The 57,671-nt window shown below is 37.5% G+C and carries 63 protein-coding genes and 4 pseudogenes (1 of these 67 running past the window's edge); 20 read left to right on the forward strand and 47 right to left on the reverse strand.

The window, feature by feature from the left end; all coding sequences use genetic code 11:
* Positions 1–435 precede the first annotated feature (435 nt).
* From V7138_RS15335 to V7138_RS15345, 3 genes are all read right to left on the reverse strand, one after another.
* On the reverse strand, positions 436–990 hold the full coding sequence (locus tag V7138_RS15335; RefSeq protein WP_335398868.1) for a nitroreductase family protein: 555 nt from the start codon (positions 988–990) through the stop codon (positions 436–438).
* A 455-nt stretch (positions 991–1,445) separates the two neighbouring features.
* On the reverse strand, positions 1,446–1,631 hold the full coding sequence (locus V7138_RS15340; protein WP_335398870.1) for a type Z 30S ribosomal protein S14: 186 nt from the start codon (positions 1,629–1,631) through the stop codon (positions 1,446–1,448).
* A gap of 729 nt (positions 1,632–2,360) precedes the next feature.
* A complete protein-coding gene (locus V7138_RS15345; RefSeq protein WP_335398872.1) occupies positions 2,361–4,094 on the reverse strand; it encodes an ABC transporter ATP-binding protein in 1,734 nt (577 codons plus the stop codon).
* 171 nt (positions 4,095–4,265) lie between these two features.
* Between V7138_RS15345 and V7138_RS15350 the strand changes: the two genes are divergently transcribed.
* Positions 4,266–4,733, forward strand: coding sequence for a hypothetical protein (locus tag V7138_RS15350; protein WP_335398874.1), 468 nt, complete (start codon positions 4,266–4,268; stop codon positions 4,731–4,733).
* A gap of 24 nt (positions 4,734–4,757) precedes the next feature.
* Here the strand turns inward: V7138_RS15350 and V7138_RS15355 are convergent, their stop codons facing one another.
* Together V7138_RS15355 and V7138_RS15360 are read right to left on the reverse strand one after the other, a co-directional pair.
* On the reverse strand, positions 4,758–5,666 hold the full coding sequence (locus V7138_RS15355) for an AEC family transporter (RefSeq protein WP_335398875.1): 909 nt from the start codon (positions 5,664–5,666) through the stop codon (positions 4,758–4,760).
* A gap of 479 nt (positions 5,667–6,145) precedes the next feature.
* On the reverse strand, positions 6,146–6,577 hold the full coding sequence (locus V7138_RS15360) for an Rrf2 family transcriptional regulator (RefSeq protein WP_335398877.1): 432 nt from the start codon (positions 6,575–6,577) through the stop codon (positions 6,146–6,148).
* Between the two features lie 148 nt (positions 6,578–6,725).
* Between V7138_RS15360 and V7138_RS15365 the strand changes: the two genes are divergently transcribed.
* Positions 6,726–7,364 (forward strand): NAD(P)-dependent oxidoreductase, encoded by a 639-nt coding sequence (locus tag V7138_RS15365; protein WP_335398879.1) that lies wholly within the window; start codon positions 6,726–6,728, stop codon positions 7,362–7,364.
* A 76-nt stretch (positions 7,365–7,440) separates the two neighbouring features.
* Positions 7,441–8,394, forward strand: coding sequence for a VOC family protein (locus V7138_RS15370; protein ID WP_335398881.1), 954 nt, complete (start codon positions 7,441–7,443; stop codon positions 8,392–8,394).
* Between the two features lie 55 nt (positions 8,395–8,449).
* On the opposite strand, the gene V7138_RS15375 is transcribed toward V7138_RS15370, so the two are convergent.
* A complete protein-coding gene (locus V7138_RS15375) occupies positions 8,450–9,208 on the reverse strand; it encodes an SDR family oxidoreductase (protein WP_335398883.1) in 759 nt (252 codons plus the stop codon).
* A gap of 188 nt (positions 9,209–9,396) precedes the next feature.
* Here V7138_RS15375 and V7138_RS15380 point away from each other — a divergent pair, with 188 nt between their 5' ends.
* Positions 9,397–10,005 carry a TetR/AcrR family transcriptional regulator gene (locus tag V7138_RS15380; RefSeq protein ID WP_335398885.1) on the forward strand — a complete coding sequence of 203 codons (609 nt, stop codon included), beginning with the start codon at positions 9,397–9,399 and terminating at the stop codon, positions 10,003–10,005.
* Between the two features lie 47 nt (positions 10,006–10,052).
* On the opposite strand, the gene V7138_RS15385 is transcribed toward V7138_RS15380, so the two are convergent.
* The 6 genes from V7138_RS15385 to V7138_RS15410 all read right to left on the reverse strand — a co-directional run bounded on the left by V7138_RS15385 (position 10,053) and on the right by V7138_RS15410 (position 15,837).
* The gene (locus tag V7138_RS15385; RefSeq protein WP_335398887.1) at positions 10,053–10,847 is read right to left on the reverse strand and encodes a pentapeptide repeat-containing protein; all 795 of its coding nucleotides are present in this window, start codon (positions 10,845–10,847) and stop codon (positions 10,053–10,055) included.
* A gap of 110 nt (positions 10,848–10,957) precedes the next feature.
* Complete coding sequence (locus V7138_RS15390) at positions 10,958–12,439, reverse strand: YcdB/YcdC domain-containing protein (protein WP_335398888.1); 1,482 nt, start codon at positions 12,437–12,439, stop codon at positions 10,958–10,960.
* Positions 12,440–12,677: 238 nt separating this feature from the next.
* Entirely contained in the window at positions 12,678–13,265 is a 588-nt protein-coding gene (locus tag V7138_RS15395; RefSeq protein ID WP_335398890.1) for a CBO0543 family protein, read from the reverse strand.
* Positions 13,266–13,470: 205 nt separating this feature from the next.
* A complete protein-coding gene (locus V7138_RS15400; RefSeq protein WP_335398892.1) occupies positions 13,471–14,379 on the reverse strand; it encodes a hypothetical protein in 909 nt (302 codons plus the stop codon).
* A 95-nt stretch (positions 14,380–14,474) separates the two neighbouring features.
* Complete coding sequence (locus tag V7138_RS15405) at positions 14,475–15,134, reverse strand: 3-oxoacid CoA-transferase subunit B (protein WP_335398893.1); 660 nt, start codon at positions 15,132–15,134, stop codon at positions 14,475–14,477.
* Positions 15,135–15,147: 13 nt separating this feature from the next.
* Positions 15,148–15,837 carry a CoA transferase subunit A gene (locus V7138_RS15410; protein ID WP_335398896.1) on the reverse strand — a complete coding sequence of 230 codons (690 nt, stop codon included), beginning with the start codon at positions 15,835–15,837 and terminating at the stop codon, positions 15,148–15,150.
* 162 nt (positions 15,838–15,999) lie between these two features.
* On the opposite strand from V7138_RS15410, the gene V7138_RS15415 reads away from it, so the two are divergent.
* Positions 16,000–16,878: a LysR family transcriptional regulator gene (locus V7138_RS15415; protein ID WP_335398898.1), complete on the forward strand. Its 879-nt coding sequence runs from the start codon at positions 16,000–16,002 to the stop codon at positions 16,876–16,878.
* 72 nt (positions 16,879–16,950) lie between these two features.
* On the opposite strand, the gene V7138_RS15420 is transcribed toward V7138_RS15415, so the two are convergent.
* The 3 genes and pseudogenes from V7138_RS15420 to V7138_RS15430 form a co-directional block, all read right to left on the reverse strand.
* Entirely contained in the window at positions 16,951–18,729 is a 1,779-nt protein-coding gene (locus V7138_RS15420) for an adenine deaminase C-terminal domain-containing protein (RefSeq protein WP_335398900.1), read from the reverse strand.
* Positions 18,730–18,919: 190 nt separating this feature from the next.
* Positions 18,920–20,053: pseudogene (gene solA / locus V7138_RS15425) on the reverse strand (N-methyl-L-tryptophan oxidase).
* Between the two features lie 35 nt (positions 20,054–20,088).
* Positions 20,089–20,460 carry a DUF1801 domain-containing protein gene (locus tag V7138_RS15430; RefSeq protein ID WP_335398901.1) on the reverse strand — a complete coding sequence of 124 codons (372 nt, stop codon included), beginning with the start codon at positions 20,458–20,460 and terminating at the stop codon, positions 20,089–20,091.
* 145 nt (positions 20,461–20,605) lie between these two features.
* Between V7138_RS15430 and V7138_RS15435 the strand changes: the two genes are divergently transcribed.
* Positions 20,606–20,977 (forward strand): VOC family protein, encoded by a 372-nt coding sequence (locus V7138_RS15435; RefSeq protein ID WP_335398903.1) that lies wholly within the window; start codon positions 20,606–20,608, stop codon positions 20,975–20,977.
* A 76-nt stretch (positions 20,978–21,053) separates the two neighbouring features.
* Here the strand turns inward: V7138_RS15435 and V7138_RS15440 are convergent, their stop codons facing one another.
* Both V7138_RS15440 and V7138_RS15445 read right to left on the reverse strand, forming a co-directional pair.
* Entirely contained in the window at positions 21,054–21,449 is a 396-nt protein-coding gene (locus V7138_RS15440; protein WP_335398906.1) for a VOC family protein, read from the reverse strand.
* Between the two features lie 115 nt (positions 21,450–21,564).
* Positions 21,565–22,020 (reverse strand): SRPBCC family protein, encoded by a 456-nt coding sequence (locus V7138_RS15445; RefSeq protein ID WP_335398909.1) that lies wholly within the window; start codon positions 22,018–22,020, stop codon positions 21,565–21,567.
* Between the two features lie 125 nt (positions 22,021–22,145).
* Here V7138_RS15445 and V7138_RS15450 point away from each other — a divergent pair, with 125 nt between their 5' ends.
* Positions 22,146–22,529 carry a nuclear transport factor 2 family protein gene (locus V7138_RS15450; RefSeq protein WP_335398911.1) on the forward strand — a complete coding sequence of 128 codons (384 nt, stop codon included), beginning with the start codon at positions 22,146–22,148 and terminating at the stop codon, positions 22,527–22,529.
* A 42-nt stretch (positions 22,530–22,571) separates the two neighbouring features.
* Here the strand turns inward: V7138_RS15450 and V7138_RS15455 are convergent, their stop codons facing one another.
* Positions 22,572–23,858, reverse strand: a complete 1,287-nt coding sequence (locus V7138_RS15455; protein ID WP_335398913.1) for an NCS2 family permease — start codon at positions 23,856–23,858, stop codon at positions 22,572–22,574.
* Between the two features lie 117 nt (positions 23,859–23,975).
* Between V7138_RS15455 and V7138_RS15460 the strand changes: the two genes are divergently transcribed.
* Positions 23,976–24,842: a LysR family transcriptional regulator gene (locus tag V7138_RS15460; protein ID WP_335398915.1), complete on the forward strand. Its 867-nt coding sequence runs from the start codon at positions 23,976–23,978 to the stop codon at positions 24,840–24,842.
* 68 nt (positions 24,843–24,910) lie between these two features.
* Here V7138_RS15460 and cspD read toward each other — a convergent pair whose 3' ends face one another.
* The 3 genes and pseudogenes from cspD to msrA all read right to left on the reverse strand — a co-directional run.
* Positions 24,911–25,111 carry a cold-shock protein CspD gene (gene cspD / locus V7138_RS15465; protein ID WP_077618477.1) on the reverse strand — a complete coding sequence of 67 codons (201 nt, stop codon included), beginning with the start codon at positions 25,109–25,111 and terminating at the stop codon, positions 24,911–24,913.
* Between the two features lie 253 nt (positions 25,112–25,364).
* Positions 25,365–25,811: a peptide-methionine (R)-S-oxide reductase MsrB gene (msrB, locus tag V7138_RS15470; protein ID WP_335399054.1), complete on the reverse strand. Its 447-nt coding sequence runs from the start codon at positions 25,809–25,811 to the stop codon at positions 25,365–25,367.
* Positions 25,788–26,327, reverse strand: a pseudogene (gene msrA / locus V7138_RS15475) (peptide-methionine (S)-S-oxide reductase MsrA); the annotation flags it as partial. The gene msrB and the pseudogene msrA, both read right to left, overlap by 24 nt.
* A 120-nt stretch (positions 26,328–26,447) precedes the next feature.
* Between msrA and V7138_RS15480 the strand changes: the two are divergent.
* Entirely contained in the window at positions 26,448–26,693 is a 246-nt protein-coding gene (locus V7138_RS15480) for a DNA alkylation repair protein (RefSeq protein WP_335398917.1), read from the forward strand.
* Positions 26,694–26,759: 66 nt separating this feature from the next.
* Here the strand turns inward: V7138_RS15480 and V7138_RS15485 are convergent, their stop codons facing one another.
* Positions 26,760–27,773 carry an acyltransferase family protein gene (locus V7138_RS15485; protein WP_335398919.1) on the reverse strand — a complete coding sequence of 338 codons (1,014 nt, stop codon included), beginning with the start codon at positions 27,771–27,773 and terminating at the stop codon, positions 26,760–26,762.
* A 561-nt stretch (positions 27,774–28,334) separates the two neighbouring features.
* Here V7138_RS15485 and V7138_RS15490 point away from each other — a divergent pair.
* The 3 genes from V7138_RS15490 to V7138_RS15500 all read left to right on the forward strand — a co-directional run bounded on the left by V7138_RS15490 (position 28,335) and on the right by V7138_RS15500 (position 31,144).
* Positions 28,335–29,546, forward strand: coding sequence for an MFS transporter (locus tag V7138_RS15490; RefSeq protein ID WP_335398920.1), 1,212 nt, complete (start codon positions 28,335–28,337; stop codon positions 29,544–29,546).
* Between the two features lie 151 nt (positions 29,547–29,697).
* Entirely contained in the window at positions 29,698–29,985 is a 288-nt protein-coding gene (locus tag V7138_RS15495; RefSeq protein WP_335398922.1) for a phage holin family protein, read from the forward strand.
* Between the two features lie 175 nt (positions 29,986–30,160).
* Positions 30,161–31,144, forward strand: coding sequence for a glycoside hydrolase domain-containing protein (locus tag V7138_RS15500; RefSeq protein WP_335398924.1), 984 nt, complete (start codon positions 30,161–30,163; stop codon positions 31,142–31,144).
* Between the two features lie 52 nt (positions 31,145–31,196).
* Here the strand turns inward: V7138_RS15500 and V7138_RS15505 are convergent, their stop codons facing one another.
* A complete protein-coding gene (locus V7138_RS15505) occupies positions 31,197–31,892 on the reverse strand; it encodes an AIM24 family protein (protein WP_335398926.1) in 696 nt (231 codons plus the stop codon).
* Between the two features lie 149 nt (positions 31,893–32,041).
* Here V7138_RS15505 and V7138_RS15510 point away from each other — a divergent pair, with 149 nt between their 5' ends.
* On the forward strand, positions 32,042–33,208 hold the full coding sequence (locus V7138_RS15510; RefSeq protein ID WP_335398928.1) for a chromate transporter: 1,167 nt from the start codon (positions 32,042–32,044) through the stop codon (positions 33,206–33,208).
* Positions 33,209–33,249: 41 nt separating this feature from the next.
* On the opposite strand, the gene V7138_RS15515 is transcribed toward V7138_RS15510, so the two are convergent.
* Positions 33,250–33,996, reverse strand: a complete 747-nt coding sequence (locus tag V7138_RS15515) for an AAA family ATPase (RefSeq protein ID WP_335398930.1) — start codon at positions 33,994–33,996, stop codon at positions 33,250–33,252.
* A 151-nt stretch (positions 33,997–34,147) separates the two neighbouring features.
* Between V7138_RS15515 and V7138_RS15520 the strand changes: the two genes are divergently transcribed.
* Positions 34,148–34,666 (forward strand): HD domain-containing protein, encoded by a 519-nt coding sequence (locus V7138_RS15520; protein ID WP_335398932.1) that lies wholly within the window; start codon positions 34,148–34,150, stop codon positions 34,664–34,666.
* A gap of 46 nt (positions 34,667–34,712) precedes the next feature.
* On the opposite strand, the gene V7138_RS15525 is transcribed toward V7138_RS15520, so the two are convergent.
* From V7138_RS15525 to V7138_RS15550, 6 genes are all read right to left on the reverse strand, one after another.
* Complete coding sequence (locus tag V7138_RS15525; protein ID WP_335398934.1) at positions 34,713–35,651, reverse strand: magnesium transporter CorA family protein; 939 nt, start codon at positions 35,649–35,651, stop codon at positions 34,713–34,715.
* Positions 35,652–35,955: 304 nt separating this feature from the next.
* A complete protein-coding gene (locus V7138_RS15530) occupies positions 35,956–37,200 on the reverse strand; it encodes an aminopeptidase (protein WP_335398935.1) in 1,245 nt (414 codons plus the stop codon).
* A gap of 286 nt (positions 37,201–37,486) precedes the next feature.
* Positions 37,487–38,068 (reverse strand): YpmS family protein, encoded by a 582-nt coding sequence (locus tag V7138_RS15535; protein WP_335398937.1) that lies wholly within the window; start codon positions 38,066–38,068, stop codon positions 37,487–37,489.
* A 24-nt stretch (positions 38,069–38,092) separates the two neighbouring features.
* Entirely contained in the window at positions 38,093–38,875 is a 783-nt protein-coding gene (locus tag V7138_RS15540; protein WP_335398939.1) for a GDSL-type esterase/lipase family protein, read from the reverse strand.
* A 184-nt stretch (positions 38,876–39,059) separates the two neighbouring features.
* A complete protein-coding gene (locus V7138_RS15545) occupies positions 39,060–39,905 on the reverse strand; it encodes a metallophosphoesterase (protein WP_335398942.1) in 846 nt (281 codons plus the stop codon).
* 72 nt (positions 39,906–39,977) lie between these two features.
* Positions 39,978–40,529 (reverse strand): YkoP family protein, encoded by a 552-nt coding sequence (locus V7138_RS15550; protein ID WP_335398945.1) that lies wholly within the window; start codon positions 40,527–40,529, stop codon positions 39,978–39,980.
* A 143-nt stretch (positions 40,530–40,672) separates the two neighbouring features.
* Between V7138_RS15550 and V7138_RS15555 the strand changes: the two genes are divergently transcribed.
* Entirely contained in the window at positions 40,673–40,822 is a 150-nt protein-coding gene (locus V7138_RS15555) for a hypothetical protein (protein ID WP_335398947.1), read from the forward strand.
* 39 nt (positions 40,823–40,861) lie between these two features.
* Here V7138_RS15555 and V7138_RS15560 read toward each other — a convergent pair whose 3' ends face one another.
* On the reverse strand, positions 40,862–41,422 hold the full coding sequence (locus V7138_RS15560) for an SCO family protein (protein ID WP_335399056.1): 561 nt from the start codon (positions 41,420–41,422) through the stop codon (positions 40,862–40,864).
* 336 nt (positions 41,423–41,758) lie between these two features.
* On the opposite strand from V7138_RS15560, the gene V7138_RS15565 reads away from it, so the two are divergent.
* A complete protein-coding gene (locus V7138_RS15565; RefSeq protein ID WP_335398949.1) occupies positions 41,759–42,379 on the forward strand; it encodes a YitT family protein in 621 nt (206 codons plus the stop codon).
* 29 nt (positions 42,380–42,408) lie between these two features.
* On the opposite strand, the gene cysC is transcribed toward V7138_RS15565, so the two are convergent.
* From cysC to V7138_RS15590, 5 genes are read right to left on the reverse strand one after another with little or no spacing between them, the layout of a single operon-like run.
* Positions 42,409–43,008, reverse strand: coding sequence for an adenylyl-sulfate kinase (gene cysC / locus V7138_RS15570; protein WP_335398951.1), 600 nt, complete (start codon positions 43,006–43,008; stop codon positions 42,409–42,411).
* 10 nt (positions 43,009–43,018) lie between these two features.
* Entirely contained in the window at positions 43,019–44,167 is a 1,149-nt protein-coding gene (gene sat, locus V7138_RS15575; RefSeq protein ID WP_335398953.1) for a sulfate adenylyltransferase, read from the reverse strand.
* Positions 44,168–44,192: 25 nt separating this feature from the next.
* On the reverse strand, positions 44,193–44,900 hold the full coding sequence (locus tag V7138_RS15580) for a phosphoadenylyl-sulfate reductase (RefSeq protein WP_438824363.1): 708 nt from the start codon (positions 44,898–44,900) through the stop codon (positions 44,193–44,195).
* Positions 44,881–45,441 (reverse strand): histidine phosphatase family protein, encoded by a 561-nt coding sequence (locus tag V7138_RS15585; RefSeq protein WP_335398955.1) that lies wholly within the window; start codon positions 45,439–45,441, stop codon positions 44,881–44,883. The genes V7138_RS15580 and V7138_RS15585 overlap by 20 nt, the downstream gene beginning before the upstream one ends.
* Complete coding sequence (locus V7138_RS15590) at positions 45,426–46,193, reverse strand: phosphosulfolactate synthase (protein WP_335398957.1); 768 nt, start codon at positions 46,191–46,193, stop codon at positions 45,426–45,428. Before V7138_RS15590 ends, V7138_RS15585 begins: the two co-directional genes overlap by 16 nt.
* A gap of 269 nt (positions 46,194–46,462) precedes the next feature.
* Here V7138_RS15590 and V7138_RS15595 point away from each other — a divergent pair, with 269 nt between their 5' ends.
* The 3 genes from V7138_RS15595 to V7138_RS15605 all read left to right on the forward strand — a co-directional run bounded on the left by V7138_RS15595 (position 46,463) and on the right by V7138_RS15605 (position 48,624).
* Positions 46,463–47,686, forward strand: coding sequence for an MFS transporter (locus V7138_RS15595; protein WP_335399060.1), 1,224 nt, complete (start codon positions 46,463–46,465; stop codon positions 47,684–47,686).
* A 15-nt stretch (positions 47,687–47,701) separates the two neighbouring features.
* On the forward strand, positions 47,702–47,989 hold the full coding sequence (locus V7138_RS15600; protein WP_335398959.1) for a hypothetical protein: 288 nt from the start codon (positions 47,702–47,704) through the stop codon (positions 47,987–47,989).
* A gap of 122 nt (positions 47,990–48,111) precedes the next feature.
* The gene (locus V7138_RS15605) at positions 48,112–48,624 is read left to right on the forward strand and encodes a PCYCGC motif-containing (lipo)protein (protein ID WP_335398960.1); all 513 of its coding nucleotides are present in this window, start codon (positions 48,112–48,114) and stop codon (positions 48,622–48,624) included.
* A gap of 112 nt (positions 48,625–48,736) precedes the next feature.
* On the opposite strand, the gene V7138_RS15610 is transcribed toward V7138_RS15605, so the two are convergent.
* From V7138_RS15610 to ilvA, 3 genes are all read right to left on the reverse strand, one after another.
* Positions 48,737–49,579, reverse strand: a complete 843-nt coding sequence (locus V7138_RS15610) for a DegV family protein (RefSeq protein ID WP_335398961.1) — start codon at positions 49,577–49,579, stop codon at positions 48,737–48,739.
* 136 nt (positions 49,580–49,715) lie between these two features.
* Positions 49,716–49,967: a DUF2535 family protein gene (locus V7138_RS15615; RefSeq protein ID WP_335398963.1), complete on the reverse strand. Its 252-nt coding sequence runs from the start codon at positions 49,965–49,967 to the stop codon at positions 49,716–49,718.
* 71 nt (positions 49,968–50,038) lie between these two features.
* Entirely contained in the window at positions 50,039–51,310 is a 1,272-nt protein-coding gene (ilvA, locus tag V7138_RS15620; protein ID WP_335398965.1) for a threonine ammonia-lyase IlvA, read from the reverse strand.
* Between the two features lie 226 nt (positions 51,311–51,536).
* Between ilvA and trhA the strand changes: the two genes are divergently transcribed.
* Positions 51,537–52,190, forward strand: coding sequence for a PAQR family membrane homeostasis protein TrhA (gene trhA / locus V7138_RS15625; RefSeq protein WP_335398967.1), 654 nt, complete (start codon positions 51,537–51,539; stop codon positions 52,188–52,190).
* Between the two features lie 19 nt (positions 52,191–52,209).
* Here the strand turns inward: trhA and V7138_RS15630 are convergent, their stop codons facing one another.
* The 8 genes and pseudogenes from V7138_RS15630 to V7138_RS15665 all read right to left on the reverse strand — a co-directional run.
* Positions 52,210–52,704, reverse strand: a complete 495-nt coding sequence (locus V7138_RS15630) for a dihydrofolate reductase (RefSeq protein WP_335398969.1) — start codon at positions 52,702–52,704, stop codon at positions 52,210–52,212.
* Positions 52,705–52,772: 68 nt separating this feature from the next.
* Positions 52,773–53,069: pseudogene (gene thyA / locus V7138_RS15635) on the reverse strand (thymidylate synthase); the annotation flags it as partial.
* 152 nt (positions 53,070–53,221) lie between these two features.
* On the reverse strand, positions 53,222–53,998 hold the full coding sequence (locus V7138_RS15640) for an NUMOD3 domain-containing DNA-binding protein (protein ID WP_335398971.1): 777 nt from the start codon (positions 53,996–53,998) through the stop codon (positions 53,222–53,224).
* Between the two features lie 130 nt (positions 53,999–54,128).
* Positions 54,129–54,788, reverse strand: a pseudogene (locus tag V7138_RS15645) (thymidylate synthase); the annotation flags it as partial.
* A gap of 57 nt (positions 54,789–54,845) precedes the next feature.
* A complete protein-coding gene (locus V7138_RS15650; protein ID WP_335398973.1) occupies positions 54,846–55,559 on the reverse strand; it encodes an anthrax toxin lethal factor-related metalloendopeptidase in 714 nt (237 codons plus the stop codon).
* A gap of 193 nt (positions 55,560–55,752) precedes the next feature.
* Positions 55,753–56,346 carry a YpjP family protein gene (locus V7138_RS15655; RefSeq protein WP_335398975.1) on the reverse strand — a complete coding sequence of 198 codons (594 nt, stop codon included), beginning with the start codon at positions 56,344–56,346 and terminating at the stop codon, positions 55,753–55,755.
* 356 nt (positions 56,347–56,702) lie between these two features.
* Complete coding sequence (locus V7138_RS15660) at positions 56,703–56,834, reverse strand: YuzL family protein (RefSeq protein WP_335398977.1); 132 nt, start codon at positions 56,832–56,834, stop codon at positions 56,703–56,705.
* A gap of 94 nt (positions 56,835–56,928) precedes the next feature.
* Positions 56,929–57,671: the 3' portion of a class I SAM-dependent methyltransferase gene (locus V7138_RS15665; protein WP_335398979.1), read on the reverse strand. 40 nt of this gene lie beyond the right edge of the window; only the last 743 of its 783 coding nucleotides appear in the window; the start codon falls outside the window, past its right edge; the stop codon is at positions 56,929–56,931.

Here is a 57,671-nt window from a genome sequence, read left to right on the forward strand (position 1 = left end):
AGTATTGATTGCTCAATAAGTTTGTTACTTAGAATTAAAACGTTGACGCTTGTATTGTGTTCAGTTTTCAAAGAACTTTTGTTAGTAACTTCTCGCAAGGAAGTTATTTTAGTATAACAATTTTAAAAACCAATGTCAATTCCGTTTTCAATCTATCAATTTTATCAACAGAACAAAACTCAACTTTGTTATATTAACATAATAAATAACTTATGTCAACATCGTGTTGTTTTCTTCAAAGCGAAGCGACAAAATTTATAGTAACATCTCACCACCATTCCATCAACCCCCAAATTATTCCAAAACACATTCTACAAAAATACTATATTTTTATAAAGATACTATCTATAGCTACTATTTCAATTGGATTAGTTTTGAAGCAACACACATTATATTTTTAGGAATAAATTTATTTGTAACAGGACTATCTGTTTGCTATTCTATCCATTTTGTGAGTGTCTCAAATGGTACTCGCTTTCCCTCCGGTAAACTCCTTGATGGAAAACCAAAATAGAGGAAGCCAAGAACTTCGCCATTCTCAGATAAACCGAAGAATTCCCTCATTAATTGATCATACGTTGGCTTTCCTGTTCGCCAGAATCCCGCCAGTCCCAAGCTGTGTGCTTCAAGTAACATATTTTGAATACAAGCATATGTTGCACCATATTCTTCGACTTTTATTGCTTTTGGGTTTTCGCTTGGTTCAACAGCAACCGCTATAATTACTGGTGCACGAAATGGTTTTTCTTGAATCTTTTCAAGCTTTTTCGCCTCGGTTTCACCATTTTTCTTGGCGATTTTAAGTAACACATCACTTAGACGTTTCCTTCCCTCTCCTTGAAAGACAAAGAAACGCCATGGTTCTGTTCTAAAATGACAAGGAGCCCAAGTCCCTGCTTCTAAAATTCTTTCTATTTTATCTTTTTCTACTTCTACATCCTTGACGAGCCCAAAGCTTCGACGTGTCCTTATTGCTTCATGCACATCCATATAATCCCTCCTATGATAGCCTCTTACTAAAGTCTATACATACGATAGTCTAAATAGTATACGAACATATACTCTCTTTTCGAGGTGTGGACTAAAAACAAATATATAGTAGAAAATAAGCCACTACTCAATAAGTGGCTTACTAAAAAAAGGTTTTAACTGTCTCTTCCTGCTTGTTGCATTCTGTACAGATACAGTCTATTTCTAAAGCTGTCTCCCTTAATTTGTGTGGAGTCTCCTTTTTACAATTTGTACAATATCGTTGTTCCGCTCTCTCTCTCAACGAAAATCACTCCTCTACTTATCGAAAAATATTCCATATACCATGGATAAATATAGTTTGCCTATAACTTAATTTATCAATCCTTTTCTTTACGATAATCAAAGATAATCTAGGGAGAAGCATCATTAGTTAATAAACATAAAAAAACCCTCCTGAATGGAGGGAGAAAAGCTTACCAACTTGCTTTTTTCACGCCTGGTATTTGTCCCTTATAAGCTAGTTCACGGAAACAAATACGGCAAAGCTTAAACTTACGATATACAGAATGTGGACGACCACATCGCTCACAGCGTGTATATTCTTGTACTTTATATTTAGATGGACGCTTTTGTTTTGCGATCATCGATATTTTTGCCATATTAAATACCTCCTAAAATTTGTGAGGTAGGAGAGTTAAAATATTATAACGCTAGTGCTATTGGTTGAAAAGTGGTAATACTTGGTTATGATAAAAAAGCTTTGGAAACAATCCAAAGGGTTCTGTTTTTAGGTGCATTTTCACACCATAATTGACGTATGAATTGGCATACGTCTATTTCTTTATTTTTCAAGGTTTCTACGAAATTCCGTTAACTTTGACATAACAATTGATATCATTATTATGATGGAAAATAATACAATTAAAAAAGAGGGTCAAAACTTCTATCATTTACAGTGCCGTTTTGAGTACCAATTTCATTGATCTTGCTGCTAAATCCCACATCTAGAATCAAGAGCGCTCAACTTATCGATTGGAAGATCAGGTGAAGCAACCAAGCTGATATATAGACGGAAAAATTCCACTAAATTTGTAATTAACAATTAATAAGAGCTTAAATAGATGGAGAAATTCCGCCTATTTACTCGAAAAATGCGAAAATGGAAGGTTTTGCTTTTCATAATCGGAAATTCTCCCTTTATTTACCCCGAAACGAGCCCTGTTTAGCATTTAACCGGAAAATCTCCGCTTATTTTACTTTCGCTACTTATACTCGATTAAGAATCTTTTATTAAAAATAGAGTAAGGTTTATCTCGAAAGTCCAAAAAAACTTATTTTGATGCATTACATTGAACCGTATCACAAATAAATGAAGTTTTTGTATTCCATTATGTCAACTGCTGCTCTGCAAAGCTTCGGTACAACTCATGCTCCTCAATTAATTCCTGGTGCGTTCCCTTCCCTGTGACCTTACCTTTTTCAATAAATATAATTTGATCGGCATCGACAATCGTTGATAAGCGATGGGCAATGACGAAAGTGGTGCGTCCTTCCATTAAGCGTGACAGTGCTTCTTGAACGATGCTTTCGGATTGGCTATCTAGGCTTGCAGTTGCTTCGTCCATCATGAGGATTTTCGGATCACGTAGAAACGCCCGTCCAATTGCAATTCGTTGTCTTTGTCCACCTGAAAGTTTCACCCCGCGCTCGCCTACTTCTGTGTCTAATCCAAATGAAAATGCACGAATAAACTCATCAGCATAAGCCATTTTTGCAACTTGCCATAAACGTTCATCAGAAATTTCTTTTGCATCTTTTAGTCCATAACATAAATTTTCACGAATGGTTCCCGCCATCATCGCACTTTCCTGAGAGACATAGCCAATTTGGCTTCGCCAAGACTCTAATGAGAGTTCGTGAATTGGTGTGTCTCCGATCCTTATTTCACCTGAAGTCGGCTCGTAATAACGTTCCAATAAACCAAACATCGTCGTTTTTCCGCCCCCACTTGGCCCAGCAAAAGCAATCATTTGGCCAGGTTTTGCTTCAAATGAGACATCTTCAATAACCGGCTCCTCTTTACTATAGGCGAAAGATACACGTTCTACATGAATTGGTAAATTCGAGATATCCAGTTCTTTTCCGTTTTGGCCTTCTTCTAATGGAAGGTCAATGATATCGATAATCCGCTCTGTCGCACCTTTTGCTTTTTGAAGCTGGGTGAAGAACATTGCAAATGATGTGATTGGAAAAATGATTTGGAACAGATAAAGCAGAAAGGCAACAAGAGACCCTGTCGTCATCGACCCATTCGCTACTCGAATACCTCCATACCCGATGATAGTGACAATGACAATCATCACAATTGTGTACATGATTGGACCGATTAGAGCGAAAATCTTCGCCTCTTTTAATCCATATGTAAGTAAATTTCGCACCCCCCTTATTCCCTTTTCTTCTTCAAAGCCCTCAGCTGTTGAGGACTTCATTAAGCGAATCTCACTGATTGTTTGTTGAATTTTCCCTGAAAATGTCGCGGTTTCATCCTGTAACCCTCGCGATATTTTCGCCATCTTTTGCCCAAGCGGCATCATAATAATCATTGTGAGTGGTACTGAAATGAGCATAAGTAGCGTCATCTTCCAGTCCATGATCAATAGAATGATGATCGCCCCGATGATCGAAATGACACCAGTGATAAATTGCGGGAAATGCTGTGAGATTAAATCCTTTACAATTCCCGTATCATTAACAACCCGGCTCACTGACTCCCCACTTTGTTGTTTATCAAAGTAGCTAACTGGTAAACGAATGATTTTCTCCCACATTTTTTCACGCAACCGAGCAACAATTCGTTGGCCAACTGCAGCAAGCATATAGGTCGACACTCCATCAATGACTGCCTGAAAAATAAACACAGCAGCAATCACCGCAATAAGCGTAGCATTAACGGATATACCAGAAAACCCATCGACAAGCTCCCGCGTCAATAACGGAATCGACAGTCCCACAAAAGTCGTAATAATACTCCCTATTAACCCAATTGTTAACGCTGCCTTTGGAATATTTGCCGACAAAATTAACTTAAAAAAAGGTTTTAACCCATTTGCTTCCTTTTTCATATTATTTAACTCCTTCACAAAATCCTACTCCATAACGTACGAATCAACTCAAAAAAAGTTACACATATCGGACGGAGGGTCAGGTACATCGTCCCTAGTATAACAATGGAACTTGTCCTAGGCACGTTTTTCAAAGACCTCTCATAATCTAATATAAATGGGGTGATTAACGTGAAAAGATGGGTAAGAATTTTGATTTTAGCGTATCTTTCCATTTTATTTTTCGGGAGTTTCTTAGCGGTAGGTGCCTTATGGATTGGAGCATTTGAAGAAACATATCCCAAATTATCAGAAATTAAGCCATTTTTGTATTATTTTTTTGCCGGAGCAATTGGCGGTTCACTTAGACACCTATATATGTTTTGTTCCCATTATATGAACGATGATATCATTGATCCTAGACACTGGATCATGTATATATTCTTCCCACTGTTTGCAACCGGAACAGCTGTCATCGCTGTCAACTTAATCCAAAGTGGCATTTTAATGATTGATTTCACCGATAATATCGACGGTCCATATGCTCAAGTTAGTGTCGCTTTTTTTGTCGGTTTTGGCTTTAATCGTTTTCTCAATAAACTAAATGAGATCTCAACGGGCATGTTCAATATGAAAAAGCAACAACAAAAACAGGACTGAGTGTTATAGCCCAGTCCTTACTTTTTAAATTAAATTCGCAAACACATACAAAATCACGATACTCACTAAAATGGTAATATTAGTTGTTGTTGCCATTAATCGAATGCTGTCGTTACTGTATTTAAACTCGATTGCAAATGGGATTGATGACGATGCCACAGGAAGTAACAAGCCAATTAAGATCGTGTAGCGAAACATCTCGCCGTACGGAAGCAAAAATAACAATGTAACTCCAACAAGCAAGCCTACTCCATAACGGAAGGTTAAAAATTTAAGCATCGGTTTTAAAAATTCTTTTTCAAACTTAAAATTCAAATAAAGACCTAATAGTATTAAGCTCAACGGCATATTGGCCCCTGAAACAGTACTCGCAACTTCAATCACCAGATCCGGTAATTTGATATGACTTAAGTTTAAAATACTAGCAAACAAGTATGTCATTAACGGAACGGATTTCACAAGCTTTTTTCCAATTTCAATTGGTTTTAAGCTTAGGCCATCTTTTGAAAAATAGCTTCCTAAAATATAAGCAATCCCAAAGACGATGATAGAGGTTCCCACATCAAACATACTAAAATATGTCAATCCGTCCATTCCCCATATCGCAAACACAAGCGGAAATGCAAACAAGCCAACATTAAACCCCGAAGACATCATCAAAATCGAGCCCTTAAGTTCACTTTCCTCATTTTTGAAAATAAGCAAGCCGAGTAATGAAACAACAATACCATAAATAAGGACAATAATCGGAATCAAAATAAGGTTCGTTTCGATTTCAACGCGATCAAACGTCACCAGAACAAGTGCTGGAAGCGTAATTTTAAAGATAATCTTTGCAATTACCTCTCCATCCGCCTCTTTCAAAAAATGAATACGTTTCAAAACATAACCAAGCGCTATAATCAAAATAATATAAAGAAATTCCTCATTCATCAAAGCATGCTCCTCTATCAATCTAAAATTCTATTCTAGTATACAGCATGCTGATTCGAAGGGACAGGTCCCGTAAATCAAATCTGACTTCACAACACTATTCTCTATATCGTTGGCACACAAAAAAACATATTAGTCTACTAGCAAACTATCCAAATATATCTTTGTTTACATTTTTGAATACGTTCAACAAATAAGTGTTGTTTTCATTTGCATTCCATCCTTACATCCGAATAATAGAACCCATTTTTGGTAAAATAAAAGCAGTATACATGGAAATGAGGAGGCTGATAAGATGCTGAGGGATTCAAAAGTAGATGCAAAAGGACATATCAAAAATGAACAAAAATCTTCTAAAAAACAGGTGAAACATACGTCTGAGCAAGCAAACAAAGAAAAAGATTTGTAATCTCCGGGGGATACTGTAACTGTCCCCTTGTACCAAAAAAACTGTTGAAAAGGATTGCGAAATCTCATTTTCAACAGTTTTCTTTTTCATAAATGCCATCCACAATATCCTCTAAGGTTACGCTTGCAAGGACTTTCTCCATTGCAAATTGTGCTTGTGCAAATAGAGGCTCTATCGTGTTTTGAATATTTCTACCAACGGTACAATCAGGATTAGGGCTGTCGTGAACACTAAAAAGCTCGCCATCCTTTACTACATCAACCGCCTTATAAATATCTAGCATTGTAATTTCTGTAGGTCTTTTTGCTAATTTTGCACCAGCCACACCCGGATGCACCTTAATTAAGTTTGCTTTTTTTAGCATCCCCATAATTTTTCGAATAACAACAGGGTTTGTATTCACACTTGATGCTAAAAACCCTGAAGAACACTCGTCCTCTTTCGTTAAATGTATGAGGGAAAGTATATGAATACCAACAGAAAATCGACTACTGATGGACATCGTTCGTTCACCCTACTTTCGTACTGTCACAATTAATATAGTTATTATACCTTAAATATGAATATGTTGACATGAAGAACACATGTAACTATAATAATTACATGTAATCGTTATAATTACAAGTTGAATTACATAGGAGGTCTACAAAATGAAAGTTGGAATTATCGGTGCAAGTGGTAAAGCAGGAAGTCTTATTTTAAAAGAAGCTTTTGAAAGAGGTCATGAAGTTACGGCGATTGTTCGGGACGCATCTAAAATACAGAACGATCAGGTGTCTGTATTAGAAAAAAACGTCCTAGAATTAAAATCCGAAGATGTTAAAAACTTCGATGTAGTGGTAAATGCTTTTGGTGCACCTCTAGGAGAAGAGCAAGCTCATGTTGATGCAGGCCATGCATTAATTGAGGCTGTTAAGGGAACAAACACAAGAATTATCGTTGTTGGTGGTGCAGGTAGCCTTTATGTTGATGAGGCAAAAACTGTTCAAGTCATCGACACTCCAGAATTTCCAGATATTGTCAAACCCACAGCAAAAGGTCAAGCACGTAACTTTCAAGAATTACAAGAAACAGCTGATATTAGCTGGACATTCATTAGCCCTTCCGCTGTGTTCGATGCAGAGGGAAAAAGAACAGGTTCCTACAAATTAGGTAAAGACAACTTACTGGTAAATTCAAAAGGAGAAAGCTATATCAGTTACGCAGACTTCGCTATTGCCGTAGTCGATGAAATCGAAAATCCAAAACATATCAACCAAAGATTCACAATCGTAGGCGAAACTAACTAAATTTATGGACAGAGGAACAGGTACATGACCCTCTGGGGACAATGTGCCTGTCCTTTTGTACCTCGTGAGGGAAGAAATGACTTTTAAAAAGAACTTTGCATGGCTATCTATTATTCTATTGGTCGTTATAGCGGTCGTTCTCATAGCATTTAAGCCATGGGAAAACAACAAAAAACTATTAAATTATACAGGAGAAATGGAACCAAGACTTGGTTACGTCGAAATGCAGGTTTCGGATTTAGATAATTCTTTACAGTTTTACCAAGAAATCATTGGTTTCAAATTGTTAAAAAAGAACGGAAATAGTGCCAAATTAACGACTGATGGAACAACCCCGATTCTAACATTAATCGAAGAAAGTTCTTTTGTGGAAAGGCCTTTTGGAACGACAGGCTTGTTTCATTTTGCAATATTAGTACCTAACCGAGAAGATTTGGCTTTAATCTTAAAACATCTAATCGATATACAGTACCCGATCCAAGGGGTTTCTGATCATCAATATAGCGAGGCAATTTACCTTGCAGACCCTGATCAGAATGGGATCGAAATTTATGTTGATAGAGACCCGAATCTTTGGCTTGAGGACGAAGCTGGTGGATACGCTGGTGGTACGTACCAACTTGATGTCAAAGATTTAATATCTGAAATGAACGGTAAGGAATGGGATGGTTTAGCAACTGATACAAGATTAGGACATATGCACTTACAAGTATCCAACATTGAGGAAGCAGAAAAATTTTATGTGGATGCACTCGGATTTAATGTAGTGGCAAGAGATACCCAGATGTTATTCGTTTCGAAAGATGATTACCACCATCACATCGGAATGAATACATGGGCTGGTGTAGGATTGCCAAAGCCTCCTGAAAATGCTCTTGGATTGCGTTTTTATACGACACATTTTACTAAAGAGGAATACACTCAAGCAAAATCGCAACTTACGAAATTAGGATTCTCATTTTCCGAAGATAATAATGTCATTACCACAGAGGATCCGTCAGGAAATCAACTAAAGATTATTTTGAAGTAGTGATTGTTTAAATAATATGCTTGGAGCCAACTCGCCCCAAGCATTTTTTCATCTATCAATAGGCTGTCCAACCTGCATCTCCAGTAATGACTGTTCCATTTACGAAGCTTGCATCTTCTGATGCAAGGAATAATGCAATCTTGGCGATTTCTTCTGGTTTTCCATTTCGTGGATTAAGGGCTAAGCCTGACATGATACGGCCCATTCCAAAATCACTTCGGCCTGTCATGGATGCAGAAATGTTTGTTTCAACGCCTCCTGGCGCAATCGCGTTACAGCGAATACCATTTTGCGCATACATAAATCCCGTATTTTTTGTGAAACCTACCACCGCATGCTTAGATGCTGTATATGCAGCACCCGCTCTCGCACCTTGGAGTCCGCCTGCTGATGCTATGTTGATAATCACTCCAGCTTTTTTGTCTAAAAAGATTGGCAATACCTTACGTGTTGCACGCATTACACTTGTTGTATTAACTGCAAAAATACGTTCCCAGTTTTGATCAGTAATTTCACCCGCTGGTTCAAAGTTGTCCATAATTCCAGCATTATTTACTAAAATATCTACAGTTCCGTAAGTAGTAACAGTTGTATTAATCAAGTTTTGAATGTCTTCTTCTTTGGCCACATTTGTCATAACTGCGATAGCGTCTCCACCATTCGCCTTAATTTCTTCGGCCGTTGCTTTTGCTGCGTCGATATTGATATCAGAAACGACTACCTTTGAGCCTTCATTTGCGAAAAGAATAGCGATTTCTTTTCCCATACCTGAAGCAGCCCCAGTAACAACAGCTACTTTATTTTCAAGTCTCATGTTCATTCCTCCAATTATTGATTGAATACATTTTAATAAACAGTTGTTTACTAATAAGCAACTAACTTTAGTATAATAAGTTTGATAGAGCGTTTTCAATCAGCAAAAACGAGTTTAAATGTTTGCTAAACAACAAAATTATACCTAATTGTTCAATATATTTATTTAACAAACATTGGAGGAAACGTATGTCTACTAATAATGACTTTCTTGACAGACGAATTATAAAGTCAAAAAGAGCAATGAAGGAAGCGATTCTGGCTTTAATGAATGAAAAGGATTTTAAGGAGATCTCTGTTTCTGATATTGTACGCGTAGCAGACCTTAATCGTGGTACATTTTATAAGCATTATCAATATAAAGAGGACATTCTTCATGAGTTCATGGAAGAAGTAATCACTGACTTGATTGAATCCTACCGTGAACCATACAAAGATGTAGAAATATTGGAAATAAAAAAGCTGTCGACCTCAGCCGTGAAAATATTTGACCATGTTTATAAATATGCAAGTTTTTATTCACATATCGTCAAAACTAGCACATTAACAGGTTTTCAAAATAAGTTTTGTACGGTATTGAAGGATCTCGTTCTATCAGATTTACACAACACACTTACTGATCCCAAAATAGATAGAGAAATTCATGCCAATTATCAAGCATATGCAATCCTAGGAATGGTCACCGAATGGATCAATGGAGGTTTTAAATACAGCCCCCATTTCATGGCCGAACAACTCCTCAATATTATCAAATATAATCGAGCCGATTCTGTGGTAAAACCAATGATTAATAAATAACTGGGACAAAGGGACAGGTTCAATGTACCTGTCCCCATGTCCCACAATTATCCCCAATGGACTGGTCTTGTTAAGTAGTGTGGTATTCTTGTATGTTTATTTCCCTTTGCAGAGTTTATTTGAGCTTGTGTAAGAAATAGCGCATCTTCTAAGTTGGCATTGTGGAGTTCTGCATCTCTAAGGTCAGCTCCAATAAAATCTGCTTTTCTTAAATCCGCTTTGCTCAAATTTGCTGCTATCATTAGTGTTCCTCGAAAACTAGCCCCTTGTAAATCTTTACCGTTTAGATTTACTCCAACATAATCAAGGCGTCTCTTTTCTTTTTTAGTTACATTCTTACGATATGCTTCACTTGTTTTCTGTAATAAAACATTTACCCTTCCTCGATGTGCAGAAATGTCTAACCCTAAAATTTCGTTAGGCTCTTTTTCTGTTAAATTTACTGTTTCTTTATACATGTTTTGAAGACATGAATGAAAAGATTGTGTTTCCTTCAGACTAAGAGCCTGATGTAGATACCAAAGCATTTCATGAAGTTGTTGAACAAGTGGAAACACCTCAAACATTTCCCTGGCATTCTCTGGCATTTCTCTCCAATCACAGCCATGATAGATATTCTGGGATACTTGTTGCCCAGCACCAAAACACTCATATGAAACACATCCACGAAACCCTTTTTCCCTCAATTGATTGTGTATCTTACAACGATTATCCGAACATAAATTTTGGCACGGTTTTCCACCATTTTTATCAAATGGAAAATCTGCTGATTTAGCAAAAGGTAATGCGACACAACATAACCCGAAACAATTTTTACAATCTGATTTTAAATAATCAATCATTCTATTACCCTTCCATGCTTTTTAAGGATTTAGTTCGATTATAAATGAAGTTAGATAAAAATGACAGGTTCATTGTACCTGTTTGGTACGAAAAACCTGTCCCTATCCCACTAATTCATAAACATTGCATCTCCTACATCAACGTACATTGCCTTTCCGTTGACAGCGTCGATTGCTCTTACACTTCCAATTGTTTTAGGAAAATCTGGAACATAAGCAAGTGTGTAAATAGATGTCCCTTCTTCATCGTATTCGCGAGTGAAAAACAGCTCCATTTTCACACATTGTTTATAGATTTCTTTTGCTTCCTTGACTGAGATTATCGGTTTAGTTGGTAATTTGCCATACAGGTCTTGCGGCGGAACGTCCAAGTTCATATGTGTTATTTTCCCAGTATACTTCCCTACTGAAAGGAGTGACACATGCTGATCAACGCGAATCTTTTTATGGTGCAAATGGAAATAAAATGTGTAGCTATCTTCGTGTTCTACATATTCTTCGTCCCATTCATCCTCATCGTTTTCGTCTTCATCCATTTCTTCATCAATGAATTCCTCATCTCCAACATCTTCTTCATCTAGTTCTTCCATATCGTCATTATCATAATCAAGAACCTCTAACCGAAACCTTTCATGCGTATCAGGAAAGAGCTTGAACATTACTTCCAACGCCCGCTCCTTCGCAACTTCCAATCCTATTTCCTCTCCATTATTTTCATTTTCATCTCCATTTAAAACTTGTAGAATCAAATTCGTTTTTTCATCAAAACAAAGCTTTATTACATGATCATCAGTCTCATCTAAATCAAAGGAATATTCGTTCCCATTCTCAAGCGTAGACCAAATTTCAATACGCCGACCTTCCTCTATTCGCTTATCCAAGAGCTTGTATTCGCCCGTTAAACCAACTAATTCATACAAGGATTGACCCGGAATATCCCTCTTTTGGATTGCCGCTTCAAGGTCATGTCCTTCAAGAATACTTGTCGTGTCAGAGCCATCAACCGGAATATCCATTACTTGTTCAATCACGTTATAAGCCAGATGGTATTGGTTATCACCATTTTTATACACTTCTTGATCAAATTTCTGGATAATCACCTCAAAGTTCAGCCCATTAATGTATGTTGCTAAAGCTTCTTCTTCCGAAACAACAATATCTGAATAATGTACCTCGTAATCTTCATCTGCACAATAAAAACTTGTGATTTGGCCTGAAGTCGAAATTGAAATCGTAAACCCTGTACTATGTAAAAATACCCCGTATTTCTCATCTCTTTTTTCATAAGTGACCATATATGTATTATCTAAATCTAGTATTCCTGATAGTTCAAATTCTTTTTGTTCTGGATAAAAAGTATCAACGAATTTTTGTGCAATTGCACTCATTTGATCTTTTGAAAATTTTCCTTCTGACTCATCGTCCATTAATGAAAAACTAATTAATTCTCCTTTTTCATTCAGGGAGTAACTCCCAATTAGCTCATCTGTTCCAATTTCAATGATGTCAAAGTACCCTTCATCAAACTCCGAAGCTTTTTCATATGATTTTACTGGTAAAAAAGGCTGCAACTTCTCTATGATTTTGCTCATCATATTCCTCCGTAAATTTTCATTATATTGGTATTTTAGCATGTTGATAGTCTTTTAAAATATGTATTTTGTATATATATATTCAGTCTGCGTCTGCCAGAAGTAATCATTTTAATTTATTAAGCTTCATGCGTATTACGAAAAGGCCTTTTACCCCAGAGTTGGATAGAAGGCGTATTCTTAGTAATGTTATGTATTGAACCTTGTTAGGATCGATGCATTTTTTTGCTTTTTGTCATTATTTATTGTGTAAACTCCACTTTCTCGTTCTTTCCAAAATAAGAAATACGTCAGTTATCCATTTTGCAATCAGGGCGACAGCTACATAAAACCAGAATAACATTAAAAAGTTCTCTCTTCCTCCGAAGCGAAATAGACCCATCCCCAGCATAAGAGGTTTAACAAAAAAAGCAAAAACAACGCATATTATCAATATCCACAAATAATAATTTTTTCCTTTGTTGAGGGTGTATTGGTACATAAGAATAAAAGCTACAGGCACAAACGATGAATCAAGACTAATATTGGCTGGAAGTGCCGGAAGTAGCTTATAAGGATAAGTCCATAATCCCCTTGAAACTCCAAATGCATCGCTAATAGCAAAGAATACATGGACACTATATCCATAAAACCCTAAATGAAATAGTTTTCTTCGGTCAATGAAAAGAATTAACAGAACGAGTGGAATCAAAAACATGGCAAAGACAACCCAAATCTGCCACGTATGAAAGTTCGAATAATCTTGCCAATAACTTATCCATCTTTCACTTTGTTCAATCTCTATTTTTCTGATCGTTTCAAGACTATCTAATTGATCTTTTTTCACGTCATTTCCTCCTATTGATAGTATCAATATTATTTATCTATCACTGGAAGTGTATTCTCCTTTTAGAATAGAAAATGACGTTTTATTATGTAGTAAAATGGCTCATATTTAAGCAAGCGGCATTCTCATTAAGACATAAAAAAACACACTCCCAAATATTCTTAATTACAACATTTGGAAGTGTATAAAGAGAACGTTCAAATTATCATAAATAGCACAAAATTGATTTCTCAATCCAATAGGAAAATTCAGTATTTGGACATGTTTTTTCATACTTTTTCATTTCTAAATACATGGCGATCCCATCTGAAACATCATGCCATAAATCCGTAAACACAAAATCATAGTTACCTTCAGGCATTTTTTCCCGTGCATATTCAAACCCATCTGCTTTAACGATCTTAATCTTTTGGGCATTATTGAATTGAGGTAAAATGTATTGCGTGAATAAGTCAATTACATCTTGATTGCTATCAACAACCGTAACACTTTCGACATTTGTCTTTTCAGAAACCATATACGCATAATAACCAAGTCCGAGGCCATAAGTAAGCACATTACCGGAGGCCTTCTTAACTGCGTCTTTCATCGTTTCGATTTCATTCGGAGTAATCGTCATCCAGATACGGTCATTTTCGAGTACAGCTGGAAATGAAAATTCAGTTTCAAAAAAACCAATTTGGGGAATCATTCTTCCCTCTTTTGTTTGGATAATATCATCACAAACAAATCCCTCAAACGGTTTATATTTTTCATATTTTAATTCACTCTTCCCTATTTTTATCGTGGGAATCTTGATATTTTGATAATAGGGATTGGTCGAATATTCTTTTACATCAAGTCGATGAAACATATTATTAAAATAGTGGTTAAAAAAATCCTTATCATTTGGATTATCAAGAATATCTAATCCGAAGGCAGCAGCCAAAATGACACCAAACGCATACTCGAATGAAACGCCACTGTTTGCAATCTCCTCGATTTCTTCCTGTTCAACAAAGTCAGGTGCATGATTTAAATAATTGCTTAGTAAAGCAAATACTTTGTAATTATCTTCTTTTAATTCGGTTTTTACACGATGCATATCCTCACCCGGCTTTTTATTTTTATCCATAACCATTATTTAACCATAATCATACAAATTCCTCTAATGATTTGTTACGTAAAAAAACTCCAAACGCTTGGATTTGGAGTTTTTTCATTATCATATTAATAGGCCTCTAGCTTAACCTCATCAGAAACCATTAATTCTGCTTCCGTTGATTTCACTACATCTTGAATACTATAGCCCTTTGCCACCTCAACTAATTTTAATCCTTCTTCAGAAACATCGATCACAGCTCTGTCCGTAATAATTCGGTCCACTACTTTTTGACCGGTGAGTGGGAGAGTGCATGTTTTTAGGATTTTTGGTTGTCCGTGCTTATTCACATGCTCCATGATGACAATCGTCTTTTTTGCGCCATGGACTAAATCCATCGCACCACCCATGCCTTTGATCATCTTTCCTGGTATCATCCAGTTGGCCAAATCCCCATTCTCAGCTACTTCCATACCACCTAAAATGGCAATGTCGATATGACCTCCGCGAATCATCGCAAATGATTCAGCACTGCTAAAAAAGCTCGCACCTTGCATTGCTGTCACTGTTTCTTTTCCAGCATTGATCAAGTCTGGGTCTACCTCTTCTTTTGTCGGATATGGACCAATACCCAATAAACCATTTTCCGATTGTAAAACGACATGTTTGTTGTCAGAAATATAATTTGCCACCATCGTCGGCATACCGATTCCTAAATTCACATAATTTCCGTCTTGAATTTCCAGCTCTGCTCTTTGTGCAATCCGCACTCTCACGCTATTTGACATCGTATTCCCTCCCTTAATCTCTAACCGTTAGACGCTCAATTCGTTTTTCCTGCTTACCTACAATAAGTCCTTGAACATAGATGCTTGGTGTGTGAATTTCATTAGGGTCGAGTTCACCAACTTCTACAATTTCCTCTACCTCTGCAATAGTGATTTTCCCGGAAGCTGCCATCATTGGATTAAAGTTTTGTGCTGTTTTTCGATAAACTAAATTACCTTGTTTATCTGCTTTCCATGCCCTTACCAAACTAAAATCAGCTGTTAACCCTTCTTCTAGTAAATATTCTTTTCCGTTAAACTCTCTCGTTTCGCGTCCTTCGGCAATTGGAGTTCCCACTCCTGCCGGTGTATAGAACGCAGGAATCCCCGCTCCGCCTGCACGAATCTTCTCCGCTAATGATCCTTGTGGAACGAGTTGCACTTCTAATTCCCCGCTCAAAACCTGTCTTTCAAACTCCTTGTTTTCCCCCACATATGAAGAAATCATTTTTTTGATTTGTTTATTTTGCAAAAGGATCCCAAGTCCCCAATCATCTACCCCACAGTTATTCGAAATCACGGTTAAATCCTTTACATTTGTCTTCCGAAGACCTTGAATCAGATTTTCTGGGATTCCAACGAGACCAAAGCCACCTACCATCAGGGTCATCCCATCTTTAATACCGCTTACAGCTTCCTCGAAGCTTGTATATATTGTTTTCAATTCGTTTCCCCTCCTATAAAAATGAATAACGTTACATGTTTCCTCTATTATATTTCGCAATTTTCAATATCTTCTTACTAAAATTTTACAACAAACCTATTTATCCGTAAAATGAATAATAAGAATAAACTTTATTTTGAAATGGAATATAAGGAGGCTTCAATGGAGTTAAAGGATTTACGCTACTTTATGGAAGTTGTCGATTATGGTAGTTTTACAAAAGCAGCAGTTAACACCTACATTTCTCAACCAACACTAAGTAAGTCCATCAAAAAGTTAGAAACAGAACTCAAGGTAGAATTATTCGAACGCTCAACCCGAAAGTTGATATTGACTGATGCAGGTAAAATTGTATATAAACAAGCAGCCAAAATACTGGATGCTACAAATGAGCTTCACACTTTATTGGACGATTTAATAAATTTATCGACTGGGAATATTAAAATTGGGATTCCTCCCTTAATTGGAACACTCTTCTTTCCAACGATTGCTCAAAAATTTGGGATCAAGCATTCACAGGTTGCATTAGAACTGGTTGAACTTGGAGCCAAACGGATTGAACATTTAGTAGATGAGGGACAAGTTGATGTTGGCATTGTTGTAAATCCAACGAATGAAAATAAATTTATGGTCCATCCATTTATCAAAGAAGAGTTTATGCTTTTTGCTCATCCCACACATCCATTATCTAGTCATAAATCTGTAAAACTAGAACAACTTGAAAATGAATCTTTTATTCTCTTTAATCAAGAATTCGCCTTGCATAATCTAATTATTCAACATTGTCAAAATGCAGGATTTTCTCCTAAAATTGCTTATGTAAGCTCACAATGGGACTTGATAACGGAACTTGTCATCGCACAACTCGGGGTCACTCTTTTACCAAAATCCATCTTTACAAAAATGGATGGCACCCAAATTAACATGATTCAGCTTGCCTCTCCACCGATGTGGGAACTTGTTGTCATAACAAAAAAAGACAGATACCAATCCTTTGCAGTGAGGGCTTTGCTCGAGTTTCTTGGTGAGGAATATCATTAAATAAAAGAATTTAAAATCAAAGAAACCTACAAACATCAATTATTTGTAGGTTTCTTTTTAAAATAAATTTAATTACTTCGTTACTTCTGCCCCAAACGATTCCGCCTTCAACAAAATATCATCTTTTTTCACTTCATACAGCCCATACGGTACCAAGCGTAATCCCGGCAAAAAGTCACAAGTTAGGAACAATAACGTATAGAGAATATCATGGAACGGGAATCCTCTCTCCTGCAAGGTTTTAAGCAATTCATCATGGTATTCAACTGCTTTATCAAAGGATGGATTCGTTGTCATCATTCCTGTTAGCGGCAATGGGATTTCAAGGATGATTTGGTCACCGTCAACAATAACAATTCCGCCACCAATTTCATGTACCCTTGCAGCTGCCTTTGCCATCGCTACTGGATTTCTTCCGACAGCAAGCAATTCTGTCGTTGTATTATAGGTTGATGCCATTCCATCAAGGGTAACAGCAAATCTTTCGAGGACAGCTCTACTCACCCACTTCCCGCGTCGGTCAATTAATGCAGAATACATAAGCCCTTCATGACCTCGTAAATCTGCGAATCCATTCACCGAAGGAATCATCGTGTCCTTTCGTGCAGTAATCACATTACTTTTAAAATAGGAAACGGGTAATGGTTCCTTGCCATCTGGGTGAGGATATTGATAGAGTTCTGGATTCTCAAGAACTGACTTCGGAAATTCGAAAGCTTCACGAATTACGTATTTTGTCCAGTCAATTTCAGGCATGGATGCTAGTAAATGGCCATCTTCTGCCACAACTTCTCCACTCGCGATGACTAAGTCAGGCCGGAAGTCAACTAGGTCTGGAAGTAAGAGAATATCTGCCTTTCTTCCCGGAGCAATTCCGCCAATATAATCCTCAAGTCGAAGATAGGTTGCTGCGTTAATTGTCACCATTTGAATCGCATCCATGACTGGCACTCGGAGCTCTACCGCGTGACGGACAAGTCCATCGACAAACCCTTCTCTTTCAATAAAGCCAGGATGTGGTCCATCCGTTGTCATCACAATTCGGCTAGTGTTGACATGTCCTGCTGTTATTATTTTGATGACTTCTTCAAGGTCTGGTCGGAGCGAGCTGTTTCGCAGTGTTGTCCACATTCCTAATCGAAGTCGATCTAGTGCCTCGTTTGCCGTGATTGCTTCATGGCAAGCTGTCACTCCTGATGCAACAATTGCATTTAATTTTTCATAGGAACAGCCGGAAGTATGACCGTCCGATACTTTTCCGATTTCTTTTACATAATCCATTGTGTCAAGTAAAAATGAATCCCCATTATATAGCAGCGGCCAGCGGGTGACTTCTGCTGAGCCAACTACCTCATCCATTGCCAGTAACTCCTGAATATCCTGATGGTTATACCACTCGCGTTCCCCGGGATAATCGGCCTGAGAAACTAGCCGCACAAGCCAAAGGAAATTACCAGGCAACGATTTTAAATCTTGAACCATATTCTTAAATCCCTTGGCTCCCATATGTAAATAGAAAAATAGATTATCATTAACAGAGGTCGTTGTGCCCAGCGGCAATACCTTGCTCGTCATGCTAATCGGATTGTAGACCACCCATGGATGTGAATGCGCTTCAATAAACCCGGGGGATACATACTTACCTTCAGCATTTATGACCTTTGTATGTTCTCCAACCATCGCTTCACTCTCTCCAACATATGCAATACTATCCTTATACACAGCCACATTTAACTTTAAATATTCACCTGAATACACATTAATAACGGTACCGCCTTTAATGTATAAATCGGCAGCTATATTCCCCTTTGCTACTTCTATTAATTCACTTCGCTTTGCTTTAAGCTTCAAACTCCTCACTCCCCTTATCCCAAAACATCCATTATGTTTTATTAACCCTCGTTTATATAACATAATATTAATAAGAAATACACAAATCTGTCAATGATATTGCTTGAATTTATTAAAAATTAAGTAAACTATTTAACACAAAAAAAGAAACCCATACTTACGTGGGCTCCTACTTATTTCTTTTATTTGTCTATTTCTTCAATCGCTGTATTGAAAAAGGAGAAATATCAAACTTAGTTTGACGGTCTCCCGTTACTAGCTCACTTAAAATTTCCCCTACAACACTACTAAACTTAAACCCATGACCTGAAAAACCACAAGCAAGTACGACATGATCATGTTTAGGATGTTTATCAATAATAAAATCCTCATCCGGCGTGTTCGTATATGTACATACCTTACCCATTTTGTGTAGTCCAACCTTATGAATAAACTGCTCTGCAAAACGACTAACATCCTGTATATCTTCTTCATATGTTCCAAATTCTTCGTTTGGCTTATCCATATCTCTTAGTTGGCCACCGTCGTGTCTCCCGATTTTGACACCTGCATCTTTAATACTAGGAAAACCGTAAAATGTTTCGTTAGGAATTTCAAATGCAAATGCCGGGAATATGTCGGAATGATAGAGAGCATCATCTGTATCAAACCATGAAAATGTTTTTCTTACTTCCTGTAACGGCAATTCTAAGCCAATTAAAGGAAGAAGCTTTCTGGTACCCGCTCCTGGAGTAAAAATGAGTGACTCAGCACTATAACTGTCTCGTTCTGTTTTTACCTCTACATGATTTTCATAAATAGAAATAGATGAGACTGGTGAATTAGGCTTCAAAATGGCCCCATGTTTCAAGGCCACTGTTTTATATGCGCGAATACAATTTTCACTCATTAAAACACCTGAATCCCGTTCATAACAACCGATATAACCTTCCGGTACATTAAAGCCTTGCCATCTCTGATTAATTTCCGAAGCAGATAAATGTTCCACATTTAATGAATATTTGCTTGCACTACTGATTACATTTTGAATAAACGTAGAGTTGGATTGACCAACATTAATAACCCCTGTTTTAATAAAAATTTCTTCATTTGACATGTCTTGAAGTTAATTCCACAAAACCTGAGCTCTGAGTGCCATCTCAACATAACTTTCTCCTTCACCATAGGCGTGGCGAATTATTCTTGTTTCTCCATGATGTGATCCTTCTGCATGTGGTGGATTATGTGAATCTATTAACAATACACGTTTTCCTTGTTTAGCTAAATAATAGCCAGCCGCCATACCCATTGAGCCAGCTCCAACGATAATAACCTCAAAGTCCATAATAGTACCCCCAACTCAACTAACTTAATACCCTTCTATGCTTTCATTTCATTCAATTCCATTGCAGCCTTGATTAATTCAGTAAAAACCTCTGGCTGAATGTCTTCTATCTTTGTGATTCGAATATGCCTCATTCCTTTTCCAGAACCTTGTAACAATTGATTTGTATCTTGTTCTTGTAGCTCAATTCCTCTATGAAAACCAAGATTCACATGCTTTTTTGATGACTGAAGATAACATACCAAACCTTTATAGGTGTAATTGGGCATCGACCACTTATACTCTTCATTCAGATTAGGAGAAGCATTTAAAATGATTTTTCTTACTTCAGTTGTAATTATTTGAATATCCTCGGGTAGTTTTAAAATATATTGGTCAACCTGTTCTATCCTTCTTGTTTTTTCCATTTTTTTACACCTCTTTTAATTTCGTTTTTAACTCTTCCGTATTAACTTTCATTTGATAAAGTAAACCACTATAAAAAATAGAAAATATTGTTTATTTCAGCATACTCCTTTATAGTAAAATTAATCAAATAATGGAGGAGAGAATATGAAACTAGGCGCATTTTCTGTAAGCTTGAATGTAAAGGATATTCACAAATCAAAGGAATTTTACGAAAAACTTGGTTTTCAAACTTTGGGTGGGGACATCACTCAAAATTGGCTAATCATGAAAAATGAAAATACGGTAATTGGGTTATTCCAAGGAATGTTTGATAAAAATATTCTCACATTTAACCCTGGATGGGATCAAAACGCGCAAAATCTAGATTCGTTTACGGAAGTTCGTGAAATTCAAAAGGAACTAAAAGAAAAGGGCGTTACCATGTTGACTGAGGCAGACCAATCAACTGAAGGACCAGCTCATTTTGTAATCGAAGATCCAGACGGCAATCAAATACTTTTCGACCAGCATCGTTAATCAAAATACATAACTTATTTAAAAGCCTTCTGCTCCTTTGTTGGGCAGAAGGCTTAAATTGCGAGGCTTTTAAAAACTATTTCGCATTTTCATCTGGCTGGTGAATCCCGAAAATATTACCTTCTGTGTCCACATAGTAGCCCTGCCATGCCATTCCTGGTAGCGCATATTTCGGCAATGCAACCTTTCCGCCATTCGCAATAATTTTTTGCTCAGTAGAATCGTAATCTTCCACACCCATTGTACAAGCATAGCCATTCAAAGGCTGATTCGCTCCCGGAGGAGGACTTTGTCGTTGCATCAATGCTCCATTAATACCAAGTTCGTTTTCATCGCCAGTAACAGCTCCGAAATAAGGTATGCCTGCATAATCAGTCCAATCTTCAAATTTCCAACCAAATACTTCCCCATAAAACGTTTTTGCTCGGTCCATGTCATCTACATGAATTTCAAAATGAATTAATCTTCCCATGTTATCCACCTTCATTTTCATCATTTTTTTCTTCATTATGTAATTTCTACTAAGAACGTTGTTACACCTTCTTCATTATTGGAAAAACCAATATTTGTTATTCAAATGAACATTTTCAGTTATTCTCCAAATAGGTTTTCAATGCATCTAAATCTTTTGCGCACGCTTTTTTAAAGGTACCCGCCATCAATTTGCCAAAAAACTTTGCTATGCCAGTAAGCCCCTTGATCTCACCATTTAACGTAACCACTGTCTGTCCATCTGAAGAATCAAGGTTGTATGCAAACAAAAATTCCCCTTTACCTGTTGTTCCTTTTGTTCCATCACAGCGAAGAACAATTTTATTCGGTGCACTAAGCTCGACAACCTCAAAATGTTCGGTAGCCTTTGTCCCAAACATCTTTCTTGTTTCCCTCCACTGACTTCCAACACGCATTTGTCCCTCATCTAATCGCTCAATGCCCACTAAGCCCTGCATCCAATGCTTGGCTGAATCAATGTCAAATAGACCTTTATACACTTTCTGTTGTGATTCATTGATGGTTCTTTTTACTTCAAAGAGAATACTCACACGGTTACCTCCTCATCACATTTTTTCAAGTATATCACACAACTTTTTTATGAATTACAGCTATTTGACATGGAATAAGATATATATTTGAATAGATATAATACTAGCTGATAAGGATGATATAAATGACGACAGAACACCTCTTACTCAAAGAAAAAGCAGTGTATTTTTTAGATTTGGTAATATCCGGAAAAGTCCGCGAAGCATACGAGAAATATGTGGGTCCTGATTTTTCTCACCACAACCCGTTTTTCCGTGGTGATGCTAAAAGCCTAATGCTCGCAATGGAAGAAAATGAAGTCCAAAACCCTCACAAGATATTCGAGGTAAAGTTCGCCATACAAGAAGGAGATAAGGTTTCAGTACTCTCCCACATAAGGCAAAATTCAGATGATCTTGGCGCAGCAGTCGTACATATCTTTCGTTTTGAAAATGACCAAATTGCTGAATTATGGGATATTGGTCAACCTCTACCAGAGAACTCCCCAAATGAGAATGGTATGTTTTAAAATTTAGTTTCATACGCCAAAAGCAGCCCAATAGGACTGCTTTTAATACACATATTGAATTACAAAATTACTAAAAAATAAAATGGCAATCATATACAATGCAGGATGAACTTCCTTCCCTTTCCCCATTAACAACTTCATCACTGGGTATAAAATAAATCCGATCGCCATGCCGTCTGCAATACTATATGTTAATGGAATTAGCACGATAATTAATAGTGCTGGAAAGCTCTCCGTAAAATCATCCATTGAAATATTTACAATGTTTTGTAGCATTAGAACACCAATCAAGATTAGAATCGGTGAAACCGCGCTTGCGGGAACCATTTTAATCACAGGAATAAATAAAATGGATACTAAAAACATAACCCCTGTTACAAAACTGGTTAACCCTGTTCTTCCGCCAGCTGTAATACCGGCGGCTGTTTCTACAGATGCGACAGTTGGACTCGTTCCAAAAACACCAGAAGATAAAACTGAAACCGCAGTTGCTTGTAATGATTTCTTACCGCTTTCCGGACGTTTTAGCATATTCGTATGACCGTGAATGAGGCCAATATTTTCAAAAACGAGCACCATTGCTAATGAAATAGAGGTTAACCAGAAGACAATATTACCCGCCTCTGCCCATGATAATTGGCCAAAAACACCGAAGTATGCCTGTAAATCAGGTGTTGTTAAAGAAAGCCCTTGAAAATCTGCTCCACCAATCCAAATCGATAAAACAGATGTAATCAAAATACTTAATAAAAGGTTACCTGGTACATTTTTAATAAATAATAATACCGTGATGATCAAACCAAGAAAAGTTGTAATGACAGTCGGACTGCTTAAATCACCAATTGCAAGCAAAGTATGCTCTGAGCTTGTAATAATTCCCGCATTGTCAAACCCAATTAAAATCAAGAGAATTCCGATCCCAATAGTTATTGCTTCTTTTAACGAATTCGGGATTGAGGTAGTAATTACCTTCGCTAAAGGGGTAAATGCAATCACTACGAAGATTAACCCTGAAACAAATACCATCGCCAGTGCTTCCTGCCACGTAAATCCCCCAGATTGCACGATTGTATAAGTAAACATCGCATTAAGCCCCATACCAGGGATGAGCAGAATCGGAGTATTACTCCATAATCCTATAAGAACACAGCCAAAAAAACTTGTTAAAATGGTTGCGATGATTCCTGCTTCCATCGGGATACCCGCGGCTGCTAATATCGTAGCATTGACAATAATAATGTAGACTACGGTAATATATGAAATCAATCCCGCAGAGAATTCTTTTCCGATTGTTGTACCATTTTGTTGTAAGTTAAAAAATCGTTCCATATATAATCACCTTTCTATCCGTTGCAAACGATACTAATCATAACATGGACTTATACTATATGAAAAATATATAATTTATATAGAAACCATACTTTTTTTATATAGAAGGTGACATTAATGGACATCAAACAATTGCGCTATTTTATAGCAATTGCCGAAGAAAAGAATATTACGGCTGCCGCCAATCGACTTCATATGTCTCAGCCACCATTAAGTATGCAGCTGAAACAATTAGAGGAAGAACTTGGTGTTAAATTATTTGAACGCAATGGAAAGACAATGGAGTTAACCGACAAAGGCGACATTCTATATCGACGTGCTTTGCATCTTGTTAACAATGTAGAGGAAATTAAAAATGAAATTCAAGAAGCTGAAGAAGGAACAAAAGGTGTTCTAGCTGTGGGGATTAATACACTATCTGTATCAGGTTTTTCTGACATGCTTCAAGCTTTCCATCAAAAATATCCGCTCGTTACATTAAAGATCGTACAAAATGATTCGTATTATCTTGCTGAAATGGTAAAATCGCGGGCAATAGAAATGGCATTCGTACGTCTTCCACTCGAACACCGTGGTTTCATTTATGAACATCTTCTTAACGAGCCATTTGTTTTTGTGAGCAATAAAAAAACTACCAAGATTTCGCTCGAAGAAATTTCACAACTTCCCCTTTTAATTCCTAGTACCGAAGGCCTTGGTAGTTATAATATCATTCATGAAGCATTTTCTAGACAAAAACTTCAATTTACGAGCATTGCGGAATGCTCGGATATGCATGTCTTAATGGAGATGGTTAAGGGTGGAATGGGAGCAACCATTGTTCCAAAATCAGTATTGGATGTGTATGGGGATCAAAATCTTTACTTCGCCCCAATAATAGACTCCAATTTGTATTCATCGTTAGGAATGATCTGGCTTGAGCATCACTATGTCTCAACCCCAGCGAAAAACTTTATTGAGTTGGTGAAAGAGGAATTGGTGTAATTAAAAAATCAATAAAAAAACAGCCCTACATTAATAGGACTGTTTTCCGTTCTCATTTATAGGTTAAATTATAATTTAACTACGTTAGATGCTTGAGGTCCACGGTTACCTTCAACGATTTCGAAAGAAACTTCTTGACCTTCTTCTAAAGTTTTGAAACCATCGCCTTGGATTGCTGAGAAGTGTACGAAAACATCGTCTCCACCTTGTACTTCGATGAAACCGAATCCTTTTTCGCTGTTAAACCATTTTACTTTACCATTTTGCATGAAATATGCCTCCTAAAATGAACACACAAACCATTTGTGCATTGAAAAATTTAACCATTGTACACTTACATAAATCTAAAACAAATTCACATATAACTTCAGAAGAATAGCCGAAATTAACGTTCTTTCTTATCTTTTTAAACTTATATAACGCAACAAAATGGTCTATTTCATCATATCATTGGAGATTATTCTAGTCAACCAACAATTATTAAAATAGTCATTTTTTCACAAATGCTGTCTAGTCACCTTTTTAGCTGAAAAGCTTCGCATATTCCCCATAGCCCTCTTTTTCAAGGTCTTCCTTTGGAATAAAACGAAGTGCAGCTGAGTTAATGCAATAACGCATGCGAGTTGGGCCAGGACCATCATAAAATAAATGGCCTAAGTGTGAATCTGCTGTATTACTTCGAACCTCTGTACGGATCATACCATGTGAAGTATCAAGTTCTTCTACGATTTCCTTCGCATCAATCGCCTTTGTAAAACTTGGCCAACCACAGCCAGCATCATATTGGTCCAATGAACTGAATAACGGTTTGCCCGAAACGATATCAACATAAATGCCTTCCCTTGCATTGTTCCAAAACTCATTTTGAAACGGAGGCTCTGTTCCCTGTTCCTGTGTCACATAATATTGCATGTCTGTTAGATTTTTCTTTGCCTCTTCAAATTCCTTTGCAGCCCAGTGCTTTCTAATAAATTTATCTCTTCCGGAACCTGTACGGTAGCGATTATAATGTTCAGGTTTCTTTTTGTAATAATCCTGATGATACTCTTCCGCACGGTAAAATTCCTTTGCAGGAAGGATTGGAGTCACAATCGGTTTTGAAAAAATTCCGCTTTCCGCTAATCGTTGCTTCGATTCTTCGGCAATTTTTTTCTGCTCCTCACTATGGTAGAAAATTGCTGTACGATAGGAGTCACCACGATCATAAAATTGTCCTCCAGCATCTGTAGGGTCAATTTGTTGCCAAAAAACTTCAACTAATTTTTCATAGGGAAATATGTCCGGGTTAAATGTGATTTGAACGGCTTCATAATGCCCTGTTGTATCTGAGCAAACTTCTTCATATGTTGGGTTTTCCTTTGTTCCGCCTGTATAACCAGAAACAACCTCAATAATTCCTGGTTGTGTATCAAACGGCTTAACCATACACCAGAAGCACCCACCCGCGAAGGTTGCTTTTTCCACTTTTTCATGTGTATTCTCCATGTACCCTCTTCCTTTCTCCTTTTGCTTGTTTTTATTATATCACTTCCTGCGTGCGTTCAAAAAAATACGCTCATAATTCTTCCATAACAGGAAAAAGTAAAAAATAGGAGGTGTAGGAAGATGAATAGTCCTTATTTATGTCCTAATTGTAAGACCAATCGCTCAAGGTTTAATATTATTGAACAAGTCCCCAGATCAGTTAAAATTGACCCACAAAGTGGTGAAGTCGTCGAAGAATACACTGCAAACCTTGATCCATTTCATATCCCATACCGGGGCCCAGAAATCAAGGTCCAATGCGGCGTCTGTGGTCTTATCGAGGACGAACAATCCTTCGTCAAACGAGCTCAGAATTATAAAGGGTAAAAGTAAAAAGGGGCGTCTCTCTTGAAATTCCGGTTATAACCGGTTCAAGAGAGACGTCCCTTTAAATTAATACCCTTCCTGTTTTATTCTAAAGTATTTCTTTATTATTGAGAGGCGGAGTTCGATTAACGGCTGCGTAATGGCTCTAATTGTTTTCGTAGATAACAATAATGTTAAAATCAGTGAAGCGCCTACTAGTATCACAAAATTTCCAGTATCGTTGATCACGTCAAGCCATTCACTGTTCCGGAAATATTTAATTACAAAGCCGTGTAGTAGATAGACATACAACGTATGGGTACCCCAGCTTGTGAAGAAATATTGTTTTTTCGGTAACAGTGAGAAGAATGCGATTGTCATCACAATCGAAACAATATAAACGGCTAGTCTTATTAGTCCACCTAGACTTTCCTGTGACAGTGTCTCATACGATTTTGACCCAAGTAGCCAACCCGTATTGAAATCTGGAACAAAATAATAGCCGATCAAAATGGCCAAAAGTAAAGTGGCTGAACCTAGTTGAACAGACGGACGTTTCAACGCGATAAAATGCTCTTTTTTACAATAGAACCCTAATAAAAACAATGGGAAAAAGACAAATGTCCGTGATAAACTCAAATAATTTTCCACGAAAGGAATATATCCAACCCCTACTCCAATTAAAACTGCAAGTGTTATTGACCATCTTATTGGCAGCTTCGTATAAGCATACAACATTACATTCCAACAGAATAAGCTAATTAAGAACCAAAGTGACCATTGTGGGTTAAATGGTTCGAATAAAAGTGACTGCCCCTTATATAGGAAATAATAATAAATGGTATAAAGTAGCTGAAAAATTAAATATGGAATCAAAAGCTTTTTCGCCGTTTTTTTAATGTAGCCTTCCTTCCTGAATCCTTTTGCAAAATATCCCGAAACTAAAATGAACGCAGGCATATGAAAAGAATAAACAAAGTGATAAACTGTCATGATGATTTTATGATCATCGGTAAAAGGCTGAATAAAATGTCCAAAAACCACAAGGAATATTAGGATAAACTTCGCGTTATCAAAATAATATTCTCGCTTAGTAGCCATCATAAAACCTCCATACTATTGTTATCGTATTATAGCATCACAATGAGGTATTTTATGACGATGTCTTTGATTTGTAAATATCTTTTTATAGATGAGGATCTGTTTGTAACTATATTGAAAAATCTTAATCAAATTGAAACAAACTGTAATCATTTTTTCGTTGTGAAAAATATCATTTTTACGTGACGGATACTTCTTTTCCCATATACAAATTGAGGACAACAACTTGTTTTTTGTTAAAGTACAAATGGTTAAACAAATAATCCCTTTAGCACACTACAAAACAATTGAAATCCTACCCGATTTCCGGCACTTTTATCAATTAACAAATGGAACTGAGGTCTTACACATGTATTTTCCTCATTAAAAAAATACTCAGTGCCGCTGAGTATTTCTTTTTTGTCATATACAAGTATTTTCCAAACTGGAAAAGACCATTTTTGTAATCTTCAGCCAAATAAGCAACAAGATATTTCAGTATCCGAAAGTTTCGATAATGAAAATAACCGTCAATTATGGTATTATGAATCTATTAGAATAACATAGGAGATGGAATGAGTTATGCCGACTTGGCAACGAAATTTATGGGTTCTTTGGATTGGTGTCTTTTTTACCGCTTCAGGTTTTTCGATGGTTATTCCCTTTCTACCAATCTTTCTGTTGGAAATTGGGGTACACGATCACACTGAATTATGGTCAGGGTTAATATACGGGGCCGCCTTTTTTGCAGGTGCATTTGCGACACCGTTTTGGGGAAGAGTTGCTGACAAATACGGACGTAAACCAATGATTATACGGGCAGGATTTGCCCTTTTTGTCGTTTACACACTAATGGCATTCGTTACTAACCCTTATCAAATCTTAGGATTACGTCTTTTACAAGGTTTGTTGAGCGGATTTATTCCAGGGGCAATAGCCCTTGTTGGTACAAATACACCATCGAAAAAGGTTGGTTATGCGCTTTCGATGATATCATCGGCAGCAGCAACTGGGATGATTTTAGGCCCACTATTGGGTGGAGGCTTAGCTGAACTTTGGGGTAGTCGCTGGGCTTTTGCAAGTGCCGGAATCATCGTCTTTTTTGCAACGATTTTAATCATCTTTTTCGTAAAAGAGGAAAACTTCAAAGCGAACAAAGAAAAAGGCTCTGTTATCAAGGACTTTTGCATTGCAATAAACAACCGCCCATTCTTGTTGGTATTAATATTGACACTTATGGTCAGCTGTTCTACGATGATCATCGATCCGATCTTGCCGTTATATATCGCTGATATTGCAAGTCACACAAACTATGCAACATTACTCACTGGTTTTATTATTTCCTTACCAGGTCTTGCAAGCGCACTGTTTGCACCTGTATGGGGTAAATGGGCCGATAAAGTTGGCTTCCAGCGTGTCTTATTCATCGGACTTTTGGGGGCAGGAATCGGAACTCTAGCCCAAATCGTCTTTACCCATATTTGGGGCTTTTCCTTCATACGTTTTGTTTATGGGATCTTTTTCTGTGCAGTTTTCCCTGCTTTAAATGGACTTGTCGTCAAATCAACACCAGAGGATTTCCGCGGCAGAGCTTTCAGTTTAAACCAAACCGCAAACCAAATCGGCGGAATGATTGGCCCGCTTATAGGAGGATTATTAGGAGGATTCTTCCCAACAAAAATCCTTTTCACTGTTACTGGAGGATTACTTCTAGTTGCAATGGCTACAGCTTACGTAAATAGTAATGAAGGAAAACGCTTTGTCAAACGAGAAGTATTTGCGAAAAATAAATAAGGTGAAACCCAAAACGCTAGGCTCATACCTGGCGTTTTTATTTCGGGTATTTAGTACATCTTATTTTACATAAAAATGATTTTTGAATAACCAATGCCTATTTTCTCGAATATTTTATCCTAACAGCGATTGAGAAAATGAAGGTGAAAATATGGATCTCGATTTTAAATTATACATTCGTCAAGATGCGTTTATTTTAATTCCTGTCCTCTATTTTATTGGGTTAATCTTAAAAGATACTCCTTACATTCCGGAGTGGACATATCGATGGATTCAATTAATCTTTGCTGTGATTGCCTGTCTACTTTATTATGGAATTGAAATACAATCCGTTGTACAAGGGATTCTTGTTACCGGAGCCACTATGATTTCTGAGGATCTATTTAAAAATACCATCCACGGGATCAACACCGCTATCAATAAAAAAGATGATAATTAAGAGATTGTTTAAACCGTGGCCACTGACCACGGTTTTACATATTCCCTTTTATTCTCAAAGATCATTATTAAATGCGCATACCAAACAACTGACGTTTCTATCACTGCAGCCCGGACCCACACGGCACACTTATTCCTTACATATGATACAGAAAGGATTAAGTTGAGGTGATGAAATGACGGAAAAAGGATTTAACCTAATGATATCTGCAATTATCGGTTTCCTGTTATGCTGTGCGGTGTATTTCTATGTAACCGAGGACAAAACAAAGCCTGTAACATCGTCTCCTACTACCGAGGCACCACCAACTCCTCCTCCTGCAAACACAGATAAGAATCAACCACCGCCAGCAAAGGAACAAGACAAAGAAAATCAAGAAAAAAATAATGAAAATGATAAACAAAAAGAACAAGATAAGCAAAAAGAACAGGAAAAAAAGCAAGAGCAAGATAAGCAACAACAAGAGCAAAACAAAGATGAAAAAGCAAAACCAAGCGATAAGTTACCTGAAATCGTTTGGGGAATCGACTCCGCTAGTGAAACAACAAAGGATTTTTATGCATGTGTAAAAGAGAACTTCGGTGACCCTGTTATATTTGGTCGTTACCTTGGTGAGCGAGATGGAATTTCAGTCGGGCTAACAGCTGAACAAGTAAAGATGATCCACGCTGAAGGCGACTTTATCCTACCAATCTATAACCATTTTAATAACGCGACCGGGTACGATAATGGTGTGGCACATGCAAAGGAAGCAATTAAGCTTGCAGGTGACCTCGGCATCCCTGAAGGAGTTGCGCTATTTGCCGATATTGAACCAGATTATCCAGTAGATTCCGAGTTTATTAAAGGCTGGTTTGAGACGATTGAAACGTCAAACTACAAATCTGGGATTTATGGGGTTTTTGATCCAGAACAAGCTTTGTTTAAAGCGTATCAAGAAGCTGGAAAAAGTAATAAAGCCATCATCGAACAAAACTATATTTGGACTGCTGCGCCAAGTGTAGGAGTTACTGTCGAGTCAAAAGCACCAGAATATAAACCATCCGCTCCAAAGGGCTCACTTGCATGGGGCTGGCAATACGGCCTAGAATCCAAAGCATGCAACATTGACACCAATCTATTCAAACGCGAACTGGTTGATGTTCTCTGGGGACCGTAAATTGAATTTAAAGAAGCATGGGTATTTTGTAACTCATGCTTCTTTTTATTAATTAACCATTCGACTGCTGCATATAAACCTCTTCGTATGGTTGAACGATGACAAAGCCATCTCCTTCAAATCTCATTTGGATTGACTCGCCACTGCCACGTCCGACAAAGGTTTTAAACGATATATCCGTTTGAAACTCTGGTTGAAGATTTCCTGACCATGCAACAGTTGCATTTGGATCGGTTATAACCGGTTTTCCAGGGGTAACCCGCAATGTGAGTGGCTCGTAGTGAGTTGTGATTGCAAGCATCCCGCTTCCCTCACAACGAACATTAAACAAACCACCTGCCATCATTCCAGCGACACGCTTCATTAGTTTAATTTTATGATTTAAGGATGGTTCAAAGGCTAGAAGATCATTTCCATTTACGTAAATCGCTTCATTTTGCAGCTGAAGAATGATAATTTTTTTTCCGCTATCAGCCAAGTACAGCTTCCCTTGTCCATTCGCTTTCATTAATGAAGCCCCTTCACCTGTTAACGCTTTCTTAAACATGTTCCCAAGGCCATGCTCAAGGATCCCTTCTCTTTCATACTTGATTTTCCCATTGTATGCGACCATTGAACCTGCTTTAGCCCAAACCATGCCATTTAGATTGACTTCAAGCATTCTAGGTGTCTCTAATTCAAATAGGCCTTCCCCTTTGTCCTCCTGCTCTGTGTTTTTAATAAACTCTGCAATTGAATATTTACTCAAGTCACCCACATCCTTTCGTTAATTTGTATTACGATTGGGCTGGTAAGAAGGTTTCATTTTGTAAAAGTTTTGTAAATTCATAGTGTGTTTATCTTTAATACGTGCTTACTAATGATATAATTCCGTTAGCATTATAAAAGGAGAACAAAATGAAAAACTTACTAGAGATTTTTCTCGTGTCAACAAGACTTGGATTAACATCCTTTGGAGGACCTGTTGCCCATTTAGGTTATTTTCATGAAGAATACGTCCGCCGAAGAAAATGGATGGATGAAAAAACATATGCGGATTTGGTGGCTCTGTGTCAATTTTTACCTGGTCCTGCAAGCAGTCAATTAGGTATTGGCATCGGTGTCATGCGTGCTGGTGTTCTTGGTGGAATTGTATCCTTTCTCGGTTTCACACTACCATCCGTGATTGCACTGATCGCTTTTGCCTTAATCCTCCAAGGTTTTGATGTCAGTACAGCAGGTTGGTTACATGGCTTAAAATTAGTCGCTGTCGCTGTTGTGGCACATGCAATCCTTGGAATGGCGCAAAAGCTTACCCCTGATTTACCTAGAAAATCACTCGCATTGTTTGCATTAGTTGGGACTCTCTTATGGCAAACAGCCTTTACACAAGTAGCAGTCATCCTCATTGCGGCAGTTATTGGCTTTATTTTATTTAAAAATCAAGCGGACAATGAAACTACAAATCTGCGGTTTCCAGTATCTCATACGTTTGCTGTAATCTGTTTAACGATGTTTTTCGGTTTGCTTATTGTTTTACCGATATTAAGAGAAGTAACTTCCATCGAATGGATTGCTATGTTTGATAGTTTTTATCGTTCCGGTTCACTTGTTTTTGGTGGAGGGCATGTCGTTTTACCGTTATTGGAGCGTGAATTTGTTCCATCAGGATGGCTCAGTGAGGAGGCATTTTTAGCAGGTTATGGTGCTGCACAGGCAGTCCCGGGTCCACTGTTTACATTTGCTGCCTATCTTGGTGCCGTGATGAATGGATGGCAAGGCGGATTACTTGCAACTGTAGCGATATTCCTACCAGCGTTCCTCCTAGTTTTAGGAACATTACCATTCTGGAATACTCTACGACGCAATCCTAAAATTAAAGGAGTGTTAATAGGGGTAAATGCAGCGGTGGTTGGAATATTGATTTCAGCCTTCTATCAACCGATATGGACCAGCACTGTGTTTACACCAATCGATTTTGCAGTTGCTGCCGTTTTGTTCAGCATGCTTGTCTACTGGAAGCTACCACCTTGGATTGTGGTTGTAACAGGGGCGATTGGAGGAGCCATTTTAAGTTTGTTCTAGACTACCAGTTTGGTAGTCTTTTTTTCAGGAGATAATCCCTCTTAATTTTCCGCCTCATCCTCGCGAAACAATTCCTCTAAATACCGTTCCCGACGATTTAAAAAGCCCATTGTGATCTGATAATGCTCAGTATCCTGATAGGCAATCTTTTCAATAGGTGACGCATCGAAATTGTATATCTGAGCACCTGGATAGCCCAGCAAAATCGGAGAATGCGTTGCAATAATAAATTGTGCATCTCCTCTTCTTGTTAAGTCGTGAATCACTCGTAAAAATGCAAGCTGCCGTGCAGGAGATAATGCCGCCTCTGGTTCATCCAATAGATAGATGCTTTGACCCCCAAACCGATTCAAAAATAAAGACAAAAAAGACTCACCGTGGGACTGCTCATGAAGCGACTTGCCGCCATACCCTTCAAATTGAAAAGTAGGATCCTCCTGGGCCAATTGATCCAAATAGGACGCAAACTGAAAAAAGCTTTCTACTCGCAAGAAGAAGCCTTGATTAATTTTCGGCATCCATGAAAGTCGGATGTACTGACTTAAGGCTGGAGTTTCCTCATCAAATGTATAATAATTATTTCTTCCACCTCCACCAGTGTTAAACCCACACTTAAAAGCGATTGCCTCTAGCAAAGTGGATTTACCTGACCCATTTTCCCCCACAAAAAACGTGACGGGCTCATGAAAATCAAGCTGGTCCAACCCCCTTATACTAGGGATCGAAAAAGGATACTCACGCACATTATGTATTTGTTCTGCTACTACTTTCACACTTCGTAAAAACATTTCCTCTCACCACGCGATCATAATAAAACCATTTTAACATGCATATTCTACTATTCCACCCTTTTCCAAGCAAATTGGATTATTATATCTTGATAATACTTAGCAGACATGGTAAGATTCAAAAAATTTCATTTTTAAGGAGGCCTGGCAAATGAGATATGTGACATTAACAGACATCTTTAATCATCGGATTGCGCAAAAATACTTGTCTCGTTCAGGGAAAGCACACGCAATCGCTTGTGCTTATCATGCATTTAAAATGGCCAAGGAACGGAATGTTTCAGTAGATTTAGCAACAAAGGCTGCTTTGCTTCACGATATGGGGCATTACACCTGGTATAAAAATGGGAAATGGGACTACAGCATGTATAAGGAATATGACATTCATGCAATTAAAGGTGCGGAACGCGCTCATAAATTATTGATTCGATTAGGCGAAAATCCAAAACATGCAAAAGATATTGCCTATGCGATTTTATTCCACACAGACTCCTACATCGAGGAAGGTTTTATTAAGCGCACACCTCTCCAAGCCATCACAAAGCTTGCGGATGAAATGGATGAAGAAAAAGGAGGTCTTCATCATTATCGTCAAATTGATGAGGACAAAGCGAAGACAATGATTGCCCGGCTCGATGCCTTGGTTGAAGAAGAAATGAACGAACAATAAACAAAGAAAAAGCGTCGATCCGTCAACTGGACCAACGCCATGACCTTTAGAAGAATCGTTTCTTCCAAAAGATATAAGCAGTAATGCTTGATAGTATAAACGAAATGGTAATCGCAATTAAAAAGGAATATTGATATTCCTGGAACGGAATCGAGACGTTCATTCCATAAAAACTCGCAACCATCGTTGGCAAAGATAGAATGATCGTTATTGAAGTTAAAAATTTCATGACAATGTTCACATTGTTGGAAATCACGGACGCGAATGCATCCATCATGCCACTTAAAATCGAGGTATGGGTTTCCGCCATTTCAATCGCCTGCTGATTTTCAATGATGACATCCTCAAGCAATTCCTGATCATCTTCATACATTTTCAAGTACTTACTTTTTAACATTTTCTGCATGACAATATTGTTTGACTTTAAGGAAGTCGTAAAATACACTAAACTTTTCTCAAAATTTAATAGTGAAAAAAGCTCCTTATTTTTCATCGATTGATGGAGCTCTTTTTCAATTAAATCGGTTTTCTTACTAATTTGTTTTAAGTATCTAAGATATAAGGTTGCCATTGAATAAAGAATTTGGAACGCAAACCGAGTTCTTTTAAACGTGAAGAAGTTTTTAATTTTCCCCTCGGAGAAACTATGAAAAATTGGATTATCCTTTAAACAAACCGTCACAAAACAATTTTTCGCAATAATGATTCCCAGAGGAATGGTGTCATATATTGGTATCTCATTTTCATCCATTGACACCGAAGGAATATTTACAATAATTAAAATATGTTCTCCGTCTTTTTCAATTCGAGACCGCTCTTCTTCGTCCAATGGGTCCTTGATAAATTCAACTGGTATTTCTAATGCTGTTGTAACTTCATTGATTTCTTTTTCAGTTGGCGCAATGAGGTTAATCCAGCAACCGTTTGTAATCGTAGTTGTTTCCTGTAACTTCCCCTGCTCATTGGATAGATAAATAGTTAGCATGTTCAAACCTCCTCATTTTTACGAAGAAGTCAAAAATCTCACCCAGTTAAAGTTGAATTTTTATTGGTTTTCCACCTAACTATCATAGGTTCATTAATGACTTCCCCTTTTATCGACGCGGGATCAGGGTCGTTACACAAATGACTGCCCATAAAAATTCAACTCCCTTTACGTAAAATTTAACACCACCATATTTTACTCGAAATATCGCTGTTTGTAACTACATGATTTTCTCCATCCAAAAATTCTCAAAAAAAAGCCCAAGAATAGGCTTAACATAAGCCGTCCTTGGACTCGATTACCCTTATATTGCCCAATCGCCATTACGGAAAATTGGAACAACGGTACCGTCTTCTTTAATACCATCAATATCCATGTCGCTTGAACCAATCATGAAATCAACATGCACGGTTGAAACATTCAAGCCATTCTCTTTTAACTCGTCTTCATTCATTTTCGTTCCACCTTGAAGGTTCGTTGGATAGGCCGCACCAATCGCAAGGTGATTTGACGCATTTTCGTCGAATAATGTATTGAAGAAGGTGATCCCAGATTGTGAAATTGGTGATGGATCTGGAACTAACGCAATCTCACCAAGTCCTGTTCCACCCTCATTATCAAATACCAATTTCTTCATAATTTCATCTCCAGTTTCTGCAGAGATGTCTACTATTTTTCCATCTTTAAAATGAACTTCAATACCCTCGATTAATGTACCAGCATAGCTTAATGGCTTTGTACTGCGAACCACTCCATCCATGCGGCGTGTGTCTGGAGCTGTGTACACCTCTTCGGTAGGCATATTTGCGATAAACTCTTCTCCTTTTGGATTATAGCTTCTTGCACTTTCCCAAATATGATTTTTCGGTAAACCCAGCTTTAAATCAGTTCCAGGTGCACGATAATGAAGTGCATCAAACTGGATCTCATTTAATTTTGCTGCCTTTTCATTCAAGATTTGTGTATGCTTTTCCCATGCTGCAACAGGGTCGTCCTCATACACACGGCATGTTTTGAAAATTTGATCCCAAAGTGCATCTACCTGCTCCTCAGACGTTGCTAAATGAGGGAAAACTTTAGCAGCCCAGCCCGCTCCGGCCGCGCCAGCAACTGTCCATTTTAAATCATTATTTTGTGTGGCAAGACGTTGAACCTTGAAAGCCTTAGCAGCTTTATTTTGAAAAGCTGAAATTTTAGAAGGATCAACTCCGCTTAAATAGCCTGGGTCACTTGACACAATCGATAGTCGACAAACATTATGATTGAGTACATGATCCTCAGATTCCTGAATTTCGTAATCTGGTATATCAGTTAGCACCTCTTCAGACTGGTGTAGAAAATGCTCTTTTGTAATTTCGTCATCGGACCATTTGATAATAACCTTTTCAGCTCCTAGAGCATAGGCCTCTTTTGTCACCAGACGAGCGAGTGGGGCTTGGTCGACTGTAATGGTCATTTTTACCCAATCACCTTTTTGAACATTCAGTCCATTTGCGACCAAAAGCCTCGCATATTTTTGTAAATTCTCCTCAAAATGTGGAAGAACCATATTATTACCCCCTTTACATATGTATATCATTATATTAGCATAACTACTTAAAAAAATACTAATTGCATGAGCCTCTTAACGTAAAATGCTATTTTCCAACTATATATATTTTCATTTTATCTTTTCTAGTACATGTTTCATTTTCTAACCAATAATCGATTCTTCTGAACGCCTTTCCATAAACATATCCTCTCTCGCTTACATGATATCTTTATTAATTCAACAAAACAGTACTTTACTCCTTTATTCATACGAAAAAAGAGCAAACCAATCAATGATTTGCTCTTTAGTCCATCGGAACCTGTAATTTGAATTTTAACTCGTCCTTACTTAAGTCAAAGGTATCAACTTCAACCTTTGTGTCGCTTTTCATTTTCATCTCAGATAAATAGACATAGATATCTTGTTTTTTTGCATCAATCTGAACCCACTCCGGTAGATTGTAATAGTCATTAATATAGCGTAGAACAAATGTTACCGGCAGGCTCACTTGACCAACCGTAAAAGCTTCCTGTTGCAGAAGCAAATCCCCGTTGTCAAGCACCTTAGGCTTAAAGGTCATCACCATATCAATCTCTTTACCGAATACCGTTATCTGCCCAAGCAGCATCACCCGCTCTGTCAGTAACACCTTATATTTTAGCGGATTATCCTTTGCTTCTTTTTTCAAAAAATTATTGATAACCCTTGTGAGGTCCTCTTTATTCGTTTCAACAGATAAATTTACATGATCCTTTGAAATTGCCTTTTCTTTTGGTGTCACTTCTTTATTTGGTGCAAAAAACAGCCCTGAAAGAACGAGCACACCTACGAGATTAATCAGAAGTAGTGAAAAAAACAAGACCTTCCATTTATTTTTTATCCTCATCAAAGACCTCCTTTACGAAGGAAATCACTCCATCATAATTGCTTCAAAAATTCTCTCACTCATTAATTCGTACCCTTTTGCGTTTGGATGGAACTCATCTTCTGCTAAAAGATTATCACTTGTTTGACTAAATACATCATCCACTTCAACAAATTTAGTTTTGTCAAATTCAGAAAGTATGGTTTTGCTACCATCGTTCCAATTATCAACAATTGTATTAATTTCAGTAGAAAGATCGATAAACCAGCCAAATGGATTGTATAGACCAACCAATACAATTTCTCCATCACTATTAAGTTTTCGGATATTTTCAAGCACTTTATGAAGGCGAACCTCATATTTTCCTTGTTCTTTTTGGAACACATTTAGTGATAGATCAAAAAGATTTTCTTTAACAATTTTCATTATATCATTTCCACCGATTGTAATGATAATGATGTCCGCACCGGCAATTCCATCCTGTACTTCCTCATTCTCCAATCTTTTTAGTAGGTCTGATGTTTTATGCCCTTTCACGCCAAAATTCTCAAGAGTTACGGATTTTACCTCTTTTTCATCGAGCAACTTTTCCTCTAGTAAGGAAGTATAGCCTCCCTGTTTCTTTTCATCCCCGACACCCTTTGTAAGAGAATCACCGATTGACGCAATACGAAGATCCTTCGGGATAAAATCATCCGGTATATCTTGCTTCGGAGTTAAGCCTGTATCATGGTCACTTGTGGCTATACCTGCTGTCGCAGGTATCCCACCAGAGCATCCACTCATCAGTAAACTAGTGATAATAATAGCTATAATTGGATTTTTCATCATGGTCACCTACATTTCCTTTTGTGACTGTTGTCTACAAGTTTAGTATTATAGCATACGTAAAAACAGCTTTAACGATTCCTGTTTCAAAGAAATAACATGAATCTGAGGTAATATTTTTAATAATCGTAAAAATTAAACCAAGTCACATACAATGTAGAAAAAGACGTCGATATGGACGTCTTCAAATCGCTTGCCTTGCACTTCCTGCTCCAAGTGTAAGCGTATGAATGGTAATTTCAGGATTACTTCGCACACGAATATTGATACCTGTTTGACCTAAACCCTCATTAATATAAAATGGTTTTCCATCATGTGTATGAAGACCTTTTATCATCTTCATTCTAACAAGCTTCCCCATTTTTACCAAGTGATAGGGCTTCGGATAACAAATTTGTCCGCCATGAAAATGACCGGACAATAAATAATCAAAATGAAAATCCTTCATATGCAAAACTAGGTTTGGATCATGAGTGAGTACAAGATTATAACCCGCCTTTAACGATGCATAGGATTCTTTAAGATTACTTCGTTTCGTACTAAAATCATCAATCCCAATGATATTCAAACGATGTCCATAAATCACGAGAGACTCATTTTCATTTTGAAAAGTTTTAACCCCATATTCCTGTAGTAGCTGCTTTAATTTTTCAAAATTTTTCTTTTGTAAAAAATAATCATGATTACCAAACACCGCATATACTCCATGTGTCGGAGCGATTTTTTGAAAAACATTTAGAAACGGAACAAGCTTCGGAATACTTCGTTTTCGATCTAAAAAATCACCCGTGATTGCAATCAAATCAATCTTTTCATCTTTAACTTTATTATATAACTCTTCAGGTGTAATTGATAGATTTTCAAGATGTAAGTCTGATAGGTGGAGAACATTGACCTGCATCGGATCCACAATTTCATGAGTTGGTCTAACAACAATCTTATTTAAATTCACCTTGTAGGTGTTTTTATTTGCTTTTCTAAAAAAATAAAAAACCATCAAACTCGCAATAATGATAATAAAAATGCCCACAAAAAAACACCACCTTTTCTTCTTCCATTATAAATAATAGAATTCGAAAAGTTAGTGGTAATGAATGGATACCTAGCGATACAATTCAAATAATTTGTTTTTAGACATAAATAAATACATGGGCTGTCTTCTGAGACTCTGCGCTGAAATATTCGATACTGCCATACAATACATCGGAAGAAATACCATTAGTTTAAACCAAAGATAGACTTTATTTGATATTGAAATGGATTCAAAACCTAATCGCCTGCTCCCCTTGTTTAATGCAGTAATGCCAATAATCCCTTTAATTTCATTCTTCTTTGGATGGTTATGAAGATAGTTAGCAACTCCTGGTAAAGCATGCTTGACATGCTTATAAATAAGTCGTGCCTTTGATGTTTCACTTTTTAACCGAAGCAGCTCCCTTAGCAAAATTACATTATGTAGGTGGATTTTAATTAATAAATCGTTTTTCTTAATTTCAGTCCCATCTGCAAGAATACATGACCTACCTTTGTATTTTGTCACTTTTACACGTAAAATCTCCTTTTCCTCCACATAAGTAAGCCGAGTGAATGCATAATAGATCGGGTCAAGAATCGTCCAAATAGTTATCACGCACAGCTTCATTCTTGCGAGCATTAAAAGATCCCCTTTTACATTCATTTACATTTACATTTTCTCTTATTGGTGAAAAATTTATTTTGGAAAAGTAAGGCAGGATAAGAGGGAGAATCTTTTTCAAAACTATGTTCAAAAAGGTTTAAACGAAACGAGGTCATATTATGAAAAAAGAGCGTGAAAATCAACCAGAGGAAAACCAAGAGTTCCCTGAACAAATTTCAAGTGGCTGCTTCACCTTCACAAGCCATGAGTTGTTCTGGAAAGAGCTTGAAACGATTGTGGAAGATGGTGTCCAACAAACAGAAGATTAAGAAGCAAAAAGGACTCCGCCTTGGAGTCCCTTTTCCAACCTATAGGATTGTTTTAATATCTTCTATAATTTCTTCATATGGAGTGTTTTCAACCCCATTGTACTCTTTTAAAACAGTGCCATTTTGGTCAACTAAGTAAAATTTGATCACATGAATAACTTGATCCTCACCTTCAGGCTTTGCAACTAACGCTTTAAAGCTGTCCTTCGCAAATACAGTTATCTCGTCAAGAGTATAACCGGTTAACAGATGCCAGTTGGATAAATCATCGCTATAGCCTTCAGCATATTCCTTTAACACTTCAGGTGTATCAACCTCTGGGTCAACAGAAAATGATACAAATTCAACATCTAGTCCCTCTTCCTTCACCATACCCTGTAGCTTAGCCATATGAGCTGACATTGGCGGACAAACGGTCTCACAATTTGTAAAAATCATATCCGCAATCCAAACCTTGCCTTTTAAATCCTTGAGGCTAAAGTCTTCGCCATTTTGGTCCACATAAGAGAAATCAGAAACCTCATAATTCAATGCATTTGGAATTCCACTCCCACATGCAGCTAAAACAAAAATAAGTGCAATCACAATTGAAAATTTAATTTTTTTCACATTTTCACCTACATTCAAATTTTCTCTTCTACATCCAGTTCCAGCGCCTGGGCCCTCGAGGTCACAAGCCAATCTGTCAAGAAGGTCAAAGAACAACCTTCTGGCCAGCTTGTCTTGTGCTTGTCGGGGCTGTACAAGTCGCTTGCACTTTTGTTATTCAATATCTCATTTTAAAGAATATAAGACAAACTTACAACATAAAAGGCTGTGAACAATTTTCGAACATATTGAATAGCCTGTCAACATAAAATGGACAAGGAGAGTGAGTTTTGGGAGGTTTACAAATATGAGGTATTATTTTCCTATTAAGAAAGGTCATGTTAATCAATGCCTAAAGTGGTAATAACCTATGTATGTATAGTTATTGGTGCATTTTTACAGGGACTAGGTATGTCCTTATTCTTGTTTCCTCATAACATTCCTTCCGGAGGTGCGGCTGGGCTCGCGATTTTAATGAATCATTGGACACTACTTCCCTTAGGCATGTCCCTGTGGATTGTCAATTTCTCCTTTTTAATTCTGGCTTTAAAATACTTCGGGTTTTCCTGGACTGTGAAAACGATGATTGCAGTAACAATCACCTCAGTTACTGTTAGCTTGGTTTCAACACTAGGCTCTTTTCTAACACCCTTTTTCTGGCTTGACCTCTTACTTGGAGCGATGATTTTCGGAGTGGGTGTCGGGCTTTTAATTCGAAGTGGATCATCAAGTGGAGGAATGGTTATCCCAACGTTAATGATTGCCAAATACAATGATTGGTCACCTGGCAAAGTCATGCTTTGGATGAATTTTTTTATCTTTTTATTAACAGCATCTGTTATTGATATTCGAATCGTCTTCTACGCCATTCTTTGTCAAACCATTTCAACGAATATCATTGACTATATCTATCACCTTAGAGCACCGTCCTTTATTTCAACCCCTTCCCTCGGTTGGAGAAAAAAATAAAGTAAGAAAGCTACAATCGCTTTCTTACTTTAAAGAATTTCTTTTTGTTTTAAATAATCAATTATCCTTTCAACCGATTGTGAGATGGTTAATTGATCTGTTTCGATCACCAGTTCAGGATGGTCAGGTTCTTCGTAAGGAGAGCTTATTCCGGTAAAATCGGATATCTCTCCGTTTCTAGCTTTTTTGTATAAACCCTTTGGATCACGATTTTCACAAATCGAAATTGGACACTTAACATAAACCTCGATAAATTCCCCGTGAGGAAATAAATTCCTTACCTGATTACGATCTTCTCGAAATGGCGAAATGAATGCGGTTGAAATGATTTGCCCACTATCTACGAAGAGCTTTGACACCTCACCGATTCGGCGAATATTTTCTTTCCGATCTTCCTTGCTAAAACCAAGCCCTGCATTCAAACCGTGGCGAATATTATCCCCATCAAGAACATAACTTTGGATTTTTTTTGAAAACAGCACCTGGTCAAGGGCATTTGCTAAGGATGATTTACCAGAACCTGAAAGCCCAGTAAACCAGATCACACAGCTTTTATGTTGATTTTGTTGTTGTCGATCTTGTTTTGTTACAGTTGATTGATGCCATATAATATGTTGTTCTTCGCCCATAATTCCCACCTTATATCTTCGTATATTGTTCAGCCATACCTCGAATGAGGACCTCGACTACCTCTTGTCTGCTAAATTCCTTTGGTGGTTTTTTACCCGCTTTCAGCATTTCACGTACTTTTGTCCCCGATAGGATCACATGGTCTTCTTTATTGTGAGGACATGTTTTGGCCGAAGCCATGTTTCCGCACTTTATACAGAAAAAGCTATGCTCAAAAAATAATGGCGTAATTCCTAGTTCGTCTTCTGTAAAATGGCTAAAAATTTGTTGTGAATCATAGGTGCCGTAATAATTTCCGACCCCTGCATGATCACGACCGACAATAAAATGTGTGCAGCCATAATTTTTCCGAACCAATGCGTGAAAAATAGCCTCTCTCGGACCCGCATAGCGCATTGCGGCTGGAAACACAGATAGAAACACTCTGTTTTTCGGGTAATATTTTTCTAAGAGAACCATATAGCTTTCCATCCGGATATCACTTGGTATATCATCGGCTTTCGTTTCTCCAACTAACGGATTTAAGAATAACCCGTCAACCACTTCTAAGGCAGACTTTTGAATGTATTCATGTGCTCGATGAACTGGATTTCTTGTTTGAAAGCCAACCACCTTTTTCCAACCTAGATGCTCAAATACTGCTCTCGTTTCGATTGGATCCAAGTAAAAGGTCTCGAACTTCTTTTTCTTTGGACGTTTTACCAAATGGATTGGCCCAGCAAGATACACATCTGGTTTTTCATACAATTTTTTTACGCCAGGGTGTAATGAATCTGTTGTCCGATACACCTTAAAGGCTTCCACTTCTTTATCTACCAAATATTTTTCGGTTACTTCGATAACGCCGTATACTTCACCATTATGAACCAATCGAATCTTTTCGCCGATTGAGATCTTCTTTGCAGATGTATGGTCCACTGCCAAAGTGATTGGGATTGACCATGGCAGGCCGTTTGTAAGTCTCATCGAGTGTAGAATTGATTCATAGTTTGCTTTTCCAATAAAGCCTTCAAGCGGACTGTATGCCCCTACTGCAAGTAATTCCAAGTCACTTAACTCCATATTGCTAAGCTCAATATGTTTATCGATTTGTTCATAGTCAACCGTAGGGTTGAAACGATTGACCAGTATACCGCCATGCGGTTTACTCAATGCCAATTTGATAACCTCCATTACCCAAACGTTATTTTACATGTAATCCGCATTCTGTTTTATCGGAATTCGCCCATCTCCCTGAGCGCAAATCACCGTTTAGCACCTGATTCGTACAAGGTGCACAGCCAATGCTTGGATAGTTTTTGTCGTGCAATTCATTATAAGGAAGATTGTTAAGCTGGATATAAGTCCAAACATCATCCCACGTCCAGTGAATCAGTGGGCATATCTTTATATTTTTGAATTTTTCATCCTTATTTAGGTATTCCGTATTTCTACGTGTTGGTCCTTGTTCGCGACGCAAACCAGAAATCCAAGCTTTCCTTCCTGAAAGAACTTCATTTAGAGGCACAATTTTGCGAATTTGACAGCATAAATTCGGATTTGTCTTCCACAACTCATCACCGTATTTATTTTCCTGCTCTTTAAGATTTAGTATTGGTTTCTTCAATTCAATGTTGAGAGTCGGATACTTTCCTTTGATTTTATCGATGAGTTCATATGTTTCTTTAAAATGGAGCCCCGTATCTAAAAACACAATACGTGCGTCTTTTTTAACCTTTGAAATGAGGTCGATTAATACAATTCCTTCCGCCCCGAAGCTGCAAGCATATACAATATCTTCTCCTGAATATGTGTGATATGCCCACTTTAAAATATCGTAATAGTCTTTGTTGTTGTAGATCACTTCCGTAACACTTTCCTCATTCCAGTTCTCATATGTGATGGCGCCCAATCTCAAATTCCTCCTCTCCAACTTGGATTGTAAGCATCTGATTGTTCTTCATTTCAATTTGATTCATTTCATTGATGTTCCCAAATTTTGAATAGGATAAGCATGCACGTATCCACGAACCATGCCCGAATACTAACAATGATTCGTAATCCTTGTATTTTTGTAAAAATGTACGCACTCGCATCTCCAGGTTCGCAATCTTTTCTCCAAGCACTATTTCACGTGGGTTTGTAAACCACTTATTTTTATGTGCTTCGATTAGTTGTTTTTTTTCTTTCCCTTCAAAGTCACCAAAATGAAGCTCATTTAACAACGGCTCAATTGTAAAATGTTTATATCCGTATGCGCTCGCTGTTTGTTGTGTTCGAATCAAGGAGCTTGCTAAAGTCAATGAATAATGTTGTTTTAACCTAAGTTTGTTTCGTTTGATTTCTTCTTTAGTTGTCTTCGTAATTTCTATAATAGGAATGTCATGACTACCTTGGAGAATCCCTTTCAAGTTCCATTCCGTAGGAAGATGCCTAATTAGGGTAAGTTCCATGCCTTCTCCCCCATGAAAAAGGTTTCACTGCGTAAGCCTAATCTTTGTGCTTCCAAAACAAGTACATCATTGATTTTGACGTTCCCGAGATTGACATTTGTACCAAATTGATTGATGAAAAACATTTGCTGCTTCGGTGTCGGCGCTTCAAAAATGACCCTATTCACATCAATATTTTTCGAAATTCGGTCAATCAACTCTGTATTGACGTTGCCTAATGCGTTGTAAATACCTGCAGTTCCCGAATCCCTTCCCTCGGTAATGACATATTTACAGCCTGTTGTTAAAAGCATGTTTATTTCATGCTCCCATTCTGACAACGGCATTTCCTTGTCTTGATCCTTGGAGCCGACTTCTGCAATAACATTAAAATGCTTCTTACATTTTTTGATAAGTGAAAGCCTTTTTTGAAGTGGAATATCCACTGTCCCATTTGAAATTTCAATCCATTCAATTCCAAGCTTCTGCAGGCTTTCAACATATTCATCAAGCCTATCTTGGACAAAGCTTTTTTCAAAAAGTGTTCCACCACAATATGGAATGATTTTATATTTTTTATAAAGATTGATTTTTTCTTGTAGGTTTGGGGTTACATAAGCGGAACCAATGCCGATCTTCGCGATATCTATATAAGCATGGTAGTCACTTAAGTATGACTTCAATAAGCCAATAGGCGTTCCAAAATCAGCAATTGAGGTAATTCCATAGTTTCGTTCTCCCTTTGTTCGCAATGGAACATTAAGAAAGTTCATAGACATAACTCCTCCTTTATCAACAAGCACTAAACCATCTGTTTAGAGTCTTTTTTTGTTATATACACCCATCTTCTTACAGTTGCTATGTTATTCAAAAATAGATAAATGGTGTATAGATTGGGCTTTTCTCTCACCTCTTCAAATTGGAAACTACTAACAGAATAAGTATCATTGCCATTTGAAAAAATAGTAAAGCAATCATTAATTCCACTTTCAATCCGTATATAAGGAGATGCAAAAACTTGTCCAGCAAAAATAATTCAGCAATGACAATTGTTGCGATTAGTTCAATTCCACTAATCCTTGTACTTGGAAATTCAATGCTCATCCCTGTCTTACCGCAGATGCAAAAAGAACTAGATATTAGTCAATTCCAGGTGAGTCTTGTCATTACTACATTCTCTGTAGCAGCAGCGATTTCAATCCCGTTGCTTGGTTATTTCTCGGATCGTTTTTCCAGAAAGGCCGTCATCATACCTGCACTGATTCTCTATGGTACAGGGGGACTTCTCGCTGGGGTTGCATCCGCTTGGTTTTCTAGTCCATATTTTTGGATCATGGCTGGTCGAGTTATGCAGGGTATAGGCGCAGCAGGAACAGCACCAATTGCAATGGCCCTTACAGGTGATTTGTTTAAAGGTGGCAAACAAAGCCGCGTCCTTGGCCTAGTTGAAGCCTCAAACGGCTTTGGGAAGGTCATTTCACCAATAATCGGGTCGTTACTCGCGTTGTTATTTTGGTATGCGGCCTTCTTCGCTTTCCCAATCTTTTGTTTAATTTCGGTACTTTTGACCATGTTCTTTGTCAAGGAGAAAAAGCAAAAGAATGAACCACCACCACTCAAAAAATATGTGCATGGATTATTTTCTGTTTTCAAAAATGAAGGAAGATGGCTATTTACAGCTTATCTTGCTGGCGCAACCTGCTTATTCACTCTGTTTGGGATTCTCTTTTATTTATCCGATGTATTAGAGAAAACCTACGATACAGATGGAGTACTAAAAGGGTTAATATTAGCTATCCCCCTTTTATGTATGACAACAACTTCCTATATTACCGGAAGTAAAATCGGTAAAAAGATGCCATTAATGAAAAAACTCATCATCATTGGGTTATTTCTTATGACAGCATCATTTGCCTTATTGGTCTTGTTTAAAAGCCTGATCCCATTTATTGCTGTATTAGCCATAAGCAGTATCGGAACAGGACTTGTTTTACCTTGCATTAATAGCTTTATCACAGGTTCCGTTTCGACTGAAAAGCGAGGTTTTGTCACATCTCTTTATGGATCTGTTCGCTTTTTAGGAGTGGCAGTTGGACCACCTATCTACGGCTGGCTGATGAACTGGTCTCGTGCTGGAATGTTTCTGACTACCGCATCATTAACATTAGTCGTTGGCCTGTTATGTATGATTTTAATCCATGTAAAAAAGAAAAAACCTAGTAAGGAAACAAATGATTCTCTGTTCAAAAAATTACAGGTAACGTAAAAAGGAGGAATTGTCTTGCAAATATTTGTTTCCCCAGAGCTAATGAAGGAAGAATGCCAAATTTTGAATATAGTCAATCAAGATAAGAAAGCCCTTGGTTATATCGCGTTTTTTCTTGATGATAAAAAAATGTATGTATATGGACATTGTGAGGAAATGGGGGTTAGCAAGGATTTCAAAGATACCATTACACCGTATATCCAAGGAATGGCGAAGGCAAAACCCGACTTAGATATTCTCTCCTACATATCCATCGGAGGAGAAAAATTAGAATTATCGGATGAAGAATCTGAAGGGGAGTAAGCACATTAATTACTCAAGGCTTCATTGGTACTGATCATTTCCCGTGAGGAAAAAGAATTTTAACCTTTTCTTATTTTGACAAAATGGTGAACTCATTTTGTGCAAGCACATGATATGTTAAAATGGGCTTACTAGATAAGGAAAGGTTTGTTCTTATGAAAAAAATAATCATATTTCTCACACTTGTTCTCATCTTTGGTTTGGTTGGCTGCTCGCAAAACAAGGAAAATCATGAGTCCAAAAGCGAAGATCATGTAATGGGAGATATCCGTGAAGAAACAGTCTCATTTAATGTGATGCCCTCTTTTTTAGATGGTAAGTCTGAGGATATGGTGACCATTTATAAAGCTGCGGCCATGCATCAGGATCTTTTAGAATCAATCCCTTGCTATTGTGGCTGCTCTGATTCTGTGGGGCACCGTGATAATTATGATTGCTTTGTTAATGAAAATAAAGACGATGCTATCGTTTGGGATGATCACGGTACAAAATGTATGGTATGTTTAGAAATTGCGGCTACATCTGTGATGGAGTATTCAAAGGGTAAATCACCTAGCGAAATTCGTGCTATGATAGATGAAACTTATAAAGAAGGCTATTCGACTCCAACACCAACTCCAATGCCAGAAATCTAAAAATTGGCGTGTGATTTGCTCACACGTCAATTTTTGTTAGATTAAGGCCTGTATTCACTTAATTTGTACAAAAAAGTGCCTCAGAGCTATAACTCCAAGACACCTACACAATCTATTCTACATAATACATAAAACCAATGGCTCCTGGGCCAGTGTGGGTGCTGATGACAGGAGTGGTTTCGACAATCTCAACATCAGTGTATCCGGTTTGTTTTTTAATCGCATCTTTTAAATTCGTTGCAAGTTCTACTGCATCGACTTGTGCGATTGCCACACTTTTTATCGTTTTATTACGTACATCCTCAGCAAATTTTTCAGTTAAGTATTTAACGATTTTTGCATGACTTCTAACCTTTGAAACAGGCGTATAGACACCATCCTGCAATGATGCAATCGGTTTAATGTTCAATAAAGATCCAATTAGTGCTTTCCCTTTTCCAATTCGGCCACCTTTTACAAGGTTCTCTAATGTATCAACGGTTACAAATAAGGTGGAATTTTCTCTAATTTCCTCAATCCGTTTGACAATCTCTTCTCTCGTTTGTCCTGCTTGTGCCATTTTTGCGGCTTCAACGACCTGAAAAGCTAAGGCTTTTGAAATATACATGGAATCAACCACGGTAACCTTTGAATCGCTTAATTTAGCCGCATTTTGAGCAGATGACACGGTACCACTCATTCCGCTGGTCATGTGGATTGAAAGGATTTCGCTGCCATCTTTTCCTAATTGGTCATAAAGCTCAACGAATTGCCCAACGGCAGGCTGTGAGCTCTTTGGAAGCTCTGCTGATTGCTTCATTTTTGTTAAAAATTCTTTTGGTGTAATGTCTACTCTGTCCAGATACGTTTCCCCATCAATCGTGATAGATAACGGGACGACGGATATCCCTAATTGTTTGACTGACTCCTCTGAAAGATCTGCTGTCGAATCTGTTACAATTTTTACCTTTGTCATACATTCACTTCCTACTGGTATACATCTATTTTCACAAAATAGTTTGTCCTTATTTAACAGGTATATTGCTCTTCTTTTCTGCTAAAATGCAAAAAAAAGAGCCGATTTCCCGTTTTAAAATCGGCTCATTCTAAAACTATGCATTATGTTTTAACATATCTAGTTGAAAAATGCGTTCATAATCAGTCCATTTTAGTACTGTCTTCAAATATTCACGAAACGAATAGATCTGTTTGGGACTTGATTTTGTCATAATTTTCGACAAAAATGCCTGCAAACGAAAATCGAGCATAAAGCGGTATGTGTTGCCATTCTCCAATACTGGAATTTCAATTACTTTAACCTTCTGTCCACAACTATTTTTGAACTCTAGGCTTTTAAATAGCAAACTATCAGTCCTTTTTCACCCGTTTCTTTCATTATACATGAGGACAAGCTGTTCGTCTTTGACTAATTATGTCAAATTAACAAATTAAATAATGTATTTTCCTTATTTAGTTCTCGAAATGGGAACCCTTTTTTAATCATTCGGTTCACTAAGGCCTCGTAGTCATTCTTATGCTTTAGCTCAATTCCAACTAAAGCCGGACCATTTTCCTTATTATTTTTCTTTGTATATTCAAATCGGGTAATATCATCTGTTGGTCCTAACACATCAAGTAGAAATTCACGTAATGCTCCCGCTCTTTGTGGAAAATTCACAATAAAATAGCATTGCAAGCCTTCATAAAGCATTGAACGTTCTTTAATCTCCTGCATTCTGCTGATATCATTATTCCCACCACTAAGCACACAAACAACAGTTTTTCCTTTGATTTTTTCCTTATACAAATCCAGGGCTGCTAGTGATAATGCCCCGGCAGGTTCTGCTACGATGGCATTTTCATTATATAAATCTAATATGGTTGTACAAACCTTACCCTCTGGTACGTCCACAATATCATCAACGAGTTGTTTACTAATTTCAAACGTTTTGTCACCAACCGTTTTAACAGCTGCTCCATCAACGAACTTATCAATTTTTGCCAAAGAGGTGACCGCGCCATTTGCAATCGAAGTTTTCATGCTAGCTGCACCCGATGGTTCAACTCCAATCACCTTTGTGTTTGGTGAAATGCTCTTCATATATGTTGAGATACCTGAAACCAGTCCACCCCCACCGATTGCTGCAAACACATAATCAACAGGTTCAGCACAATCATTTAAGATTTCAACGGCAACTGTTCCTTGACCTGCTATTACATCAGCATCATCAAATGGATGGATAAACGTACGATTTTCTTTTTCACAGCATACTACTGCTTCCTCATAGGAATCATCAAAAGTGTCACCAGTCAACACTATCTCAACATATTCCCGACCGAAAGCTTCTACTTGAGACACCTTTTGTCTCGGTGTGGTAGAAGGCATAAAAATTTTGCCTTGAATTTTTAGTGCAAAGCAGGAAAAAGCAACCCCCTGTGCATGGTTTCCAGCACTAGCACAGACCACTCCATTTATAAGTTCTTCCTCAGAAAGATTCTTAATTCGGTTATATGCTCCTCTAATTTTAAAGGAACGAACAATTTGTAGATCCTCACGTTTTATTAATAGGTTACATTCATAACGTTCAGATAATAATTCATTTCTTTGTAAAGGTGTATGGATTATAACATCCTTCAATGTTTGATTCGCTTTTATGATATCCTCTACATGGATCTCATCTAGTTTTTGTTTTACTTCGTGTGCCATGAGCCCATATCCCCTTTCACCTATTTCTACAACAACACAGTACAGTATTGAAGATTCAATTTGTTCATTATAACATGAATTATCCAATCTGTTGGGAAGTTTTCTAAATATTTTATTACTTTTTTATAATGTAAACACTTCCAATTTTAATTTAACGCATTATTTGTATTATGGTTTTTTTAGCAGTATGATTGGAAGAAGAAAATGGAGTTATGAGGTGGACGATATGACATTTCGGCAAGAGTCATTAAAAGAAGAAATTGCTAATTCGATTACACATGGTCTCGGCGTGTTATTAAGCATCCCGGCCCTCGTTATGTTAATTGTTTTTGCTGTTAAATATGGTGACGTTTGGCATGTTGTAAGCTTTTCGATCTTTGGGGCTACGATGTTTCTTCTTTACCTATTTTCAACCCTTTTGCATAGTATCACACATTTAAAAGCAAAAAAGGTGTTTGCGATCTTAGATCATTCAGCGATTTATTTATTAATTGCCGGCACGTATACTCCTTTTGTTTTAGTTTCGATTGGAGGCTGGCTAGGCTGGACGCTTTTTGGGATTGTGTGGGGATTAGCTGTCATCGGTATCGTGTTCAAAGTCTTTTTTGTAGAAAAGTTTATGATCCTATCTACCGTTTGTTACGTCCTTATGGGCTGGCTAATCATAGTTGGAATTAAGCCTTTATATGAAAGCATCGGGTTTAACGGCTTTATGCTGTTGCTAACGGGCGGAATTCTGTACACAGTTGGGGCTGTCTTTTATGTATGGAGAAAGCTTCCTTTTAACCATGCGGTTTGGCATTTGTTTGTGTTGGCGGGCAGTGCAGCGATGTTTTTCTCAGTGCTCTTCTATGTTGTGGATGTACCGTTTATATCTTAATAAAAGGAAACCCGCAGATTTAGTTCTGCGGGGTTTTTTCATATACCAAAAACGTATACTCATATGGGTTTTTTTCGTCCTTTATTCCTTTTTCCTTTGAAATAACCTTCCATTTTGCTTTATCAAATACTGGAAAATAAGTATCTCCTTCAAATTCCTCATCAATCTCAGTTATGTACAGACGCTCGGAATATGGAAGTATTTCTTTAAAAATCTCTGCACCACCGATCACAAATAATTCTTGATCGGTTTCTTTACTCATTTCCACAATCTCATCAATGGAATGAATCACTTTACATCCTTCAGCTTTATAGGAAGTGTCACGTGTTACAATGATGTTTTCTCGTCCCGGCAGAGGGCGTCCGATTGAATCATACGTTTTTCTCCCCATGATGATAGGGTGGCCCATCGTTACCCTTTTAAAATAAGCTAGATCAGCAGGTAATCGCCATGGGAGATCATTATCCTTACCGATTAATTGGTTTTTATCCATTGCTAGTAGTAATGAAATCATTTTAATCATCCTCACAAAAAAAGATCCTAAGGTCGATTATACCTTAGGATTCTATAAATAGAAATGCTTTATACGGCAACTGGTGCCTTAATTGCAGGATGTGGTTCGTATCCTACGATTTCGAGGTCGTCCATTTCAAAGTCAAAAACCGATTCTACAGCTGGATTAATATATAGATTCGGGAATGGTCGAGGGTCACGACTTAGCTGTAAATTTACCTGTTCAATATGATTTGTGTAAATATGGGCATCCCCAATTGTATGGATGAAATCCCCAACCTCTAATCCGCACTCGTATGCGATTAAATGAGTTAAAAGCGCATAACTCGCGATGTTGAAGGGAATTCCGAGGAAAAGGTCGCCTGACATGATCTTCGACTAGGTTCGCTACATCTAGCCCGTTCTCCTACGAACTGCTGTATGTCTCCATACAGATGAGACTATATCACGATCCAATAATGGACCCCTACCATTTCCACCTGCTTCGGTGTACTCCCAAAGGGATAGTCGTTAGGCATTTATGTTTCAAAATATTTATAAGTTGGAAAATTAGGTGACTTCAATCTATTTAGAATAGTAGCAGTAACAACCCCTAGTTGACGAGCGGCTTCGCTACAACTTTCATATATGATACCATCAACGAGTACAGGTCTTGTATTTGGTGGAAGGACACCCTTCATTTTTCTAGAAAGTTTTTTCTTAGTTTCTTCTGAATGCTCTCTACCATAGAATGAATTCTTTTCTCCTTTTCTTTGAGATGCTATTTCGGAAAGTTTCGACCTATGTTCCGGAGTTCTTACCGCCCCTTTTGCATAAGAGTTTCCTATACTAGCCTTGCTCATTTTCATCCTAGATTCAATACTATGACTTCGACCTGTCATTCCATTTACGTGACTACCATATACATCTCTTCTCTCATCCGGAGTCATCGAATTATACCGTTTCTCAAGAGATACCTTTATTTTTCTTACTATTTGTTCTCTATTCGGATGGTAAGAGATTAAGTCACCGCCACCAACAATTTGGCTCGTATTATATAGTTTATCTAACGAATCAAGTTGGTCTTGTTCAATTAATCTTGCCTCAAACTCGTTATTACAAAACTTATCAATCCTAAATTCGAAAGCCTCTTCACCATATTTATTCCATGCCCGTTGAAGTGGAATACAGTGATGTACTCCCTTTTTAAGTTCACGCCTATGTCTATCAAAGCGTTTTTCTACTTCAACTGAACTTCCAACATACAACTTTCCGTTTTCTAAATTTTGAATATGATAAACCCCAATAATCGGCATTTTCTCACCTTCTATTGTTTGATAAACGGAATACCTCGAAACAATTTAGCACGGGATTGTCTTTTTCAAGAGTTTCCCCGTTTAGGTAGGTTTTCTATAAGGATTACTCCCTAAAGGCGCTCATTTACAAACGCTGATACAACTGGCAACTCAATTTCCCATCTGCCACATAGAATTGGAACAGGCTGTGGCATGGTGGCAGTGCCATGAATTCCACATCGCCAGGGTTGTAGCCGACGACGAGATGGCGTCTGCTGTCAGGGTTATTTTTAATCTGGTTGATGACATTTTTCAACTGATCAATGGTCTCACCACGTGATGTTTCCCAGGCTCTCCACTGCTTCCCATAAACTGGACCTAGTTCGCCGTATTTAGCAGCAAACTTATCATTCTCTAATATTTGTCCTTTAAACTTATCCATCTCAGCTTGATATAACTCATTAAAATCTGGGTCCTTCTGGCTTCGATTACCGAAATCCGTCATATCGGGGCCATCGTATTCATCACTCTCAACCCAATTTTTAAAAGCCCACTCATTCCAAATGTTATTGTTGTTTTTTAGAAGATACCTAATATTCGTATCGCCTTTAATAAACCAGAGCAGCTCACTCGCAATTAGGCGGAAAGGAACTCTCTTCGTTGTAAGTAAAGGAAATCCCTTACTTAAATTAAATCGCATCTGGTACCCAAACACAGAAACTGTCCCCGTCCCAGTACGATCCATTTTTTTCGTACCATTTTCAAGAACATGCTTTAATAAATCCAGGTACGCATTCTCACCATGTTTCAATAAATTCACTCCCTACTAAACTTCATGCTATTATCTTACTACAAATAATAATCTAATTCATCGACTTTCTCCTAAATCTGCAAAAAGCTGATAAGTCATAGGAGCCGAAAGTTTCAATTGATTTCTTGACTGTTCAGAAAGATAGAACATTGCAAAGGTTTCTGCAAAATATTCCTCTGGATAGTCACTAAAATAGTCACGATGTGGAAATAATTGCTTCACTTCTTTGTTCCAGATCGCTAGAAAATAAGGATCCTCGCTGATTGAATCAAATACAAATTTGTCAATCGAATGTGCCAGCTCATGTAGTTCTAAATTGATAGACCCATGGCCTTTCCCTTTTTCACTATACCCTATCTTCGCTAGCACGACCTCTGAGCCACCAATTCCCGGCACAAGATCCCAAGTAGGACCATTTTCACTATATCCTCGGGGTTTTTCCCCCTTTAAATAGACTGCGGTAGGCTCATCTGTTAAAAGGCCTGTAAATAGCTTTAAGACAACTCCCTTGTCTACCAATCCTTGCAAAATAATGTCGTCAATTTGATTAACACGTTCAATCATTTGCGCAGCTTCGGATTCATTGAAATTTGTCTCAGGTAAAAAAATAATCTCTTTTAATGTTTTATAGTTTTTCAAATTTGAAGTTTCCGTATAAAGTGTGAGAGATTGATAATCTTTTAGTGGAACTCCGGAAGGGGACGCTTCACCAGGATGGTAGGTAAAGCCAACAAGAATAAACAGAAGTGTAAGAATACCTATTTTTTTCATAAGAATGCTCTCCCTAATTTCAATAGTTTCATAGATACATATAAGCGCACTCTTCTCACAAATAATAAAAATAGTATAACATGTTTTGAAAAATGAGTCTGCTAGATAAGATGTGGAAACTTCTTCTTAGAAATACAAAAAAGGCAGTCCAATGAGGTCACAAATGCGACCCCTGAACTGCCTTTTGCTCTTATTAACTTAGCCATTTCGGCGGTGTATTTTTATCCCAATAAATATCACCTAAAGCATGATGTGTTTGGAACCCATCATGATGTGTATGATAGTGGAAATTAAACCAAAAGCCATCCTGCGGTGGGTGGTCTTTGCGCACATGAAAGCGAACTATATCCTTCCCACTGGTTTTATCGAAAATATGGAAAATCTTTTCCCCATTTCCGCCAGACGGTTGTTCTGAAATTTCCAGTTGGTCAAGCTCTTCTGCTGGGTATTGCTCTGCTAATAACTCAATAACACTCTCAATTCTAGGTAAAATTTCAGTACGGAATTCATCTTCAATAACCGGTCCAATTTTACTTCCGAATTTCTCGAAGGATTTCGTTTCTGCCTGTGTCATTGCATACGTAACAAAGCTTCTACTGTCATATCCGTAATTCGATTCGAACTCAGAATATAGCTTAGACTCTGCAGCTTGTTCATTTATCGCATTTAACTTACTTGGCTTATCCGCATCTGCTTGCTCCATTGTGAGAGCAGGGGGAGGCGCTACCAATCCAAGCGTTAAAATGGAAAATGAAACAACCAATGCTTTTCGCAACCATTTTTTCATAACCTAAACGCCCTTTCAACACATTTAACCATATGCCCATTTTAACACAATCTCACAAAAAGTTTTACTATAAAAATAAGAAAATACAAAAAAATAAGGATAAATGCCCAGATAGGAAATGAGGGGAAATTCTTCATTTTAAAAACATAAGAATTATTTTGAAAGAATAAAGTTCATAAAATCTTCATTGTTTGATAAAATAGGGGTACTATACATATTGAAAGGTGGATTCTGGTTATGGAATGGATTTTTGGGATCGCAAGTGTCGTAACATTAGCTTATTTTATCTTTTGTTGTGTGAGTGAATAAGAAAACCCGCTTTCAAAGCGGGCTTTATTTTTTATGAAATATGTAATTTAGTTTTTCTTTTTCTTCTTCCTTGACGAATCCACTGCCATTCTTCCAGTTTCTTGATTCGTTGTCCCCTGTCCTTCTACATCAGAAGATCCTAATCCAATTGTTGTAGGATCTTTTTTTCGTTTTGCCATTGCTCATCACCTCCGTTATTTAACGTAACCAAAGGGGTGGCAAATTATCCCGCATCATGCACTAAGTCTCCAACAAATTAAGATTTTCATTTGATCAAGAACCTTCCACATCAATGATACCAAAATGGAATTTAGCTGATTTTCGTCTAAAAACTGTAAATCCATATTTGTCGAAATATTCACTTTTCCAATGGTCCTTAAGCACTATTTTTTGTTTTGCTACTCGTTTTGCTGCTTCGAGTACTTCAGGACTTAATGTGGAATAAATCGCAAAATTGCGGAGTCCCTTAATCCCTTCCGATTCCTCAATTGACTCTTCAAACATTGGATCAAAATACACGACATCAAAGCTTTTAGGAGGACAACTCGCTAAATAACTCTCATAGTTCTTATTCTTCACTTCAATTCGTGCCATAGCCTCATTCATCAACGGAAATCCGGTATCCCAGCTTTTCAACCCGCCTTTTAAAAGGTAAAACAGATATTTATCTCCTTCAAGAGAAACCACTTTTCCCTCCTCACCAACGACAAAACTTGCGACAATACTGTCAGAACCAAGGCCTAAGGTGCAATCTAAAATGGTGTTCCCTTTCTCCAAACCTGAAGCCTGAATGAATGGATCATGTTCACCTTTCATTAATCGCTTCATGCGAAACATTGCGGAATTCGGATGAAAGAAGAGTGGCTCGTCTCCAAGCAGAGGATGTATTTCAATCCGATTTTTCCCTACAACAAGGATATCGTCTTCAGTTTGTTCGTGAAGATTGAAAATAGAACGTTTTTTCCTCGGGATATATGTAACTTCAAGTTCAACAGCGACTTTATGCGCCAATTTGA

This window comes from Bacillus sp. JJ1533, assembly GCF_036965045.1.
Classification (GTDB): Bacteria; Bacillota; Bacilli; order Bacillales; family Bacillaceae_L; genus Ferdinandcohnia.

Excerpts from the sequence above, each read along its gene's own strand:
- V7138_RS15335 (WP_335398868.1), bottom strand. The coding sequence starts at position 990 with ATGGATGTGCATGAAGCAATAAGGACACGTCGAAGCTTTGGGCTCGTC.
- V7138_RS15340 (WP_335398870.1), bottom strand. The coding sequence starts at position 1,631 with ATGGCAAAAATATCGATGATCGCAAAACAAAAGCGTCCATCTAAATAT.
- V7138_RS15345 (WP_335398872.1), bottom strand. The coding sequence starts at position 4,094 with ATGAAAAAGGAAGCAAATGGGTTAAAACCTTTTTTTAAGTTAATTTTG.
- V7138_RS15355 (WP_335398875.1), bottom strand. The coding sequence starts at position 5,666 with ATGAATGAGGAATTTCTTTATATTATTTTGATTATAGCGCTTGGTTAT.
- V7138_RS15360 (WP_335398877.1), bottom strand. The coding sequence starts at position 6,577 with ATGTCCATCAGTAGTCGATTTTCTGTTGGTATTCATATACTTTCCCTC.
- V7138_RS15365 (WP_335398879.1), top strand. The coding sequence starts at position 6,726 with ATGAAAGTTGGAATTATCGGTGCAAGTGGTAAAGCAGGAAGTCTTATT.
- V7138_RS15370 (WP_335398881.1), top strand. The coding sequence starts at position 7,441 with ATGACTTTTAAAAAGAACTTTGCATGGCTATCTATTATTCTATTGGTC.
- V7138_RS15375 (WP_335398883.1), bottom strand. The coding sequence starts at position 9,208 with ATGAGACTTGAAAATAAAGTAGCTGTTGTTACTGGGGCTGCTTCAGGT.
- V7138_RS15380 (WP_335398885.1), top strand. The coding sequence starts at position 9,397 with ATGTCTACTAATAATGACTTTCTTGACAGACGAATTATAAAGTCAAAA.
- V7138_RS15385 (WP_335398887.1), bottom strand. The coding sequence starts at position 10,847 with ATGATTGATTATTTAAAATCAGATTGTAAAAATTGTTTCGGGTTATGT.
- V7138_RS15390 (WP_335398888.1), bottom strand. The coding sequence starts at position 12,439 with ATGAGCAAAATCATAGAGAAGTTGCAGCCTTTTTTACCAGTAAAATCA.
- V7138_RS15400 (WP_335398892.1), bottom strand. The coding sequence starts at position 14,379 with ATGGATAAAAATAAAAAGCCGGGTGAGGATATGCATCGTGTAAAAACC.
- V7138_RS15405 (WP_335398893.1), bottom strand. The coding sequence starts at position 15,134 with ATGTCAAATAGCGTGAGAGTGCGGATTGCACAAAGAGCAGAGCTGGAA.
- V7138_RS15415 (WP_335398898.1), top strand. The coding sequence starts at position 16,000 with ATGGAGTTAAAGGATTTACGCTACTTTATGGAAGTTGTCGATTATGGT.
- V7138_RS15430 (WP_335398901.1), bottom strand. The coding sequence starts at position 20,460 with ATGGAAAAAACAAGAAGGATAGAACAGGTTGACCAATATATTTTAAAA.
- V7138_RS15435 (WP_335398903.1), top strand. The coding sequence starts at position 20,606 with ATGAAACTAGGCGCATTTTCTGTAAGCTTGAATGTAAAGGATATTCAC.
- V7138_RS15440 (WP_335398906.1), bottom strand. The coding sequence starts at position 21,449 with ATGGGAAGATTAATTCATTTTGAAATTCATGTAGATGACATGGACCGA.
- V7138_RS15450 (WP_335398911.1), top strand. The coding sequence starts at position 22,146 with ATGACGACAGAACACCTCTTACTCAAAGAAAAAGCAGTGTATTTTTTA.
- V7138_RS15455 (WP_335398913.1), bottom strand. The coding sequence starts at position 23,858 with ATGGAACGATTTTTTAACTTACAACAAAATGGTACAACAATCGGAAAA.
- V7138_RS15460 (WP_335398915.1), top strand. The coding sequence starts at position 23,976 with ATGGACATCAAACAATTGCGCTATTTTATAGCAATTGCCGAAGAAAAG.
- cspD (WP_077618477.1), bottom strand. The coding sequence starts at position 25,111 with ATGCAAAATGGTAAAGTAAAATGGTTTAACAGCGAAAAAGGATTCGGT.
- V7138_RS15480 (WP_335398917.1), top strand. The coding sequence starts at position 26,448 with ATGAATAGTCCTTATTTATGTCCTAATTGTAAGACCAATCGCTCAAGG.
- V7138_RS15485 (WP_335398919.1), bottom strand. The coding sequence starts at position 27,773 with ATGGCTACTAAGCGAGAATATTATTTTGATAACGCGAAGTTTATCCTA.
- V7138_RS15490 (WP_335398920.1), top strand. The coding sequence starts at position 28,335 with ATGCCGACTTGGCAACGAAATTTATGGGTTCTTTGGATTGGTGTCTTT.
- V7138_RS15495 (WP_335398922.1), top strand. The coding sequence starts at position 29,698 with ATGGATCTCGATTTTAAATTATACATTCGTCAAGATGCGTTTATTTTA.
- V7138_RS15500 (WP_335398924.1), top strand. The coding sequence starts at position 30,161 with ATGACGGAAAAAGGATTTAACCTAATGATATCTGCAATTATCGGTTTC.
- V7138_RS15510 (WP_335398928.1), top strand. The coding sequence starts at position 32,042 with ATGAAAAACTTACTAGAGATTTTTCTCGTGTCAACAAGACTTGGATTA.
- V7138_RS15515 (WP_335398930.1), bottom strand. The coding sequence starts at position 33,996 with ATGTTTTTACGAAGTGTGAAAGTAGTAGCAGAACAAATACATAATGTG.
- V7138_RS15520 (WP_335398932.1), top strand. The coding sequence starts at position 34,148 with ATGAGATATGTGACATTAACAGACATCTTTAATCATCGGATTGCGCAA.
- V7138_RS15525 (WP_335398934.1), bottom strand. The coding sequence starts at position 35,651 with ATGCTAACTATTTATCTATCCAATGAGCAGGGGAAGTTACAGGAAACA.
- V7138_RS15530 (WP_335398935.1), bottom strand. The coding sequence starts at position 37,200 with ATGGTTCTTCCACATTTTGAGGAGAATTTACAAAAATATGCGAGGCTT.
- V7138_RS15535 (WP_335398937.1), bottom strand. The coding sequence starts at position 38,068 with ATGAGGATAAAAAATAAATGGAAGGTCTTGTTTTTTTCACTACTTCTG.
- V7138_RS15540 (WP_335398939.1), bottom strand. The coding sequence starts at position 38,875 with ATGAAAAATCCAATTATAGCTATTATTATCACTAGTTTACTGATGAGT.
- V7138_RS15550 (WP_335398945.1), bottom strand. The coding sequence starts at position 40,529 with ATGCTCGCAAGAATGAAGCTGTGCGTGATAACTATTTGGACGATTCTT.
- V7138_RS15555 (WP_335398947.1), top strand. The coding sequence starts at position 40,673 with ATGAAAAAAGAGCGTGAAAATCAACCAGAGGAAAACCAAGAGTTCCCT.
- V7138_RS15565 (WP_335398949.1), top strand. The coding sequence starts at position 41,759 with ATGCCTAAAGTGGTAATAACCTATGTATGTATAGTTATTGGTGCATTT.
- cysC (WP_335398951.1), bottom strand. The coding sequence starts at position 43,008 with ATGGGCGAAGAACAACATATTATATGGCATCAATCAACTGTAACAAAA.
- V7138_RS15585 (WP_335398955.1), bottom strand. The coding sequence starts at position 45,441 with ATGGAACTTACCCTAATTAGGCATCTTCCTACGGAATGGAACTTGAAA.
- V7138_RS15590 (WP_335398957.1), bottom strand. The coding sequence starts at position 46,193 with ATGAACTTTCTTAATGTTCCATTGCGAACAAAGGGAGAACGAAACTAT.
- V7138_RS15595 (WP_335399060.1), top strand. The coding sequence starts at position 46,463 with ATGACAATTGTTGCGATTAGTTCAATTCCACTAATCCTTGTACTTGGA.
- V7138_RS15605 (WP_335398960.1), top strand. The coding sequence starts at position 48,112 with ATGGGCTTACTAGATAAGGAAAGGTTTGTTCTTATGAAAAAAATAATC.
- V7138_RS15610 (WP_335398961.1), bottom strand. The coding sequence starts at position 49,579 with ATGACAAAGGTAAAAATTGTAACAGATTCGACAGCAGATCTTTCAGAG.
- ilvA (WP_335398965.1), bottom strand. The coding sequence starts at position 51,310 with ATGGCACACGAAGTAAAACAAAAACTAGATGAGATCCATGTAGAGGAT.
- trhA (WP_335398967.1), top strand. The coding sequence starts at position 51,537 with ATGACATTTCGGCAAGAGTCATTAAAAGAAGAAATTGCTAATTCGATT.
- V7138_RS15630 (WP_335398969.1), bottom strand. The coding sequence starts at position 52,704 with ATGATTTCATTACTACTAGCAATGGATAAAAACCAATTAATCGGTAAG.
- V7138_RS15640 (WP_335398971.1), bottom strand. The coding sequence starts at position 53,998 with ATGCCGATTATTGGGGTTTATCATATTCAAAATTTAGAAAACGGAAAG.
- V7138_RS15650 (WP_335398973.1), bottom strand. The coding sequence starts at position 55,559 with ATGAAAAAAATAGGTATTCTTACACTTCTGTTTATTCTTGTTGGCTTT.
- V7138_RS15655 (WP_335398975.1), bottom strand. The coding sequence starts at position 56,346 with ATGAAAAAATGGTTGCGAAAAGCATTGGTTGTTTCATTTTCCATTTTA.
- V7138_RS15660 (WP_335398977.1), bottom strand. The coding sequence starts at position 56,834 with ATGGCAAAACGAAAAAAAGATCCTACAACAATTGGATTAGGATCTTCT.